This is a genomic window from Campylobacter gracilis, assembly GCF_001190745.1.
Taxonomy (GTDB): Bacteria; Campylobacterota; Campylobacteria; order Campylobacterales; family Campylobacteraceae; genus Campylobacter_B; species Campylobacter_B gracilis.
On record NZ_CP012196.1, the window covers coordinates 733,008 to 790,678 of the forward strand.

The 57,671-nt window shown below is 46.6% G+C and carries 57 protein-coding genes and 3 pseudogenes (2 of these 60 cut by a window edge); 40 read left to right on the forward strand and 20 right to left on the reverse strand.

Translation table 11 applies throughout. The features are described from left to right. The 4 genes from CGRAC_RS03820 to mobB all read right to left on the reverse strand — a co-directional run. On the reverse strand, positions 1–522 hold the 5' portion of the coding sequence (locus tag CGRAC_RS03820) for a LysE family translocator (RefSeq protein ID WP_227940496.1). It extends 48 nt beyond the left edge of the window; only the first 522 of its 570 coding nucleotides appear in the window; it begins with the start codon at positions 520–522; its stop codon lies beyond the left edge, outside the window. A 1,033-nt stretch (positions 523–1,555) separates the two neighbouring features. Then, positions 1,556–1,765: a hypothetical protein gene (locus CGRAC_RS03825; protein WP_005872202.1), complete on the reverse strand. Its 210-nt coding sequence runs from the start codon at positions 1,763–1,765 to the stop codon at positions 1,556–1,558. Further along, positions 1,765–2,613, reverse strand: coding sequence for a class 1 fructose-bisphosphatase (locus CGRAC_RS03830; RefSeq protein ID WP_005872200.1), 849 nt, complete (start codon positions 2,611–2,613; stop codon positions 1,765–1,767). The genes CGRAC_RS03825 and CGRAC_RS03830 overlap by 1 nt, the downstream gene beginning before the upstream one ends. A gap of 9 nt (positions 2,614–2,622) precedes the next feature. Beyond that, a complete protein-coding gene (gene mobB, locus CGRAC_RS03835) occupies positions 2,623–3,111 on the reverse strand; it encodes a molybdopterin-guanine dinucleotide biosynthesis protein B (RefSeq protein ID WP_005872198.1) in 489 nt (162 codons plus the stop codon). A 100-nt stretch (positions 3,112–3,211) separates the two neighbouring features. Between mobB and CGRAC_RS03840 the strand changes: the two genes are divergently transcribed. Beyond that, entirely contained in the window at positions 3,212–3,733 is a 522-nt protein-coding gene (locus CGRAC_RS03840) for a hypothetical protein (protein ID WP_005872196.1), read from the forward strand. A gap of 10 nt (positions 3,734–3,743) precedes the next feature. Further along, positions 3,744–4,700, forward strand: a complete 957-nt coding sequence (locus CGRAC_RS03845) for a hypothetical protein (protein WP_005872194.1) — start codon at positions 3,744–3,746, stop codon at positions 4,698–4,700. A 390-nt stretch (positions 4,701–5,090) separates the two neighbouring features. Here CGRAC_RS03845 and CGRAC_RS12715 read toward each other — a convergent pair whose 3' ends face one another. The 5 genes from CGRAC_RS12715 to gltX form a co-directional block, all read right to left on the reverse strand. Then, positions 5,091–5,225: a hypothetical protein gene (locus CGRAC_RS12715; protein ID WP_005872191.1), complete on the reverse strand. Its 135-nt coding sequence runs from the start codon at positions 5,223–5,225 to the stop codon at positions 5,091–5,093. 201 nt (positions 5,226–5,426) lie between these two features. Then, positions 5,427–5,561: a hypothetical protein gene (locus CGRAC_RS12720; RefSeq protein WP_005872189.1), complete on the reverse strand. Its 135-nt coding sequence runs from the start codon at positions 5,559–5,561 to the stop codon at positions 5,427–5,429. Positions 5,562–5,581: 20 nt separating this feature from the next. Then, positions 5,582–7,246, reverse strand: a complete 1,665-nt coding sequence (locus CGRAC_RS03855; protein ID WP_005872187.1) for a lytic transglycosylase domain-containing protein — start codon at positions 7,244–7,246, stop codon at positions 5,582–5,584. After that, the gene (locus tag CGRAC_RS03860) at positions 7,243–7,539 is read right to left on the reverse strand and encodes a YggT family protein (protein WP_005872185.1); all 297 of its coding nucleotides are present in this window, start codon (positions 7,537–7,539) and stop codon (positions 7,243–7,245) included. Before CGRAC_RS03860 ends, CGRAC_RS03855 begins: the two co-directional genes overlap by 4 nt. Continuing rightward, a complete protein-coding gene (gltX, locus tag CGRAC_RS03865; RefSeq protein WP_005872184.1) occupies positions 7,526–8,842 on the reverse strand; it encodes a glutamate--tRNA ligase in 1,317 nt (438 codons plus the stop codon). Before gltX ends, CGRAC_RS03860 begins: the two co-directional genes overlap by 14 nt. Positions 8,843–8,956: 114 nt before the next feature. Between gltX and mscL the strand changes: the two genes are divergently transcribed. From mscL to CGRAC_RS03920, 11 genes and pseudogenes are all read left to right on the forward strand, one after another. Further along, a complete protein-coding gene (gene mscL, locus CGRAC_RS03870) occupies positions 8,957–9,358 on the forward strand; it encodes a large-conductance mechanosensitive channel protein MscL (RefSeq protein ID WP_005872182.1) in 402 nt (133 codons plus the stop codon). 9 nt (positions 9,359–9,367) lie between these two features. Continuing rightward, positions 9,368–10,006, forward strand: coding sequence for a Crp/Fnr family transcriptional regulator (locus CGRAC_RS03875; RefSeq protein WP_005872181.1), 639 nt, complete (start codon positions 9,368–9,370; stop codon positions 10,004–10,006). 3 nt (positions 10,007–10,009) lie between these two features. Continuing rightward, entirely contained in the window at positions 10,010–11,137 is a 1,128-nt protein-coding gene (locus CGRAC_RS03880; RefSeq protein WP_005872180.1) for a metallophosphoesterase, read from the forward strand. Continuing rightward, the gene (asd, locus tag CGRAC_RS03885; RefSeq protein ID WP_005872179.1) at positions 11,138–12,208 is read left to right on the forward strand and encodes an archaetidylserine decarboxylase; all 1,071 of its coding nucleotides are present in this window, start codon (positions 11,138–11,140) and stop codon (positions 12,206–12,208) included. It begins immediately after the preceding gene. Positions 12,209–12,290: 82 nt separating this feature from the next. Beyond that, on the forward strand, positions 12,291–12,764 hold the full coding sequence (locus CGRAC_RS12785; RefSeq protein WP_005872177.1) for a type II secretion system protein: 474 nt from the start codon (positions 12,291–12,293) through the stop codon (positions 12,762–12,764). Positions 12,765–13,722: 958 nt separating this feature from the next. Continuing rightward, positions 13,723–15,060: pseudogene (gene priA, locus CGRAC_RS12835) on the forward strand (replication restart helicase PriA); the annotation flags it as partial. 602 nt (positions 15,061–15,662) lie between these two features. Then, positions 15,663–16,013 (forward strand): hypothetical protein, encoded by a 351-nt coding sequence (locus tag CGRAC_RS03900; protein ID WP_005872172.1) that lies wholly within the window; start codon positions 15,663–15,665, stop codon positions 16,011–16,013. Positions 16,014–16,200: 187 nt separating this feature from the next. Then, positions 16,201–17,001: a hypothetical protein gene (locus tag CGRAC_RS03905; RefSeq protein WP_005872171.1), complete on the forward strand. Its 801-nt coding sequence runs from the start codon at positions 16,201–16,203 to the stop codon at positions 16,999–17,001. Between the two features lie 8 nt (positions 17,002–17,009). Beyond that, entirely contained in the window at positions 17,010–17,816 is an 807-nt protein-coding gene (locus CGRAC_RS03910) for a hypothetical protein (protein ID WP_005872170.1), read from the forward strand. 175 nt (positions 17,817–17,991) lie between these two features. Then, entirely contained in the window at positions 17,992–18,606 is a 615-nt protein-coding gene (locus CGRAC_RS03915) for a hypothetical protein (protein ID WP_005872169.1), read from the forward strand. A gap of 290 nt (positions 18,607–18,896) precedes the next feature. After that, entirely contained in the window at positions 18,897–19,466 is a 570-nt protein-coding gene (locus tag CGRAC_RS03920) for a hypothetical protein (RefSeq protein WP_005872168.1), read from the forward strand. Between the two features lie 204 nt (positions 19,467–19,670). On the opposite strand, the gene ybeY is transcribed toward CGRAC_RS03920, so the two are convergent. Next, positions 19,671–20,300 carry an rRNA maturation RNase YbeY gene (gene ybeY, locus CGRAC_RS11475; RefSeq protein WP_005872165.1) on the reverse strand — a complete coding sequence of 210 codons (630 nt, stop codon included), beginning with the start codon at positions 20,298–20,300 and terminating at the stop codon, positions 19,671–19,673. Between the two features lie 54 nt (positions 20,301–20,354). On the opposite strand from ybeY, the pseudogene CGRAC_RS03930 reads away from it, so the two are divergent. From CGRAC_RS03930 to CGRAC_RS03940, 3 genes and pseudogenes are all read left to right on the forward strand, one after another. Continuing rightward, positions 20,355–20,621 (forward strand): annotated as a pseudogene (locus CGRAC_RS03930) (7-cyano-7-deazaguanine synthase); the annotation flags it as partial. 441 nt (positions 20,622–21,062) lie between these two features. Next, positions 21,063–21,530 (forward strand): annotated as a pseudogene (locus CGRAC_RS12450) (7-cyano-7-deazaguanine synthase); the annotation flags it as partial. Positions 21,531–21,851: 321 nt separating this feature from the next. Then, the gene (locus tag CGRAC_RS03940; RefSeq protein WP_005872162.1) at positions 21,852–22,316 is read left to right on the forward strand and encodes a hypothetical protein; all 465 of its coding nucleotides are present in this window, start codon (positions 21,852–21,854) and stop codon (positions 22,314–22,316) included. Between the two features lie 58 nt (positions 22,317–22,374). Here the strand turns inward: CGRAC_RS03940 and tsaD are convergent, their stop codons facing one another. The 3 genes from tsaD to CGRAC_RS03955 form a co-directional block, all read right to left on the reverse strand. Beyond that, a complete protein-coding gene (gene tsaD / locus CGRAC_RS03945) occupies positions 22,375–23,382 on the reverse strand; it encodes a tRNA (adenosine(37)-N6)-threonylcarbamoyltransferase complex transferase subunit TsaD (RefSeq protein ID WP_005872161.1) in 1,008 nt (335 codons plus the stop codon). A 358-nt stretch (positions 23,383–23,740) separates the two neighbouring features. Next, positions 23,741–25,135, reverse strand: a complete 1,395-nt coding sequence (gene creD, locus CGRAC_RS03950) for a cell envelope integrity protein CreD (protein ID WP_050346310.1) — start codon at positions 25,133–25,135, stop codon at positions 23,741–23,743. A gap of 361 nt (positions 25,136–25,496) precedes the next feature. After that, positions 25,497–27,566 carry a TonB-dependent receptor gene (locus tag CGRAC_RS03955; protein ID WP_005872153.1) on the reverse strand — a complete coding sequence of 690 codons (2,070 nt, stop codon included), beginning with the start codon at positions 27,564–27,566 and terminating at the stop codon, positions 25,497–25,499. Positions 27,567–27,850: 284 nt separating this feature from the next. Here CGRAC_RS03955 and exbB point away from each other — a divergent pair, with 284 nt between their 5' ends. The 8 genes from exbB (at position 27,851) to trpC (ending at position 35,000) form a co-directional block, all read left to right on the forward strand. After that, complete coding sequence (exbB, locus tag CGRAC_RS03960; RefSeq protein WP_040304198.1) at positions 27,851–28,270, forward strand: TonB-system energizer ExbB; 420 nt, start codon at positions 27,851–27,853, stop codon at positions 28,268–28,270. Then, on the forward strand, positions 28,271–28,654 hold the full coding sequence (exbD, locus tag CGRAC_RS03965; protein WP_005872149.1) for a TonB system transport protein ExbD: 384 nt from the start codon (positions 28,271–28,273) through the stop codon (positions 28,652–28,654). Next, the gene (locus CGRAC_RS11790; protein ID WP_005872147.1) at positions 28,651–29,490 is read left to right on the forward strand and encodes an energy transducer TonB; all 840 of its coding nucleotides are present in this window, start codon (positions 28,651–28,653) and stop codon (positions 29,488–29,490) included. The genes exbD and CGRAC_RS11790 overlap by 4 nt, the downstream gene beginning before the upstream one ends. A gap of 346 nt (positions 29,491–29,836) precedes the next feature. Further along, the gene (locus tag CGRAC_RS03975) at positions 29,837–30,784 is read left to right on the forward strand and encodes an NAD(P)-binding domain-containing protein (protein ID WP_005872145.1); all 948 of its coding nucleotides are present in this window, start codon (positions 29,837–29,839) and stop codon (positions 30,782–30,784) included. Then, positions 30,781–32,022, forward strand: a complete 1,242-nt coding sequence (locus CGRAC_RS03980; RefSeq protein ID WP_005872144.1) for a tRNA1(Val) (adenine(37)-N6)-methyltransferase — start codon at positions 30,781–30,783, stop codon at positions 32,020–32,022. The genes CGRAC_RS03975 and CGRAC_RS03980 overlap by 4 nt, the downstream gene beginning before the upstream one ends. Then, a complete protein-coding gene (locus CGRAC_RS03985) occupies positions 32,015–32,386 on the forward strand; it encodes a YkgJ family cysteine cluster protein (RefSeq protein WP_005872143.1) in 372 nt (123 codons plus the stop codon). Before CGRAC_RS03980 ends, CGRAC_RS03985 begins: the two co-directional genes overlap by 8 nt. Then, entirely contained in the window at positions 32,353–34,197 is a 1,845-nt protein-coding gene (locus CGRAC_RS03990) for a tetratricopeptide repeat protein (protein ID WP_005872142.1), read from the forward strand. Before CGRAC_RS03985 ends, CGRAC_RS03990 begins: the two co-directional genes overlap by 34 nt. A 2-nt stretch (positions 34,198–34,199) precedes the next feature. Continuing rightward, the gene (gene trpC / locus CGRAC_RS03995; RefSeq protein ID WP_005872141.1) at positions 34,200–35,000 is read left to right on the forward strand and encodes an indole-3-glycerol phosphate synthase TrpC; all 801 of its coding nucleotides are present in this window, start codon (positions 34,200–34,202) and stop codon (positions 34,998–35,000) included. A 48-nt stretch (positions 35,001–35,048) separates the two neighbouring features. Here trpC and CGRAC_RS04000 read toward each other — a convergent pair whose 3' ends face one another. Then, positions 35,049–35,465: a hypothetical protein gene (locus CGRAC_RS04000; protein WP_005872140.1), complete on the reverse strand. Its 417-nt coding sequence runs from the start codon at positions 35,463–35,465 to the stop codon at positions 35,049–35,051. 646 nt (positions 35,466–36,111) lie between these two features. Here CGRAC_RS04000 and CGRAC_RS04010 point away from each other — a divergent pair. The 13 genes from CGRAC_RS04010 (at position 36,112) to CGRAC_RS04070 (ending at position 49,920) form a co-directional block, all read left to right on the forward strand. Further along, the gene (locus CGRAC_RS04010; protein WP_050346312.1) at positions 36,112–36,609 is read left to right on the forward strand and encodes an HIT family protein; all 498 of its coding nucleotides are present in this window, start codon (positions 36,112–36,114) and stop codon (positions 36,607–36,609) included. Next, the gene (locus CGRAC_RS04015) at positions 36,609–37,610 is read left to right on the forward strand and encodes a bifunctional 3,4-dihydroxy-2-butanone 4-phosphate synthase/GTP cyclohydrolase II (RefSeq protein ID WP_005872129.1); all 1,002 of its coding nucleotides are present in this window, start codon (positions 36,609–36,611) and stop codon (positions 37,608–37,610) included. Before CGRAC_RS04010 ends, CGRAC_RS04015 begins: the two co-directional genes overlap by 1 nt. After that, positions 37,607–38,764 (forward strand): DNA polymerase Y family protein, encoded by a 1,158-nt coding sequence (locus tag CGRAC_RS04020; protein ID WP_005872127.1) that lies wholly within the window; start codon positions 37,607–37,609, stop codon positions 38,762–38,764. Before CGRAC_RS04015 ends, CGRAC_RS04020 begins: the two co-directional genes overlap by 4 nt. Before the next feature lie 19 nt (positions 38,765–38,783). Continuing rightward, complete coding sequence (locus CGRAC_RS04025) at positions 38,784–39,323, forward strand: hypothetical protein (RefSeq protein WP_005872125.1); 540 nt, start codon at positions 38,784–38,786, stop codon at positions 39,321–39,323. A gap of 664 nt (positions 39,324–39,987) precedes the next feature. Further along, a complete protein-coding gene (gene lgt / locus CGRAC_RS04030) occupies positions 39,988–40,806 on the forward strand; it encodes a prolipoprotein diacylglyceryl transferase (protein ID WP_005872120.1) in 819 nt (272 codons plus the stop codon). 94 nt (positions 40,807–40,900) lie between these two features. Next, positions 40,901–41,584, forward strand: a complete 684-nt coding sequence (locus tag CGRAC_RS04035) for a fumarate reductase cytochrome b subunit (RefSeq protein WP_005872119.1) — start codon at positions 40,901–40,903, stop codon at positions 41,582–41,584. A 10-nt stretch (positions 41,585–41,594) separates the two neighbouring features. Continuing rightward, positions 41,595–43,613, forward strand: a complete 2,019-nt coding sequence (locus CGRAC_RS04040; RefSeq protein WP_005872118.1) for a fumarate reductase flavoprotein subunit — start codon at positions 41,595–41,597, stop codon at positions 43,611–43,613. Beyond that, positions 43,606–44,343 (forward strand): fumarate reductase iron-sulfur subunit, encoded by a 738-nt coding sequence (locus tag CGRAC_RS04045; protein WP_005872117.1) that lies wholly within the window; start codon positions 43,606–43,608, stop codon positions 44,341–44,343. The genes CGRAC_RS04040 and CGRAC_RS04045 overlap by 8 nt, the downstream gene beginning before the upstream one ends. Before the next feature lie 176 nt (positions 44,344–44,519). Further along, complete coding sequence (locus CGRAC_RS04050) at positions 44,520–45,371, forward strand: hypothetical protein (protein WP_005872116.1); 852 nt, start codon at positions 44,520–44,522, stop codon at positions 45,369–45,371. Positions 45,372–45,559: 188 nt separating this feature from the next. Next, the gene (locus CGRAC_RS04055) at positions 45,560–45,925 is read left to right on the forward strand and encodes a hypothetical protein (RefSeq protein WP_005872115.1); all 366 of its coding nucleotides are present in this window, start codon (positions 45,560–45,562) and stop codon (positions 45,923–45,925) included. 247 nt (positions 45,926–46,172) lie between these two features. After that, positions 46,173–47,612 (forward strand): ankyrin repeat domain-containing protein, encoded by a 1,440-nt coding sequence (locus CGRAC_RS04060; protein WP_005872112.1) that lies wholly within the window; start codon positions 46,173–46,175, stop codon positions 47,610–47,612. A gap of 386 nt (positions 47,613–47,998) precedes the next feature. After that, positions 47,999–49,435 (forward strand): catalase, encoded by a 1,437-nt coding sequence (locus CGRAC_RS04065; RefSeq protein WP_005872110.1) that lies wholly within the window; start codon positions 47,999–48,001, stop codon positions 49,433–49,435. Beyond that, a complete protein-coding gene (locus tag CGRAC_RS04070) occupies positions 49,432–49,920 on the forward strand; it encodes an ankyrin repeat domain-containing protein (RefSeq protein WP_005872108.1) in 489 nt (162 codons plus the stop codon). The genes CGRAC_RS04065 and CGRAC_RS04070 overlap by 4 nt, the downstream gene beginning before the upstream one ends. Positions 49,921–50,656: 736 nt before the next feature. On the opposite strand, the gene CGRAC_RS04075 is transcribed toward CGRAC_RS04070, so the two are convergent. Both CGRAC_RS04075 and rarD read right to left on the reverse strand, forming a co-directional pair. Then, positions 50,657–51,067: a hypothetical protein gene (locus CGRAC_RS04075; RefSeq protein ID WP_005872104.1), complete on the reverse strand. Its 411-nt coding sequence runs from the start codon at positions 51,065–51,067 to the stop codon at positions 50,657–50,659. Further along, positions 51,060–51,932, reverse strand: coding sequence for an EamA family transporter RarD (gene rarD / locus CGRAC_RS04080; RefSeq protein WP_005872103.1), 873 nt, complete (start codon positions 51,930–51,932; stop codon positions 51,060–51,062). The genes CGRAC_RS04075 and rarD overlap by 8 nt, the downstream gene beginning before the upstream one ends. A 104-nt stretch (positions 51,933–52,036) precedes the next feature. On the opposite strand from rarD, the gene CGRAC_RS04085 reads away from it, so the two are divergent. Further along, positions 52,037–53,380: a class II 3-deoxy-7-phosphoheptulonate synthase gene (locus CGRAC_RS04085; protein ID WP_005872101.1), complete on the forward strand. Its 1,344-nt coding sequence runs from the start codon at positions 52,037–52,039 to the stop codon at positions 53,378–53,380. Between the two features lie 489 nt (positions 53,381–53,869). Here CGRAC_RS04085 and CGRAC_RS04095 read toward each other — a convergent pair whose 3' ends face one another. The 4 genes from CGRAC_RS04095 to CGRAC_RS04110 are packed head-to-tail and all read right to left on the reverse strand — an operon-like array spanning position 53,870 to position 56,513. Beyond that, positions 53,870–54,859: a hypothetical protein gene (locus CGRAC_RS04095; RefSeq protein ID WP_005872098.1), complete on the reverse strand. Its 990-nt coding sequence runs from the start codon at positions 54,857–54,859 to the stop codon at positions 53,870–53,872. A gap of 22 nt (positions 54,860–54,881) precedes the next feature. Beyond that, on the reverse strand, positions 54,882–55,247 hold the full coding sequence (gene acpS / locus CGRAC_RS04100; RefSeq protein ID WP_005872096.1) for a holo-ACP synthase: 366 nt from the start codon (positions 55,245–55,247) through the stop codon (positions 54,882–54,884). A 34-nt stretch (positions 55,248–55,281) separates the two neighbouring features. Continuing rightward, positions 55,282–55,770 (reverse strand): peptidylprolyl isomerase, encoded by a 489-nt coding sequence (locus CGRAC_RS04105; RefSeq protein ID WP_005872094.1) that lies wholly within the window; start codon positions 55,768–55,770, stop codon positions 55,282–55,284. 8 nt (positions 55,771–55,778) lie between these two features. Then, positions 55,779–56,513, reverse strand: a complete 735-nt coding sequence (locus CGRAC_RS04110) for a YebC/PmpR family DNA-binding transcriptional regulator (protein WP_005872093.1) — start codon at positions 56,511–56,513, stop codon at positions 55,779–55,781. A 132-nt stretch (positions 56,514–56,645) separates the two neighbouring features. Between CGRAC_RS04110 and CGRAC_RS04115 the strand changes: the two genes are divergently transcribed. Then, the gene (locus CGRAC_RS04115) at positions 56,646–56,861 is read left to right on the forward strand and encodes a heavy-metal-associated domain-containing protein (RefSeq protein WP_040304091.1); all 216 of its coding nucleotides are present in this window, start codon (positions 56,646–56,648) and stop codon (positions 56,859–56,861) included. Between the two features lie 11 nt (positions 56,862–56,872). Then, positions 56,873–57,671 carry the 5' portion of a heavy metal translocating P-type ATPase gene (locus CGRAC_RS04120; RefSeq protein ID WP_005872088.1) on the forward strand. 1,379 nt of this gene lie beyond the right edge of the window, so the window shows 799 of its 2,178 coding nt (coding positions 1–799); its start codon is at positions 56,873–56,875; its stop codon lies off the right edge, out of view.

A 57,671-nucleotide genomic window follows, 5' to 3' on the forward strand; every position in this document is an offset into this window, starting at 1 on the left:
TACCAAAATAAACGCCGAGATATATGCAAATGCCCGCACTACTATGTTTGGAAGCTTGCTGCGGGCTAGATATATCGCAAGCGGAAAAAGCGTAATCCAAGCTAAAATTCCGCTTACAAGCCCCGCGAGGGCAAGCGCAAAATCTGCTCGCGCGGTGCCGGCAGAGACGCTGAGCCAAAACATAATGACGTATGGATTTAGTAAATTTATCAAAAAGCCTTTGCCGTAAAGCGCCACGCCTGAGGAAGCCTCGACGCTTGCAGGCTGCACCGAGCTAGCCGCACCATGCCAGATCGCGTACGCCGTGTAGAGTAAAAAGCATGCGCCAAATACCGATATGCAGGCAAAAACGATCGGGATTTTGGCTAGCTGCGATATGCCAAACGCCGATAGCACCAGATAGAGCATATCCGCGCTCATAGCGCCGAGGCCCAAGCACAGCGCCTTGGTGTAGCTTCGCAGCGCGTAGGACATTATCAGCACGTTTACCGGGCCGATCGGCACACTAACGCCCAGCCCCATCAAAACCCCTTGTACGAACGATTGCATCCCTCTATTTATATCCCCCAAATCTGCTCTAAAATTTCGGCGTGCGGCGCTGCGAAAAAACCTATGGACGCGGCTTTGCGAATAGACCGATGACGCACAGCTTCGCGAATAGATCGATCTGAAATTCCGCCCGCCCGCCGATCGGTTTTAAATTTAACGCAATCGCCGCCGTATGCGCTCTGGCTCTAAAATTTTGACGCGTGCGGTCGCATACGCTTCGGCTTTGAAATTTTAACGAGCGCTTCGCACGGCACGCACGCTTTCCGAGCTTTAAATTTAGCTTTTAAATTTTAACGCACGGATCACGGCATAAATTTACGATTTAAATTTATGGCTCAAATTTGGTGAGGCAAAATCCGCCGTCTCGCCTGCGCCGCTAAGTTTGTTAGCTAAATTTCGCAAGGCAAAATTTAAACTAGCAAAGATTGGCGACGAACGGCGGCTCGCGCAAGTCGGTAAGTTTTAGTCGCGTAAATTTTAAGATCGCGGCGGTAAAATTTAGACCGCCGGGGCTCTGTGTAATTTCAGACATTTGCGTATCCGCGCTCGTAAATCGCGGCTGAAATTTTGCTTTGCGTAATTTTGCGCCTTAAAATTTTATCCGCAAATTTAAAATCCTGCCGCAGCACTTGAAATTTAATCGTGCACCCGCTTCAAATTTAGCCGCCCCTCACAATTAGGTTGCGCCATATTTAAATTTTATCGGCCGCCGCAAAACCTGGCCCACAAAACAGATGCGCCGCACAGCAAGTCCCGCCGCGAGGCTAAACGCGCCGTAAATTTTATCATTTCGCAGTGGGGCAAATTCCGTGCTGCAAAGCAAAAACCTACGCGCCGCGCCGTATTAAATCTGGACCGCAGAGCAAATTCCACGCCGCAGCTTGGTTTACAGAGATCTTGCGCGCAAAGCCCGCTTCATAAAAATTACGCGCCCGCAAGAGGAAGGTGGCTGAGTGTATTTATGCCAAAGTCCGTCAAAAATCCCATCACGCCGCAAAAGTACGTTTTAAAACGAAAAATCCCCCGTCGCGCCGTGCGACATGCTCTCATAAACCGCCTTGACGTATTTATCGCGCACTGCGCAATCTAGCAGCTTCTCGCACTCCAGGCAGCTGGTGAGATTGTGCTCGGCTTGGCACGCTTGTAGCGCGGCTAAGCTTTTATCTAAAATTTCGTCGTAAACGTCGCGCGGCGCGGCGACCTCGGTATCCGCCATCAATTTTTCTCGCCGTAAATTTCATGCATCTTCGCGATCTCGTACTTCGAGCCGAAAAAGCAAGGGCTGCTTTGGTGGATTTTCTCGATTTTAAGCTGCAAAAGCGAGCCGTTCGCGCCGTCGCTGGTGGCGCCTCCCGCGCGCTCGAAGATGAACGCAAACGGCAGCACTTCGAATGTTACGCGAAGCTTGCCTTGCGGATGATCGCTGGTAGCGGGGTAGCTGAAAAGTCCGCCGCCTTTTAATAAAATTTGATGCAGGTCGCTTACCATCGCGCCGCTGTATCGCAGGCGGTAGCCCTCATCAAACAGCGCCCGCACGAGCTTTCGGTGCGGTTCGCTCCAGCCCTTTTGCGTCGCACCGGTGGCGTTTAGTTTGCCTTTTTGCTGTAGGCGCAGGTCTTTTACGAAGCTAAATTTGCCCTCGCGATTTAGGCGGTAGAGCTTCGGAGCATCCTCGCAAACGACCATCTCAAGGCGCGGCCCGTAGATGCAATAGATCGCCGCCTTTAAGTTTGTGGGCGAAATTTCATCCTCGTAGATGCCAAAAATCGAGCCCACGGCGAAATTTACGTCCACTAAGCTCGAGCCGTCGAGCGGATCGTAAGCGACGATTAGGCGCGCGTCCTCTCGCAGCGTTAAAATTTCATCTTTCTCCTCGCTGATTAGGGCGCGTACGAGCGGATTTTTACGAAATTCCGCTTCGATTATGGCGTCGCTTTTTACGTCGAGTTTGAGCTGCGTATCGCCCGTGCTGTTGTGATGATCTGTGTAGCCGAAGTCCGCGTATTTCAGCTCCTCGGCGATTTGTAGCGCGATATTTTGGATTGATTTTACGATCTCTTGCATTTTATTCCTTTACATTTTTTTGGCGTTTTTTAAGATCCATTCGCTAATGCCCGCAGCGTCGTCGATGTCGAAATTTACGCAGCAAAACTTATCCATCTGCTCGCCGCTTAAATTTGAAGCGATCGCGTCCGAAAATGGCAGATACGCCGGATCGATCTTGTCGCGAAACAGGCTTATACGCGGCAGCGGCAGTGTCTTTAGCCCCTCTACGAGCAAGATATCAAACTCGCCTAGCATCCGCACGACCTCGTCAATTTGCATACAGCGCTGCGAAAAATAACTCGTTCGCGTCGGACTCATCACGACGGTTTCGGCGCCGAGCTCGCTAAATTTGGCGCTGTCCTTGCCCTCTACGTCAAAGCGCGCCTTATCGCCGGGATCGTGCTTTACGATCGCGATCCGTAGTCCGCTAGCGATAAAAATTTTAGCGATCTTGCAAATTAGCGTCGTTTTGCCGCTGTTGGAAGGGCCTGAAAATGCGATAACAAGTCTTTTCATTTTTAAAATCCGGCTTTTTAAGATGAGCAGATTGTAGCGAATTTAGCCTTTTAAAAAGCAAAATTCGTTAAAATGCGCCTAAAATTTCAAAGGAAGATCGATGAAGAAATTTTATTTTGGCGGCGCGCTAAACGGCCTGCTGAAGGGCTCGCTCTTAGCCGCGCTAGCGCTATTTTTAAACTCCTGCTCCGCAAACGATCCCCGTCACGATCCGCTTAAAAACGAGTTTCTGGCTTACACGCAAAAATTTGAATCGGTGCGCGCGGGCGATCGCTATTTAAGCGTCGCTACGTATCTAAATCCCGTCGCGCCCGAGCTTAGAAACGCCGCAGAGGACGAGGTGTTTTTGCTCACCTCTTATCCTAAAGAGATTCAGATCCTCGCGGTGCAGATCAACGGCGCAAACGCAAACGTAACGCCGTTGCACGACGGGGATCCGCTTTTACAAAAGGAGCTTTTTAAGATCGCGTGGGCGAGCCGCTACAAGATCACTGCGCCTAAGAGTGATAAGGACGAGCTGATGCTTAGCTACCGCACCTCAAATGGTCTGGATGCCACGATGAAATTTCGTAAAATTTCAAAGTCGCTGTATTGGCAGCCGCAGATCGATCTGAAAGATTAAAGGGGAGAGGGTGGGTTACGACATAAGCTATCACGCGATCGGCAAAGATGAAATTTCGCAGTGGTATTTTAAGCCGCTAAAGCTTGCGCAAAAGGGAGATTTTGAGGCTATCGCTAAAATCGCGCGCGAAGCGGGGATGGATGAATTTTATGTAGAAAAATACGCGGACGGCTTCCGCTCGGCGCTGCAGTACGGCACGGGGGGCATTTTTAATAAAACGCACGGATTTCACCTGGCCGTGGCGCAGGGCTATTTTAGAGAGTATTTTTACACGCGCGGCACGGCGTTTAGCTTTTTGGCGGCGCAAAATTCTAAATTTAAACCCTACATAAGCGATTGGCGCGAGGTTTTACCGGCGGAATTTCTAGCGGAATTTAGCGGCGAAATTCATAACGAGATCATCGAAAACTACTGCTGCGGCGCGTATCTTGGCGCTGCTGACGTGCAAAATTTATTGCGCGATTATGAAGCGGACGGCGAGATAAAAGAGGCGATAGATGAGTTTTACGCGCAGAATTTACCCGTGTTTTTAAATGCGCTAAATTTCGCCGCAGAGCTCGGAGTAGGGCTGCTTGAAGCTACCGAGGTGGTTGAGCCCAATCCGATCGATCTGAATAGGTCCGAGTCGTTTTCAAATCTTTTTAATTGCGATACTCAGGGCGCGCTAATATATGCGGAAATCGCCGCGCAGCAGATCGGCGAGGCGATAGAGCGCAGCAAGGCAGGCGGAGGCGTTAGGATGGTCAGAGAGAATTTTACCTTGCGCAGCGCCAATGCGACGGGTGGCAGCAGTGCAATGGAAACAGACGGCGGCGAAATGAAAGCAAGCGGCGAGAATTCCGTCCCGCGCAGCGGCGATACGATAGAAGATGGCAGTGAGAATTCCGCCGCGGAAGATCGTGAAGACGCAACCTCCGCAGGCGGCGAAAAGTCGCTTTTCGGCAAGATTAAAGGGCTTTTTAAATAGAATTTGATCGCTAAATTTTATTCCGCCGAAGCTCGCGCGGAGTTAAGGTCGTAAAATAAATCATTTCGCATCCGCAAGTTCTGCGCCACGCGGTTAAATTTAGCTAAAACGGCGCGGCGGCAGGCGTAGATTTAAAATTTGAAACTTGCCGAAATTTTAAAACGGCGGCTTGCATATCCAAAGCTTTAAAGCGTCGCAAATAGGCCGCAAAAGAGGCTAAATTTAAACCCGCCGCAGCCTTTGCGGCGGGTACCTGCGAATAGGCTATCTGTTTAAATTCCATAGCCGAAAGCGCCCGATTTTGATTTCATGCCACTTAAAATTCTACGCTCGGGCGCTAATTTAATTGCTCACAAAACGCCGCGATAAAATTTCAATGAATTTTGAATTTTAAAGCTCGTCGCCCCAGAAATAAAGCTCGAAAAAAGCAAGCGCAAAGATAAAAAAGACTATCAGCGCCGCGCCGCCCGCTCGGACGTAGCTCTCGTCCCCTACGCCGAATTGCACGCAATACGTAAACGCCATAAAAACAAGCAAGCCGCTAAATTTGCGGTGCGTTTCTTTTTGTATTTAAACGACGATACGCACAAAATGGCGGCTACTATGAGAACTACGGTCGCAAAAATTTGCATAGCGCGCCGCCTTTCGTGTAGGGCAGAAATAACCTTTGGCTAGCATCAAGAGATAAAATTTTGTCACTGAAACCAAAATAAATTCCGCACGATTTTATAGCGCATTGCCTATTCGCGTGGTAAAATTTTGCGTTTTGATCTGCCCGTCTAAGCCCTTAGCGGGCAAATTTCGCCCTTTTGTTGAAGCGACGGCTTTTAAAATTCCTCGCTCGCCGCCTCTTAAAATCATTCTCCGAGCTCGCCGCCAGCTTAGCGGAAGTCGTCGCTTCTGTTTGGTATCAGTAGGTCTTGTAACTCCTGTTGCACCGAGATTTTCGCGCGCGGATCGAGGATCTGCGAGTAGATGATAAAATTTGCAAGCACCTTTTTGCCGTAGTCCCTGCTCTCGGCATACGGCACGAGCTCCATGCTAAGCCACGGCTCAAATTTACCCTTATTAAACATATCGCCGCGCTGAAGCATCTTTTTGACGAGTCCGAGCCCGCCGTTGTAAGCGTATGCGATGAAAACCGGGCTGTAAATTTTGCGCTCCAGCCAGTCGATATGGATGTTAGCGAAGCGGTAGGCGACTTCGGGGCGGAACATATCGTCTTGATCGAAGCCATCGATTTTGAGTTGCTTTTTGCCGATCTCGTTAGCCAAAAACGGCATAAACTGCATCATTCCAAGCGCATACGACGTAGATACCGATGCGGGCACGAAGCGGCTTTCTTGGCGGGCGAGCGCCAAAATTAGCGCCTTGCGGCGGTTGTCGCCGTCGCCGATATATTCCATAAACGGCGTTGGATAGAAGTTGTCCTTGCCGCCGCTTGCTTTATTCATGATGTATGAGTACTCGCCGATGCTTTGCTTGGTGTCGAATTTTTTAGCAAATTCCAAAAGCTGCGGGCGCGACATCCGATCAGCGCTATTTTTCGTGCGAACCCAAGCGAAAGGATCGGTGATATCGTAGCCTTCGATGGAATTTTTAGCGGGATTTGGGATGATTATGTTTAAATTCCTATCCCCTAAGACCTCCTTGGCATAAAGCGCGTAGAGGCTGTAATAATCACTGCTAGCAAGCTGGCGCAAGACGTTTTGATCTCCATTTAGCAGGTAGATCCAAAATTTCGCATTGTGCACGTCGTGAGGTTTCTCAAAGCTCGCAGCCGCGCGGTTAAAAAACGCAAGCGCAGCCCCTTCATCGCCCTGCATGACGGCATTTACGCCCAGCATAAACGCTACATCCTTTTCTACGGCCGACGGATCGACGCCCGTGAGCGAGCGGCGCAAGTGCGGGTATTTGCGGTTGATTAGCGCATCGTTAAGAACCGCTTTGAAGCCTTTTTGCGAAGCTAGTTCGCTTACGAAGGCTGCGTCGGCGTCGATGTCGATCAGAGCGTCTTTGCCCGCGCCTTTTAAGTAGTCGTAATATAAAAAGTAGTTTTGCGCATTGCGGCTCTGCATAAAATACTCGCTCGGATTTTCGTCGTTAAATCCGCGCAGTAAATTTACAGCGTTTTTACTTGCTGCGTCTTGGTACTTTTCAAGCTGCGAAGCGAGCATCTCGCGCACCGACGGGCTTAGCTTGGCGATAAAATTTGGATAGGAGCGCGCCTTTTTGCAGGTTAAATTTGCATCTAAAATATTTGCCGCCGTTACTCCTGCGCAGCGATCCGGACGCTTAGGAGGGCGAATGGCGCCGAAAATTCTATCTAGCTTCTCTTTTAGTTTGCCTTTGTAGCGAAAGATGCTCTGTTTTAAAGCTCTAATCTCCGCTTTGTTGTATTTTGTCTCATCAATTAGGCGATAGATATAATAGTCCTTGGCTAGGGATTTGGGCTCGTCTTTGATCTGTTCGTAGCTTAAAATTTTACCGCTACTTGCGGTGCACAGCAAAGTTAAAATAAGGCAAAATTTACAGATGGCTCTCAAAGAACGCTCCTATTTAGAATATAAATTATCATATTATCAAAAAACATTAAAACAAATAAAATCACTAACGGCGAAAGATCAAAGCCGCCGAAAGTCGTAGGCAGATAGCGACGCACCAGCGCAAACGCAGGCTCGGTAAGCGCAGAGATGACGCGGACGATTTTATAAAATTTACCGAACGGATTTGGGCGGATGAAACTTAAAACGCAGGCGACGAAAATTAGCATCATATAAGCTTGAATCACGTAGTGAATACTCACTAAAATGCCGTAAAATACGCTATTTAGTAGCATCGAGTATCTCCTTTAAATCGGCGCGGATCAGCGGATACAGTTCGCTAAGCTCCGGTCCGTGAGGCGCGCCGGTTAGTAAAAACCTAAGCGGCATAAACAGGCTCTTACCTTTTAAATTTGTAGCCTGCGAAAGCGCCGCTTTGAAATCATTAAATTCCGCGCTTGCGCCGTTTGAGCTTAATAAATTTAAGATCGCCTCTCGTAGCGCCTGCGCCTGCGTCGCCCACTCCTGCGGGATATCTTTCATGCCGTAGATCGCTGCGATCTTCTCTTTGATACGTGGGATCAAGCTCGCTTCTTGAGTGTAAAATTTTATCAAAGGCGCAAATTTCGGCTCGAGCTCAAAAAGCTCCGCCAGGCGCTGCTTGCTCGCTCTTTTGATATGCTCGCGGTTTATAAAGGCGAGTTTGTCCTCGTCAAATTTCGCCGGGCTTTTTGAAATTTTAGCGATATCGAAAAACTCCACCGCCTCATCCATGCTAAAGACCTCGCGCGGCGTTTTATTGCCCAGCAGGATCAGATAATTCGCGATCGCCTCGGGCAGGTAGCCGCTTTGAAGCAGCCATTTCACCGAGGAGCTATCCTCCCGCTTGCTCATCTTTTTGCCTTCGGAATTTAATATGATCGGCAGGTGCGCGTATTTGATCTCGCCGTCGTAGCCGAGGCTTTGGCGGATCCAGTTTTGCTTTGGCGTGTTTGAGACGTGATCCTCGCCGCGGATTACGAAGCTCACGCCCTGCATCATATCGTCGCAGGCGCAGGCGAAGTTATAAGTTGGCGTCTTGTCCGCGCGCATAATGACGAAGCTGTCGATATTCTGCGGCTCAAATGCGATACGCCCCTTGATCGCGTCGGTAAATTCCAGCGCGTGATCGGGCTTTTTAAGGCGAATAGTAAAGGGCTTGCCGCAGTTTAGAACCTCTTCGTCGCTTAAATGCTCGCAGTGCCCATCGTAGCGATACGCCTCGCCTGCGTCTTTGGCGGCTTGCTTTTTCGCCTCAAGCTCCTCCTCGCTGCAAAAACAGCAAAACGCCTTTTTCTCGGAGAGTAGCTTGGCTGCGAATTGCTGATGAAATTTTAAATTTTTGCTTTGATAATACAGACTCTGCCATGAGATGCCGAAGCGCTTTAAAATTTCGATGATCTCTTGATCTTTACCTTCGATATTGCGCGCAGTGTCGGTATCCTCGATGCGTAAGATGAAGCCGCTTTTATCCTGCAGCGAGCAGATGTAGTTAAAAATAGCCGCGCGTAAATTTCCGATATGCATATCGCCGGTGGGCGACGGAGCGAAGCGATACAATTTAGGTCCTTTGGGTTTAAATTTAAGCTGGGATTATACTTTTTACTTCCTAATAAAAAGCAAAAACAAAGCAAAAATAGGCTAATATCGGCGCATTTTATTTAAGGAGACAATATGAGTTTCATTCAGGAATTCAAAGAATTTGCGATGAAAGGCAACGTCATCGATATGGCGGTGGGCGTCGTCATCGGTGGAGCTTTCGGCAAGATCGTAACCTCGCTCGTAAGCGACATCATGATGCCGGTTTTAGGACTTCTTACGGGAGGTATGAATTTTACCGATCTTAAGATCGTGCTAAAAGAAGCGGTGGGGCAGACCCCAGCCGTTACGATAAACTACGGATCGTTTATCCAGGTAACGGTCGATTTTATCATCATCGCGTTTTGTATATTCTGCGCAATCAAGGCGATCAATAAGCTTAAAAAGCCTGCTCCTGCGCCGGAACCTGCCGCACCTGCCGAGCCTAGCGAAGAGATTAAACTTCTTACCGAGATAAGAGACTTGCTCAAAAAATAGGTTACGGCGATGCTTGAGAGAATTCCTTATTTTAAAGCTCTAAGCGCAGCGCAAATCAATCGTTTGGAGCAGATTAGCATCCATAAAAGCTACAAAAAGGGCGAAATTTTATTTTTCGAGGGCGAGCGCTCGCAGTATCTATTAATCCTGCTAAAAGGAATTTTAAAAATCTATAAAACCTCCGCAAAGGGGCGTGAGATCCATATGCGCGAGATCCGCCCCATCTCGCTCGTGGCAGAGATGGTAAATTTCGAAGAGACGAGCTATCCTGCAAGCGGCGTGTTTTCGACAAACGGTGAGGTGCTAAAGATCGATTATGAAAAATTTAAAAACGAGTTTATGAGCGATCCAAAGATTTGCCTGGAGCTTTTAAAATCGATGTCTGAGAAGATCCGAGCGCTAAATGCAGTCTTTGATAATCAAGTCGTGCTTAACTGCGACGGCAAGATCGCTAAGTTTATCAGCGAGAATTTTGATATTTTTATGAGCACGAAATACACCAGAATAGCTAAAATTCTAAACGTAACCCCCGAGACCTTCTCGCGCACCATCACTAAATTTAAAAAGAGCGGCGCGTTAATTTTAGACGATAAACAAGAAATCACGGGCTTTGATAAAGATAAGCTGGACGAGTATATCCAAGGCTAGAGTTTGAAAAGCGCCTATATTTTCCCGATTGTCGGCACGGTTTTATTCCTGTTTTTTAATCTTTACATCTACAGATCGATCAGCGCGCGATTTACGCCATATAAAGGCTTCGCTACGTTTCTCCCCGCCCTGATTTTGCTTTGCGTAGCTTTAGCGATTTTAGATGCAATATTTTTTGTGGGTTTTGGGCTTAATGGAAGCTTTAAAAACGAGCTACTCTATAAGCTATGCGTATTTTGCATGGCAGCGTCCTTTTCGCTCTTTTTTATCTGCCTTGCTTACGACGTGCTAAGCGCCGCTGCGCATGTGGTTAAATTTAGCCAAAACAGGCGAAAATTTTTAAAAACCTTTATCGACGTAACCTTCGTAATAATGGCGTTTAGCTATATTTTTAAGGGGCTTTATAATGCACTAAAAATTCCAAAAATCACCGAGCGCGAAATAAAAATCAAAAACTTAGCTCGCGAGCTAAACTTTGCCGTCATCTCAGACGTGCATCTGGGCGAGTTTTTGAAAAAGGAGTTTTTACAAGGCGTCGTAGCGCAGATAAACTCGCTAAATTACGATGCGCTACTGATCGTGGGTGATATGTTTGATCTGCGCTCGGATGAGCTCGGGGATATTTTGCAGCCTCTTGAGGTGATAAAAAAGCCCATCTTTTTCGTCACGGGCAACCATGAGTATTACCGCGACGACGCAAGCGGACTTATAAAAGCGATGCAAAAAGCGGGCGTGCGGGTGCTGCAAAACGAAAGCGTGGAATTTGAAGGGCTAAATTTAATGGGAGTGCACGATCTTAGCGGCTTTCGCTTCGGATACATGCAGCCCGATCTAAGCGCTGTGCTAGCGCAGGCAGATCCCGATAAACCAAAAATTTTACTCGCACATCAGCCAAAATACGTCGTGGATTTCGTGCGCGACGAGGTCGATCTGTGTATCTGCGGACACACGCACGCGGGGCAAATTTTCCCGTGGACGCTTTTGGTGCTGCTTAGCCAGAAGTATCTTTACGGGCTGTATAACGACGGGCTGAAGCAAATTTACGTAAGCAGCGGCGTAGGGTTTTGGGGCCCGCCGATAAGGGTCTTTGCGGATGCCGAGATCGCGCTGCTTAAGCTTAGAAAGGCATAGATGAGAAGTTTTATTTCGAGGATTTTCGGGGTTATCGCCGCGGTGAAATTCCCTAAATTTATACAAAATTTTATCAACCGCAAATATGTGGAATTTTTCAAAATCGATATGAGCGAATTTGATCCGCCGCAAAGCTACGCAAGCCTAAACGCTCTTTTTACTCGCCGCTTGCTGCGCCCGCGCGAGATAGCGGCAGACGAGCGAGCTTTTATAAGCCCTAGCGACGGCGTGATCTTTGAGAGCGGAACCTGCGCCGATCTGCGGGCTTTTAGCGTAAAGGGCTGCGAATATAGCCTTAGCGAGCTGCTGGGGCGCACGTTTACCGCAAGCGAAAGCGGCGGAGCGGTTAAAAATTTAGATGACGGGGCGGTTACTACGAACGGGAGCGGCGAGGCTGGAACCGGATGCGCAAAAGATGCCGGCACATGGATGAAATTTCGCGCCGCGCAAGCAAAAATCATGGACGGCGAAAGCGGCGCAACTTATGCTGCAAGCGGCGTGCGAGCTAAAATTTATAGCGATGAAAGCGGTGTGAGCCGCGAAACGAGCACAATCGGTGCCCGAAGCAGCGAAAATACAAAGGGCGTAAATTTAAGCTACGCAAACATCTATCTAAGCCCGCGCGATTATCATCATTATCACGCGCCGTGCGACTTGAGCGTGACGGAGGCGCTTTACATACCCGCTGATCTTTACAGCGTGGCGAAGAAATTTTTACTTAAAATTCCAAACCTCTACGCCAAAAACGAGCGCGTGATTTTAAAGTGCAAAATGCCTAACGGCGGGATTTTGTGGATGGTTTTCGTGGGTGCTTTAAACGTAGGTAAGATGAAATTTGATTTCGATGCACGAATACAGACGAATGCGTGTGCAAGCAGAGCTGAGGCGCTTTACGAATATGAAAATTTAAACTTCAAAAAAGGCGATCATTTGGGAAATTTCGAGCTGGGCTCAACGATCGTGCTCGTAGCGCAAAGCGAGTTTTTGAAATTTGAAACCCCGACTGATACGTCCGTAAAATTCGGACAAAAAATCGCAGAATTTAATGAAATTTCACAAAATTCCATTTAAAATGCAGGATTTTTTCTTTAACTAAAATTAATTTTATTTAAATTTAGCTATAATCATCTCACTTTAAATCAAAGGATTTAACATGAAAAATTTAAAAGCTTTTACGATGATAGAGCTTGTTTTCGTCATCGTCGTTTTAGGTATTTTGGCGGGCATCGCAGTGCCTAGATTAGCCGCTACGCGTGATGATGCTACGATCGCTAAGATGCGCGGGGATATCGCTGCTATTAGAAGCGGACTTTCGCTAGTTAGAAGCGAGAATATGATGAGGGGCGTGACTACGTGGCCCGCTTTGGAGGGTTCGGACAATGCCACTCTTTTTGAAGGCGTTTTGCAGCAACCTATCTATCCTATGAGAGATGGCGGTAGGAACGGCTGGACTTTGGTTACGAACGGCAATGCCAATGCAACATCTACATATATCGCTAGAGTGGCAGGAAAAAGAACTACTTTTGATTACTATCCGACATCGGCTTTGGCTACGGCAGCGGGTAGAAACGTAGGTTCATTTGACTGCGATCACAAAGACGAGCTTTGTCAATCCTTAGCTCAATAGCTAAATGCTCTATTATGAAGTTGCGGTTTTGGGCGCCAGCCTAAAGCCGCTTACTTATAGTTCAAATTTTAAAATCCTATCCTATCAAATCGTATTCGTTCCCGTAAAATCGAGCGTTAAATCCGCCGTGATCCTGCGCGAGGTTGCAAAGCCTGCCTTTAAAACTAAAGCAATCGCCGAAATCTCGCAGCTTAAATTTACTCCGTTTCAGATCGCACTTGCAAATTTTATCGCGTACTACTATGTCTGCGAAAATGGCGTTGCATTTGGGATTTTCGAGCCTGCAAGCGATACGGCGCAGGATTTGCGGAATTCGCAGGAGGATCCTACGACTGAGCAGAATCGCGCTTGCAAGCAAATTCCCGTTAGTAAGCCAACCTCCGCTTGCAAGCAAACTTCTACATGCGAACAAAAATTTATTTCCGAGCAGAATTCCATCACCGCACAAAATTCTACGCTCGATGGGAATTTTAATGCCACACAAAATTCCATTTCAATCCAAAATTCTGCATTGACGAAAAATTCTACTACCACAGAAAATTCTGTTACCGTCATAAATTCCGCCATCGCGCCAAATTCCATGCAAAGGCAAAATTTAAAGCAGGCGCCAAATTCTACCTCGCAAAATTTGGCGTTAAATTCTACCCTCACGCAGAATTCTATCCAAGAGCGGGACTTTGTCGATGAGCAAAATTCCGCCTCAATTCAAAATTTCGCATTGATTCAAAATTCCGCCGCCATGAAGACCGCCATAAATTTTGCTGCCGCGCCGGGTTCGGCATACAAACAAAATTTCGCCATCGCGCAAAATTCGATCCAAGAGCGGGATTTTGCCGAGGGAGAGAATTACGTTTCGATTCAGAATTCCGCTTCAGCGCAAAATTCCGTCCTAATTCAAAATTTCGACGCTACCGCGCAAAACCCCATTTCGCAGCCGCTATCTCCGCTTCAAATAGGTAAAATTCCAAACCTTACCCCCGCGCAGGAACAAGCGCGTAAATTTGCCGAAGCCAATGAGACGTCTCTGATTTTCGGCGATACGGGCAGCGGCAAGAGCGAAATTTATATCGCGCTGATCGCGCAGGCGCTCGCTGCGGGCAAGCAGGCGCTGTTTTTGATGCCCGAGATTTCGCTCACGCCGCAGATGACGAAGCGGCTACAGAGCTATTTTGGCGAGCGGCTCGGCGTCTGGCACTCCAAAATTTCGCCGAAAAAAAAGCGTGAAATTTTAGCGAAATTTAACGCAGGCGAGATTCGGCTCATCGCGGGTGCCCGCTCGGCGCTGTTTTTGCCCTTTAGCGATCTGGGCCTCATCGTCGTGGACGAGGAGCACGACGACAGCTACAAATCCGCCGCCGCGCCGCGTCTAAATGCCCGCGACGCCGCGATTTTCGTCGGCAAGAAGCTCGGCATCCGCGTGGTTTTGGGCTCTGCGACGCCCGCGCTTAGCACCTATGCGAAGCAGCCGCACTTCCGCCTGCGCGGCACCTACTTTAGCAGCGCCAAGCGCTTCATTTTCGATGAGAGCGAGACGGGGCTGAGCCCTAAAATTTTAACCGAGATCGGGCGCAGTCTCGAAGCCGGCAAGCAGGCGGTCGTGTTTTTGCCGACGCGCGCGAACTACAAATATATGGTCTGCGAAAACTGCGGGCAGATCGTGCGCTGCCCGTTTTGCGCCGTCGGGATGAGCTATCACGCGGACGCTGCGGCGCTGAAGTGCCATTACTGCGGCTTTAGCACGTTTTACAAGGCATCTTGCGAAAACTGCGGCGGCGAGGTGATGCAGGCGCGCAAGATCGGCACCGGCGAGCTTGCCGCACAGCTTGCGGCGCGTTTCCCTAGCGCTCGCATCGCAAAATTTGATCGCGACGAGATCACCACGCAGCGCAAGCTCGAGGCGCTGCTAAATAACTTCAATGCCCATAAAATCGACATTCTGGTAGGCACGCAGATGCTTAGTAAGGGGCACGATTACCACGGCGTGGATCTTGCGGTGATAATGGGGATCGACGAGCATCTGAGCTATCCCGATTTTAGGGCGCGCGAAAAGACGCTGGCGCTTGCGATGCAGGTGGCTGGCCGCGCCGGCCGCTCGGGGCAGGGCAGGGTCGTCATACAGACGCGCCAGAGCGGCTTTTTTAGGGATTATATCGAAAACTACGATGATTTTTTGCGCGATGAGGCGGAGTTTCGAGAGGGGCTCTATCCGCCCTATATGCGGCTTTTGCGCGTGCTGATCTCGCATAAAAACGAAAACGCGGCGAGCGAGATAATGAACATAGCGCTTGAGCTTTTACGCCGCAAACAGGCGGGAGGTAGCGCGTTTGTATTGCATGACGGGCTGGACGCGGGGCAAATAAATTTAAGCGCTTTGAATTTACAAAATTTTGCACAGCAGGGCGGTAAGCAGATGTCAAATTCTAAATTTCAAAGCCCGGATCTGCGCGCGAGCAATGCAAAATTAAGCCCCCAAAAAAACGCTTCAAATTTGAAAAATAATGCGCAAATTACAGCTTGCGACGGGGACGCGGATAGCGTAAATTTAAAGCCTAAAAGAAACGGCGCCGCACAAAATTTTATAAATTTAGAGACCGAAAACCCTGCCGAAAATTCCGCGCAGTATTTGAAAGAGAAAGCGAGCGAGAGCTTCGAGATTATCGGCTACGGTAAGGCGGGTATCGCCTATATCGCGTCGAAATTTCGCTTTGAAATTCTGTTGCGAGCTAGTTCGCACGTGCCGTTGATCAACGCCGCGCGCGCGCTTGAGCATCTGCCCGTCGAGATCGATATGGATCCCGTAAACTTCGGCTAGACGCGATTTATAAAATTTTACCGGCATAAGCTTCACCCGCAAAATTTTGCGCAACGGGGCGATGAATTAATGCTAGAAAATAGATTTTGGCGGCGATAGGCCTTGCTACTTGTATAATCAAATGCAGCGATGCCATAATAAACGGCGAAAATGGTCATTGCAAGATTTATTATAACCTCGATTTTGACTATATCCATTTTTACGACGGGCGAAATCAAGATATCGCGCTGGGCTACGACTTTGATAACGAAAGCATCGAATTTTATAAAAAGCTATCAGATCACTATGATTACAAAGGCAAAAAATGCAGATCGCGCAGGGTATACAGCGAGCACCATGCGACATTTGCTCTTGATAATTTTGAGTACGTGACGTTTTGGTTGGGAGATCATGGCGAATTTACCCTAAAAGATCCATATATTCATGAATGTGAATAAAATTGATCGATGTTTTAACGCTGGAAGCCTGCCGTATAGATCGGCGGTATATGCATAAATTCATATTTGTGCGGATATGATAATGTATTTTATACTTTAGATTAAGTAATTGTATTGTATAAGTTTATACAACCGATAACAAAAAAATGCTTTTAGGATTCCAAAATCCCATTTTAAGGAGCAAGGGATGCAAATTCGTGCTTTTATTTTAGCGATCTTGTTTGCCGTATCGTTCGCAAAAGCGGACGATATAAAGCATCCATCGATGCCATGGCAACTGGAACCTATTTTATGGAAAATTCAAGATAAAAAAGTTGTAAGAAAAACCCTCCACGAACCTATGATTCGGGGTGCAACTACCTTTAATGGCAAGAGTTTTTATTTTTTTACGATAGAAGATAATGCAACGCTCAAAAAAGAGTATGAAGAGCATTTATCAAAAGAAAGAGACTTCTGCAACGACTTTTACGATGATCTGTTTGAGTGGAAAAATATAAATATAATCAAACCTCTGGTTTTTGATACGACGGATTACAATAACCCAGTTTTAAAGAAAAATATGGGCGATTGCTGGTATATGGATATGAATAAAACGATTAAAGACGGCTTTAGCGGGCGAGGATTTACGTTATATAAATTTGATAATAAGCTTTTGTATATTATGATTTACAAAACCACTCCTTATATATATCAGACGGATGATTTCGCAAATCTTGCTTACATTTTAGATCCGCAAGAATGTAGTAAAATCATAAAAGATCCTCGTAGTAGGGTAAATTTAGAAATTCTGGGCAATATCATATATAAACCGCGTCTGTTTTATGCCGAACCGATACGTTATAAAGATATAGACTATCTACTTTTCATAGATTTTGACAATACGGATAGCGGACAACTATTCAACGTCACAATCAGGAAATTTAAAGACGGTATTTTACAAATGCCTGTTTGTAGTAATTCATATTTAAACACGAAGCTTTATCGATAGGAGCGACTATGCGGATTCATATTCTTATTCTAATGATCGCATTTGCACTATTTGCGAATGCAAACGATGTAAGCGATACGGAAATTCCTTTTGATTTAAAAATAGCTTTATGGAAAGCTAATGATAGGAAAGTAGTAAGAAACAATCCTTCCGGTATGGTAGAAGGAGAAACCACTTTCAACGGAAAAACCGTTAGCTTTTGGCAAATAGATAGAAATGCAACGCTCAAAAAAGAGTATGAAGAGCATTTATCAAAAGAAAGAGACTTCTGCAACGACTTTTACGATGATCTATTCGAATGGAAAAATATAAGCGTAATCAAGCCTCTGGTTTTTGATACGACGGATTACAATAACCCCGTTTTAAAGAAAAATATGGGCGATTGCTGGTATATGGATATGAATACAACGATTAGAGACGGCTTTAGCGGGCGCGGATTTACGTTATATAAATTTGATAATAAGCTTTTGTATATTATGACGTATAGAGATTTTCGGCAATACGAGATGTCTTTTGCAAATTTTATGTATATTCTAGATCCGCAAGAGTGCAGTAAAATTATAAAAGACCCCTCATACGATTCATATTATAGCAGGGCAGATTTTGAGGATTATCGAAACAAGATCGCAGGAGATACCCTGATTTATTTCGGACCGATAAAATATAAGAGCGAAGATTATCTACTTTTTATCGATTCCGTAAATTTAATAAACGGTCTTAAAGCGGTTTTTATTAAAATTAGCAAATTTAAAGACAAAGTTTCGCAAACATCCGTTTGTAGAAATTTGTATTTAAATACAAAAATTTATCGTTAAGGAGTAAAACATGCAACGCATTCAGTTGCGATTGATAACTTTAAGTATGCAAATTTTGGCTGGGAGATCATGGCGAATTTACCCTAAAAGATCCATACATTCATGAATGTGAATAAAATCTATTATGCTTAAAGCGAAAGGATAAATCCGCTAAAATGCCTATAAATGGAGCAATATGAGAGTATTAAAATTTATTTTTATAATAGCGGCGTCTATTTTGTTTTGTTATGTGGCGGAGGAGCTTATAAATTATTTGATAATTAAGCCGCGCATTCCTATGGAATTTACCGATATAAATTTAACTAAAGCCGGCAATAAAGCGGAATTATATATAAATAACAAAGATGATAAAATTTGTAGATATTTTACTTTGGATTTTGTCTCATACGATTACGATAGAGATATGAAGCTCTTGGATGATGAGTTCGCAAATACGTATATAGGAGGGGAATACGACGTGAACGAAACGCTGCTGCGCGGTACCAAAATACCGCTAAGTCTAAAGATATACAAAATAGATAATGAGCCGAATAAATTTGGACGCGGAAAGGAGTATTTTTATTATAAGTTAAAACCCGTGTTTGCAGAGGTGAGGAATTTACGCCCCGCGTATATGCAAACGAGTATTTATAGGGGCGAGAAACACTATGACGCATATAGTGCGACGATAGCCTGCACGCCCTTACAAAAAGGTATGTATAAGGTAGAACTAGAGAATTTACAAGATTTGCCTATTTTTTCGAATGTAAAAATTTATTTTACTACGAAAGATAGCGGCCTTAAATATTAAGAAGACCGCAAGAAAATGTATTTGATAATTGCGACGTAGAAGCTAGCTCGTACAAACCTTTGTTTCTAGGCTTTTTATTTCGCGTTTGTAATAAAAATATTAAGCAGCATTTAATCCGCCGCACAATACAATACATCAATGTATCGTTCGAAATTTAATGAAAGTGCAGTTGGATTTTGTACGCCCATTCGCACTTTGCGGATATCGAGGGTAGCCGTTAAGTCTAATTACCGAACTTGCGATAGCGTGCGCTTTTTGGGCTACCATCTATGTTTATCTAAAGGAACACAATGAAAAATCCGCTTCGTTACGTGGATTATTGTAATGATCTAATCAAATTCGGCTTTGCTAAAAAGCATAATTTTTTAGCTATGATTGCCGTATTTTCTATGGTTCTTATGCCTATATGTTTTTCAGCCGCTTATGCAGTTGCACCCAGTGAGAAGTCCTTACAGAATCCATATATTTTCTCCGGAACAGTAGAGAAATTTTTTAGATTTCATAGCTATAAAAGCGGTAATGGTTGCAAGATATCCGTAGCGGGAAATGGCAAAATATTTTCTTGGGAATTTATCGACTTTCATATTGATACAAATAAATACGACTATGAAGAAAAATACTTTTGTGATTTTATATTTAGCAGATACATTAATAATAAATGCGTAATCTTAAAAATGATCAATCTTCATATCGTAGAATTTGGAGATTGTGATAATAAAGTAATTATCGAAGTTGATCTTAGGCAAAATTTCTTTGAACAAAAACTCTTTTTATGCAGTGGAATTATTTTGGCGCTAATTTTATTTTTGATATTTTTTAAACTAAATAAAGCATATAAAAATCTATTAAAAGGGGTATAAATATTCCGCAATGTCTGATGCGATAAGAATTCTACTTAAAAATACGCGCAGGAATTCATTCCACTCACGCCAAAATAAACTTTTTTCAATAAATCGCAAAATTTCTTGTCACTCATGTTTTGGCACTTCAAATTTATTGTTCATATATAAACTTTACTTCGCGATCCATATAGAGCTTACCGCGCAGCTTGCTATCCGCAGCGCCTACTCCTCATTTCCTTCCGTTCGTACGATTAGGCTTTTTGGAAGGCGGAATTTCTCGATGATCTCGCACTCTTTGGCGCGCATCTGTCCGTCGTCACTTTCGTGATCGTAACCTAGCACGTGCAGCAGACCGTGCGTAAAAAGCAGCGCCGTCTCGTCATCTCTGCCGTGCCCAAGCTGCGCGGCTTTTAACTCCACGAGGTCTAAATTTATCACGACCGAGCCGAGTAGCGCAGGGGCGAAATTCCCGCCGTCAAAATTCTCATTCTTTAAATTTTCATCATTAGGACTTTCGCCCTCGGAATTTTCGGAATTCATGGTATTGGAATTTTTACTCGCAGAATTTGCGGCGCCTGTATTTTCACTAGCGGAATTCGCGGCGTTTAGAATTTTATCGCCGCTGTTTTCATGCGCGGAGCTCTCTTCGCTCAAATCCTCGCCGAAGCCCGCAAATGCCGCAGGATCGAGCGGAAAGCTCAGCACGTCGGTCGCCTTATCGATGCCGCGCGTTTGCGCATTTAGCTGCCGCATCTCCTCGCCGCGCACGAAAATTAACTCGACGCTCTCGCCGCCCAGCTCCGCCGCGATTGCGTCCAAAATTTCGGGATAGGGCTGCTCGCAAAGTATCATTTTTACCCCTCTTTTATAAAATTTTCGTATAATTTTAGCAAAAAAAGGACGAAAATGAGAGCTTTATGCGTGATCAGCGGCGGCATGGACAGCGCGACCTGCGCCTATATCGCGAGGCGCGAAGGTTACGAGATCGTAGCGCTGCACTTTGACTACGATCAGCGCACGATGGGCAAGGAGCGCGAGTGCTTTGGTAAAATTTGCGACGATTTGGGGGTCGCAAAAAGGCTGATTTTAGACGCTCGCTTCATCGCGCAAATCGGCGGAAGCGCCCTTACGGACGGTACTTTGCCGATCAGAAAAGGTGCTGCGGAGCTTTGCGGCGCAGCAAATACTACCGGCGCCGAGATTGACAGCGCGGCAAATTCCAAGAGCGCCGAGCTTGGAGAGCTAAATTTTATCGAGACAAATTCCATCGCCGAAGTAAACGGGCAAAATTCTATCGCAGCAAATTCTACTAATGCCGAGACTGGCGGGCAAAATTTTACTGCGTCAAATTTCATGGCGAGCTCCGCGGACGCTACGCTCGGTGCAGATTCGGCGCGAGACAGCCGCTTGCAGAGCGGTGAAATTTTAATTCAAGACGCTGAAATTTTACTAGGGGGCGATGAGTTTTCGCCGCAAGGCAGTAAAATTTTAGCCTGCGACGACAAAATTTCATCGCAAGGCAGCAAAATTCTGGTTCAAGAAGGTGAAATTTCATCTCAAAGCGGAGCCCAGCCGCAGCAGGGCGATAAAATTTCATCGAAGCGCGCAGAGGGTGAAATTCCATCGCAAAGTCAAAGCGATAAAATTTCACCGTCAAGCGGCGAGAGCGCGTTTTCGGATCTGCCGAGCACCTACGTGCCGTTTCGCAACGGCGTGTTTTTGAGCATCGCCGCCGCGCTCGCCGAGAAGGAGCGCTGCGACGCGATTTTCATCGGCGTGGTGCAGGAGGACAGCAGCGGCTACCCCGACTGCGGCGCGAGCTTCATCGCCGCGTTCGAGCGAGCGCTTGAGCTGGGCACGAGCCGCGACTTTCATCCGCGCATCAAAACCCCGCTCGTGCACCTTAGCAAGGCGCAGATCGTCTCGCTAGCGCTTGAGATCGGCGTGCCGCTGGAGCTTACGTGGAGCTGCTACGAGCGCGAGGACGCTGCGTGCGGGCTTTGCGACAGCTGCCTGCTGCGACTTAAAGGCTTTGCGGGCGCCGGCGCGAAAGATAAAATCCCCTACGCGATAGAAGCTTAGGCGAGCCGCGACGAAATTTATCGAGCCCGCGCGACTCGGCGTGTCATCGCAGCGCTTGATATGCGCGGGTTTTGAATACGTAGCGCCGCATGATTTGTGGCGGGATTTAAACATACGGCGGCGGCCTGCGCTTTAGCGCTCGCCGAGCCGCGGCTGTAAATTTAAACTGCGCTTTGAAATTTTAAAAATTTTCTGAGAGCGTTGCGCGCGGTTCAAAGCAAAATCAATTATAAATTTGACTCCTATGCTATTTATGATCGTATAGACGGATATAAACATATCGCAGTATAATCCGATAATTAAAATTTTAAGGAGGAGAGAATGGCGTTTGAAAATGCGATCATCACTAAAGAGGATGATGAGAAGTACGGATTGAGTAAAATTTACTACAAGTATAATCCATATTATAAAATTTTTGTCGGTAGACTGGATTGGACTATTGACAGAGTAAGAAACTGTTGGTTATGGAAAGTTTATAATTTTCCAGACTATGAATATGATCATAATACGCTTGAAAAAGCTATTTGGATTTTATATTATAATGGAGATTTTATAGAAGTTGTTCTTGATTATGAAATTGATAAAACAGTAGGGCCAAAGCGACTTCATAGAATTTGGCAATTATTAGGTTTAAGTCCAATGCATACAAAAACACTTTCAACTGATGAAGTAATTTCAATTTTAAATGAAAGCCTGGAAACATATGGAGAATATGGCTATACTGAAACTATGCAGTCATCATATAGCTACTCCATGGAAATACAAAATTTAATCAAAGAAAAATAGAATGGCGTTAAAAATACAATCGTCACAAAAAGGGACGGCAGTGAACTAATTGAAAATTTCACTCAAACGCCGAGCGTAGATTTAGATGCGGGATGATCTCAAGCTCTGCGGGCGCCGTAAATTCCTTTTTACGCAGCTTTTCTATCGCCGCGCGCGCGATCATAGCGGCGTTGTCGGAGCAAAATTTCATCGGCGCGAAAAGTATCTCGCAGCCCGCCCGCTCGCACAAATCCGTCAAAAGCCCGCGCAGATGCAGGTTTGCGCTCGCTCCGCCCACGACGCCGAAGCGCGCAAAGCGGCGCAGCTCAAAGATCCGCTGCAATTTATCCAGTATGTGTGCGCACGCCGCGTCCTCAAAGCAGCGCGCCAGATCGCGCATCGCCCGCTCGTCTAGCTCGCCCGCCTCTTTTAGCTTCTCTATCTGCACGCGCACGGCGTTTTTAAGCCCCGAAAAGCTATACTCCAGCCGCCTGTCGCCCTTTAGCGGCACGGGCAGCTCAAACCTCGGCTCGCCGTCTTTGGCAAGCTCCTCGATGAGTGCGCCGCCCGGGTAGCCGAGGCCCAGCATCTTTGCGACCTTATCGAAGCTCTCGCCGAAGCTGTCGTCGCCGGTGGTCGCTAAAATTTCGATACCCCCCGCAGCGCCGATATCCAAAACCATCGTATGCCCGCCGCTAACGAGCAAAACACCCATCGGAAATCGCGCCTCGCTGCCTAAAAACAGCGAGTAGACGTGGCCTATGAGATGATTTACGCCGATGAGCGGCAGATTTAGCGCGAGCGCGAGCGCTTTTGCCATATTCACGCCGCCGATCAGGCTCACGCTGAGCCCCGGTGTATTGGTCGCTGCGACGGCGCTAAGCTCGCTAAAATAGGGTTTTGCGCGCTGTAAAATCCGCGGCAGCGCCTCAGTATGCAGCCTCGCGGCAAGCTCGGGCACGACGCCGCCGTATTTGGCGTGATCAGCCTCCTGACTTATTTTTTCGTAAAATTTCAGCTCGAAACTGCGCTCATCCATCACCGCGACCGAGCTGTCGTCGCAACTGCTCTCAATAGCAAGTATCACACAAAATCCTTAAAATTTTTCGCTCATTATACTCAAAAATAGGCTTTGCGGCGCAGATGAAATTTTAAAATTTAAAACGGCGCGCTTTAAATTTTTGTCTTTGTCGTGATATGTTCGCGCTCGCGGGGCAAAATTTTAAAATGCGCCGTTCGGCTCGGTGCGCTAACGGAATTAAATTTAAAACGCGTGCCACCGCACCATGTTTGCCGCTACGATGCGCTCCGTATCTGCCGCAGCGTGTAAAATTTTAAATAGATGAAATTTTGGCAGTCGAAATTTAGCGGGCAAATTTAAAAAGGCCTTTGGATTTTAAAGCTCCAAAGGCCATTGCGATTAAATTTAGCGCTAAATTTAAAGGCTAAATTTCGGGCTCTTGCTCCTGCTTTTTCTCGCCGCTTGGGATTGCCGTATCGTACCAGTCGAGCTTGCGCGTAAAATACATAACGAGCGAAATCACCGCGAATATCATCAGACTTCCCATTAATAGGGCGTAGTCTTCGGAATTTAAGATGACATAGAGGATCGCATATGAAACGAGCTGAACGCAAGTGATGAAAATGCCCCAGCGCGCGCCTTTGAAAATCGCGCTTGCGTAGAAAAATACTATCGCGCTTACCGCGATCGCCGAAGCAGCATAGCTAAGCGCAAAGCCCATGTGTTCGGAGAGTGAAAGTACCAGCAGGTAGAAAACGACGTCCTCAAGCCCGATGAGTAGATATTGGATCGGGTGGATGCGCTCGTGAGTATAAACCTCGCACAAAAAGATCGCCAAAAACGGCACCGCTAAGAATAACAGAGCGTAATCCGTGCAGCGCTTAATCAGCGAGTAGTTGTTCACAGGCTCGATGAAGCCGATGCTTACGGCGTCATTTCTATCGTCGTTGCTGCGCCAGTTCGTCATAGCGACGCGGTCATCTTGATCTGCAAGCCACGCAGGAGCAATGCCTGCGGCTAAGCCTGTAACTTCCCACGAAGCTTTAAAACCGCTAGCGCTTACTTCGCGCGATTTGGCGATAAAGCCGCCGCCAAAGCTAGGCGATGCCCAAGTAGAGCTAATTTCAAAACGGCTATTTTGCGCGATCGGAGCTAGATGAAGTGCCTCGCCGCCTTGGATTTTAAGCGTGCCGCTGATGCTAAAATCAGACGAAAGCGCGGAAGCGGGGAGCTTGTAGATTAGGCTTCGATCGAAAATTTTAGCTTCGGTGTTGCCGTGATATTGCTTAAGCTCCTTGCCGTTTAAGCTTAAAGCGGGAGAAGCGGTGAAGGATTTTTGATTGCCTACGCCGAGCACTAGCACGGCTTCGTCGAAATTTAGCCGCGCAGGATCGACGCCGAGCTCGGTATAGTTTATCGCCTCAAAGTCCGCCTTAAGCGCAAAATCGCCGTTATATATCGGAACGCGAAAAATCCCGCGCTTTAGATAGGTGGGGTCGATCTCCGCCGCGAGGGAGTAGTTTTTAGGCACGATGATGAAATTTTTCTCTACGCGCCTTTTTACGAGCTCGTTGTTGCTTTTGTCTATCGCTTCGATTATCTCTGCGTAGGGCACTACGATCGCAAGGCCCTGGATTTGTAGCTCGCCGCCCACCGGTGTGAGGATCGAATCCTGCGCGAGCTGCTTGGTTTCGGAGCGGGAGTAGGTGAGGTTATCAATAAAGCTTAGCGGAATTAACAGCAGCAAAAGCAGCACTAAAACTATGAACGGTTTCGTCCAAAACGCGCCACGAATGGCGTTTTTAGTAGAATTTAACAAAGGCTCTCCTTTTAAGTAGAATTTAAAATAGAATTTTAACGATGAAGAGTAAACGGACGGCGCTTTAAGCGGGAGGAATTTTATAAATTCTAAACGAGTTTCGGATGTGAAGCGCTGCGGATATCGCTTTGAATTTTTGGAATTCCGCTGCACGCTAGAATTCCATTTTGAATGAGAATTTTGCTATTCGCAAAAATTTTATGAGAAAATTTCTGTTAGTAGAATTTAAAGGCTTGAAATTCAAAGCCCTTGGAATTTCAAATTTCCAAAGCCCTAGGAATTTTGAAATTCCAAGGGCTTTGAATTTTTAAAATTTCGCTGCTTTAGCGTGCAAAATTTCGTGCGGTCTCTCACGTAAGCTTTAAAATTTATACGCCACGCTTAGCTTGAAATTTCGTCCAGGCTCCCAGTCGATAGCATTTGAATCTCCAGTAAAATCGGCGCTGCGCTGCGAGTGCGATGCGTAGGCTTTATCAAAGAGATTGTAAACGCCCGCGTTGATCTCAAGCCCTTTAAATCGCCCACTATCCGGAGCGTAGGTAACGTATAGATCGTGAACTGCGTAGCTAGGCACTTTTGTTTTTTCGTCGCTAGCTGCGGAGGCTACGTTTTTGGAGTCGAAAAAGAGCAAGTTATAGCCCAGCAGTAGATCCGCCGCAGAGATTGCGTATTCGGCATTGAAGGTGTATTTATCACCGTAGTCGCGGTAGCCGATGATGTTTGAGCTTAGATAGCCCGAGCCGCTGCGCACGCGGTCTTTATATTCTACGTGCTGGTGGGTGTAACCCGCAGCAAGGCTCAAATCATCTAATATTAATCTTGCGTAAAGCTCGACGCCGTCAATATCCGCGCCGCCTGCGTTAGCTCTGCATAAGGTGCCCTGCGCGCCTCCCGGGCAGCCGACGATTCCGCCCGCCGCATTGTTATCTACGATGAGATTTTTATATTCCGTTCTGAAATACTTCGCAGTTAGGCTTACTGAGGAATTTTCTGCCAGATCGCTTTTGTAGCGACCGCCTATTTCGTAGGCGTTGCCCGTAGTGGCTTTTAAATTTTCGTTAGCCATCCAGCTTAGCGGTCTGCCACGGCTAGTGCCCGCAGCCATCATGCTCTCTATTACGTCAGGTCCTCTAAATACTCGCGCATAGCTCGCAAACGCTCCAAATCCCGCGCCAATCTCGTAATCAAGCGCCAAGGCGGGGCTTACTTCGTCAAATTTATATTTGTAGCTAGAGATATTAGCGCCTCTGCCGTTGTAAGTCTTTAGCTCGTGCCTTTCGTAGCGCACGCCAGGAGTTACCGTAAGCCCGCCGTAGCGCATAGCATCCTCTAAATAGACGCTGTAGTTATCGACCCTTTCCGGACGCAAATTACCGGGTTTTACGTAGTTTTCGGAGCGGTAGTAATCAAAGCCGTAGCGCAACGTATGCGCTAAATCGCTCGTTTCAAATTTACTCTTAGCACCGATTTTGCCGCCTTTGGTTTCGACGCCCCATTTTACATTTGTCGAGGTTGATCCGATGCGTTGATGCTTTGTGTAGTATCCAGTGATGTCGAGTTCTAGCAAGTCGCTTGGATTATACGTGTATTTGATCGTATGTGTATCGCGCTCGTATTTGCGGTTATCTAGCTGTCCGTTCAGCCAGGAGCCGAATTCCGGTCGCAGCGGATAGAGACCTTTATACTGCATATGCTCGGTAGATAGCGAAATTTTATGAAAATCCAAAAAGCTATAGCCTACTTTGAATAAATAATTTATATCGTTGCCATCGCCGCCCGTAGGTTTGCCGTTGCCAGATTCACCGAAGCCGTATCCGTAGTGCTTGAATGCAGCAAGCATATCTAGGCTATCAAATGCCCTGCCGTAGAGCATCGCGCTTTGCGAGTAGCCCTCGTTATTGCTCGTATAGCCCGCTTTGAGCTTCGCGCCGATATCCTGTCCGTCCTCAAGCAGATCAGAAGCGTCCACAGTCTTAAAAGCTACCGAGCCGCCCAAGGCGCCCGAGCCGTTCACGACCGAGCGCGCTCCTACATCGACCTCTACGGCTTTGATAAGATCCGGATCGATTAGTAAATCGGCGTTGTGGTGAAAGGTATTGCCGTTTTGCTTCGCGCCGTCAATCGTGATATTTAGACCGCGATCGCTCACGCCACGCATATAAATTTTTTGATTCATGCCGTTGGTGCCGCCCACATACACGCCCGGAATGTCGCGAAATACGTCTTTTACGAGCGTGGCGTTGCGAGTGTTGATTTTGACATCATCCACGGTGCTAGGCGTGCTAGAATCACTAGTAACTTCGATTACGCCTAGGCTTTGCGTATTTGAATCCTTGCTTTTGGATGCGTCCGTAGCGCTTGATTTCTCGTCTGCTTGTGCGCTTAAGCAAAAAACCGCGCACAAAGACAAAGCCAGATGAAATTTTTTCATATGAAACTCCTAAATGATAATGAGAGTAAAAAATGTGAAATAGTATAAAATTAATCCTTTATTTTATATTAATTATCAAGAGATTTTAAAATCATTAGAATTTTATCTCCGAATGCTTTATTATCATTAAATAAAGTTAAATGATAAAATATAATTTAAATATCGATCATCAAAATTTTAGTAAAAATTAAATCTACTTTTGATAAAATCGCTCATTTTTTGGCAAGGCGATTTGCTGAATTTATAAAAATTTTTAAAATTTTTAAGGAGAGCTTATGGGCATTATGGAATTTTTGGCGCATTACGTGGATTACATTATCTTTGCGATCCTCGGATTTATGAGCTTTTTAGTCGTGTGGTTTACTATCGAAAGGCTGCTTTTTTATTCGAAGGTTAAGGCGAGCGATTACAAAAGCAAGGCGCTATATGAAGAGGCTCTGACAAAAAATTTAACGACGCTTTATATTGTTTATTCAAATGCTCCGTACATCGGTCTTTTAGGTACTGTTATTGGCATTATGATCACATTTTTTGATATGAGTACTGCAAGCGGTATCGATACCAAGGCTATCATGCAGGGTCTTTCGCTTGCGCTTAAAGCTACGGCTACCGGTCTAGTAGTCGCCGTGCCTACGCTCATCATCTACAACGGTTTCGTCCGCAAGGTCGATGTGCTTCTAAACCGCTACGATGAGGTTAAATAAATGAGCATTCCTAGACGAGACGGGCTAAATATCGTCCCGTTCATCGACATTATGCTGGTGCTGTTAGCGATCGTGCTTAGTGTCTCAACTTTCATCGCGCAGGGTCATATCAAGGTAAATCTTCCATCTTCTTCAAGCTCGCAAAATCCGCAAGAGGATAAAAAAGTTACCATCAAAGTGGATAGCGAATCTAAAATTTATCTAGACGATGTCGCAATAAGCGAGGATGAGCTTGAGAAAAAAATTGCCGCGCTCGATAAAAACGATCTTGTCGTGCTAAAAAACGATAAAGACTCGAAATTTTCCTCTTTCATTTCGATCATGGATGTCCTAAAAAAGGCGGGCCATGAAAAATTTGCGATCGTGACCGAAAAAGAGCAATGAATAAAGATAGCGCAATAGGCTTCATCGTATCTTTGGTGCTGCATTGCATCATCGCTGTGGGTGTTTTTGCTCTTTTATCGTCGGCACCAAAGCCGCCTAGCATGCCCGATATGATAGCCTTTTCCATCGATAGCATAATGGATGATGCCAAGCAGGGCGATATCTCCGATGAGCCCAATATCCCGCCTCCTTCTGATCAGTCCGAACCGGAGCCTATACCAGAGCCCGAGCCCGAACCGGAACCGGAACCAACTCCGCCTGAGCCGGAGCCGATACCTGAGCCAGAGCCGATTCCTGAACCGGAGCCTATACCAGAGCCTGTAGTCGAAAAACCAAAGCCGGTCGAAAAGCCCAAGCCAAAGCCGGTAGAAAAACCAAAACCGGTCGAAAAACCGAAGCCTAAAAAAGAGCATAAAGTTCAAAGCAGCGATAGGAATTTAACGGCGAAGTTTGACCCGACAAAGCCTATTTCGCTAGGTAGCGGCGGGGGCGGCGGCTCCAGCGCAGCAGGTGGCGGTAGCGACGCCATTACAAGCCGCGGCGATCCTAGCAATAGCGATGTCGGTAAGAAAATTTTCGCCATCATTTCTCGCTACGCGCAGTCGCATTATCCTAAAAATGCCCAGCGTATGCGTAAAATCGGCGTCGTAGGCGTGCACTTTACCTATACGGCAAGCGGCGATGTTAAGGGTCTTCGCGTTACGTCTTCTTCGAATGTCGATTCGCTTGATGAGGGTGCATTAAGCGCAGTCGAGCGCACAAAAGGCAGCTTTCCGAAGGTCGAAAAAGATATGGAATTTAACTTTAGCATAAAGTATACGCTAAATTTCAACTAGCCTTAAAGCTTCTACTAAAAACTCCTGCTCGGGCGGTGAAATTTTAAAATTTCACCGCTCTTGCCGCTTTATCTTAGCTCGCAAAATTCTATCTAGGCAAAGTGAAATTTTAAAATTTACTGCTCTTGCTGCCGCTTCTGCCGCGCTAGTTTTTACAAACGGATTTTGGCGCCTTGAAATTTAAAATTTAAACGGAGAAAATTATGTCTTTTCAAATTTAGCCAAGCAAGCATCTTAAAGCGTTAAAATTTTAAATTAAAGCTGCGAAATTGCTAGGAAATTCCACTGATTTTAATGGAATTTTTACTATAATTTTGTATGAAATTTAAAAGATTAAAGGAAATTTATGATAGACGTTTACGACTTGGCGGTGATCGGCGGCGGTCCTTGCGGCATCGCTTCCGTAGTAGAAGCCAAAAGAAACGGGCTCGCGCACGTGCTTCTGCTTGAAAAAGGCGACAACCACTCTCAAACGATTAGGCAGTTTTACAAAGATAAAAAGCGCGTCGATAAAGAATATAAGGGCTTTGATAGCGAGACGCGCGGCTCTATTTCATTTGAAACCGGCACAAAAGAGAGCGTGCTAAATTATTTCGACGAGCTCTTAGATAGCGACGAAATCGATACGAATTTCAAAAGCGAGGTCGAAAAGATCGAAAAGCACGCAGATGAGTTTTATATCACGACTAGCTCGGCTGGATACCGCGCGCGCAATGTCATCGTCGCAATTGGCAGGATGGGCAAGCCCAATAAGCCCGCTTATAAAATTCCGCCTTCGATCACGCAACGGGTAAATTTCAATCTTGATAAATGCACGATCAATGAAAAAATTCTAGTCGTCGGAGGCGGTAACTCAGCTGCGGAATACGCTATAGCGCTATGCAAGACCAATGTCGTGACGCTTTGCTATCGCAAGCCTAAATTTACCCGCCTAAACGAGACAAACGAAAGCGACGTAATGCGCGAGACCAAATACGGCAACATCATCTTGCGCTTAGGTATCGATATAGAGGCTCTTGAGAATGAAAACGGCAAGGTGCTGGTAAAATTTGATGATGGTACCGAGCTCGTATTTGACCGCGTGATCTATGCGATCGGCGGCACGAGCCCGATTGATTTTCTTAAAAAATGCGGCATCGCTTACGATGAAAACGGCGTGCCGATCGTGGATGAAAATCTTCAAACTGCCACTAGCGGGCTTTACGTCGGCGGAGATCTCATCAGTAGAAGCGGCGGATCGATCGTAGTGGCGATAAATCACGCCCATACCATCATCAAAAATATCCGCAGATGAGGCTTTATCAGCCAAAAAAGGGTTATCGCTACACGAGCGATACGATTTTTTTGTGGAATTTTATAAGAAGCTCAGGCGTGCGTAAAGCTGACGTAGCGTCACAAAATGACTCTTGGGCGCTGGGCTGTGGCGCGGAATTTAAAGGCGCGACAGATGGAGGCTTTAATGCAAAATTTTGCGCCGCGGATTACGTAGGCGACGAGGTGGAATTTTGCGCCGAGGATTGCGCTTTTAGCAAAGAAGAGTCGTATGCCGCTAACCATAGCGTGGGGGATGATCGTGATTTTGGAGGTAAAGGCTGCGCCGAATTCCAGGCGGAATTTAAAATGGAATTTCAAGCGGAATTTTGGGAGAAATTTCAAAGCGGGCGCTATAAAAATTCCTATTTTCAAAACGACGAAGCCCGGCATGCTTTAAAGCCCGGTAGTGCAAGCGGTGAAAATTTTAAATTTTGTGACGAGCAAATCGCGCAGTCTTTAGAATCTCAAAAGACGCACGATAAAGATTTCGCAAGCAAATTTGAAGACGCCAAGGCGCGCGCGGATTTTGCTGCGGAGCGCTTGTGTGACGGCGGGTTTGCAGTTTGCGATGAGCGTAGCCCTAAAGGCGCGCTAAATCCACGAGCGATATACGGCGACGTGCTGGATGTGGGCGCAGGATGTGGAATTCTAGGGCTTTTGCTAAAGCGCGATTTTAAGAGCATTAATCTAAGTTTGCTAGAAATCCAGGAGCGAAATTTAGAGATTTTAAAGCTAAATTCGTCACAAAACGGCCTGGCTGCCGAGATTTTGCACGCGGATTTTGCGGAGTTTAAAAGCGAGAAGCGTTTTGACTTTATCGTCTCAAATCCGCCCTTTTATCGAGAGCGCATTTCGCTTAGCAAAGAGCCTCATATGGCGCTTAGTAAGAGCACAGCAAGCCTTAGCCTACGGGATTTTGTGCGATCTGCGAACGCTCATCTTAAGCCTGGTGGTACGCTTATTTTTTGCTATGAGGCGGGCAAGCTAGCTAAAATCTGCGAGCTTTTAGGCGAGTTTAGGCTAAATTTAACGAGGCTTGGTTTTGTCTATCCCGACATTTCAAAGCCCGCTAAACTCGCGCTTTTGCAGGCTCGTAAGAACTCGCGCTCGCCCTGTGAGATCGTCCTTCCGATCTATGCTAGCGCGCACGGAAGGCGCACCGCACAAGCCCACGCGATCTATAAAAGCGCGGATTTAACGAGCGTGGATTATGAGTGAGTTCGGCTTTAGCTTTGATGCGAGCGCGTGTGAGCGCTGCGGCGGTAAGTGCTGCACCGGAGAGAGCGGCTACATCTGGATAGATGAGAGCGAGATCGCGGCGTTAGCGGTAAAATTTAAAATTTTGTCCGCAAGGCTTAAAGAAATTTATTTACAAAAAATAGGCGCTAGATTTAGCGTAAAAGAAAAGCCCTTTGAAGGCGGCTTAGCGTGCGTGTTTTTTGACGAGACGCAGCGCAACTGCGGGATTTACGAGCTGCGTCCGAAGCAGTGTCGTAGCTTTCCATTTTGGGAATATTTTAAAACGCATACTAAAGAATTGGAGGAAGAATGTATCGGGGTAAGGTTTTTGGCGGAATTTTAATCGCGGCGATGATTTTAGCGCCGCAGTATCTAAGTGCGGAGAGGGGGACGAATGCTGCAGCAGCGAAGCAGTCCGTTACGGATAAAAAGGCGTCTGATCGGAATTCCAGCATTGGCACAAAAAACGGTGCAAAAGATGCAATTAAAAAGAGCTTGATAAATCGTGGCGTAAGCGCTAAAAGTATAACCAAAGAAAAGCTAAATCACGCGATGCGAGCGCAAGAGGACGCCGAGCTAAATTTCGATTTGCTTACAGCTTTGGAGCTACTGCATAAAGATCCCGTCGCATCGATGTTTTTATACGAAAAGGCCTACAATAAAACGGGCTCGTCCGTTTATCTGCTAGAAGCGCTAAAGACCGCTTTTGCGATTAAAGATCGCAAAAATACGGCGCGCTATTTAAAGCTCGGCGAAAAGAGCCTAAGCTCAGACTCCGAGTATCTGCGAGTAAAGATCGGCTACTACTTAGGCATTAAAGATAATCTAAACGCTAATACCGCTGCTCTTAAGCTAGTCACCGTAGATCCCGTTTCGCGTAGTTATGCGATTTTAGCGGCGACATATTATGCGATGGAGAATTTTACTTTAGCCAAAACCTACTTCGAAAAAGCCTATGAGCTAGACAAAACCGACGAAAATCTCATTAGATTATGCGACGTGCTGCTAAATAAACTCGATGATTCGGACGGAGCTATCCGCATTATAGAGACGCACAGGCGCATCTACGGCTGCGTCCAGGGTATGGCATGCGAGCTGCTAGCTGATGTGTATCGCGCGAATAAGCGCTATTTAGATGTCGCTAAGATCGATGAAGCGCTGTATGAGGCTAAAGGAGATAATAAATTCTTAGACGATATGATAGCGATTTATTACTACTCAAACGACTTTGATAAAATAATCGAGCTTTTGAAAAAATACGACTACAAGCGCGAGCTTCTAATCGATGCCTACGCGCATAAAAAAGACTATAAAACCGCGATTAAAATGGCGCGCGATGAGTTTATGAAGACCAAAAATTACGACTTTTTAGCGATCGAGGCGATCTACGAATATGAAAGTGCGGGCAAAAACGTAGATGCCAAAACCCTATCTAGCGTAGTGGCAAAATTTGAAAATATCGCGCCGCAGCTCAAAGACCCCGTGCATCTAAACTACTACGGCTACATCCTAATAGATCACGATTTGGACGTTCGCAAGGGTATCGAGCTCGTCCGCCGCGCCCTACAAAAAGACCCCGACTCGCCGTATTATCTGGACTCGCTTGCTTGGGGATACTACAAGCTTGGCGAGTGCGACAAGGCTAAAAATGAAATGGCTAAAATCAAAGATGCAGAATTTTTTAATTCCCCTGAAGGCAAAGAGCATTTAGAGGCGATCGATGCGTGCGTCGCAGGCACAGGCGTAGCGCCTCAGAATTCTATATCGCAAAATCCCACTACGATAAAAGGCTCTGCGCCAAAAGATCAGGCGCCGCAAAGCCCGGCAATAAAAACTCCTGCGCCTGATTCCATAAAATCTACGGCGCCCGAAAGCTCCGCGTTAGATTCTGCACGTCCAGGTCCCGCTGCAACGCGTGATTTAACGCCAAAAGACTCCGCTTCGCAAAATTCTGCTGGGTCTGCAAATTCCGCAGTTCAAAATCAGACACCAAATTCCGCGACTTCTGAAAATTTCGCGATGCCCATAAATTCCGCCGCGCAGAATTCTGCCTCGTCAAGACAAAATTCCATATCGAGGCAGGGTTTTATGCCAGAGCAAAATTCTACGTCGAAAGAGCCTACCGGCTCTAAAATCCAGACGCCAAGGCAGTAGAGATGATTTTAGACGAAATTTTAAAGCGCACTCGCGAGGATCTGGCGCTTCGCAAAGAAAGGCTACCCGAGGATCTGCTCGGCCGCTCGCTAAGCGCCAATCCCTACGAGCCGCGTGACGTCATAAGCGCGCTTAGAAGCGATGAGAAGGACCCGCTTCGCATCATCGCCGAGATCAAAAAGGCAAGCCCGAGCAAGGGGATCATCCGCGAGGATTTTGAGCCGCTAAGCCTTGCCGTGGAGTATGAAAATGCAGGTGCGAGCGCCTTTTCGGTGCTTACCGAGCCGCATTATTTCAGAGGCGATTTGGAGTTCATCCCGCAGATCCGCCGCTATACCCGCACGCCCATTTTGCGCAAGGATTTCATCGTCGATCGCTATCAGATCCTCGAGGCGCTGGTTTACGGCGCGGATTTTATCCTGCTGATCGCCAAAGCGCTGGAAGGTAAACAGCTAAGAGAGCTGCTTGAGTTTGCCCGTAGGCTGGGGCTTGAGGCGCTGTGCGAGATCCACGATAAGGACGATCTGAAAAAAGTGGTCTTCGCAGGGGCTGATATTATCGGCATCAACCATCGAAATTTAGAGACTTTTGAGGTCGATACGAGCCTGAGCGAGCGGCTAATCCCGCTGATTCCAAACGGCAAGATCATCGTCGCCGAAAGCGGCCTGCACTCGCACGAGCAGCTTTTAAGCTTGCACGAGGCGGGCGTCGATGCGTTTTTGATCGGCGAGTATTTTATGCGCCAAAATGACGTCGGCGCGGCACTGCGCGAGATAAAGCTCGGCGCGGGCGGCGAAATTTAAACCGACTTGTTTGATCGCGCAAGATCAGATCGGAACGAGAAGTTAGATTTAGCGAAGAGAGCGAAATTTTAAGGCGGTAAATTTTAAAATTCGTAGAATTCGACGGACTTTAAAATTTAACGGCTCTTTAAATTTAGCGGCTGCGACGTGATCAAATATCGCACGCGGCGTAAGCATCCGCGCTGCACTTTGGCGTCGTGAGTTTATTATCACGCGCTGCGAGAGCGGCTGCGGAGCGAGGTTTAAATTTACGCCTTTCGTTTGTATAGCTTTCCGTCGTATCACGAGCTGGTGCAAAAAGCGTGGGTTTAAATTTAGCTTTACGTTTGCGAAGCTTCGCGCGCGCGGGGTTGCGCTTGTAGCATTAAGCGCCGATAATTGCGCGTCTATCGTAACGCCTTGTATGCCTAGCGCGCTCTCAAGCCCGGTTTTGGCGATTATATACGGCGTCGTAAATTTAATCACAGCTCGCGACCTAAGTCGCCCAGAGGAGCTGTGCTTACGATAACTGCGCAAAGCGATCTACCACAAAAGCAGACGGCGTAGGGGCTTAGCAGGGCTACGATACCCTGCGATACTATGCGATTAAGCCGCAGCTGCAATACAGTTACGCTATGACCGCGCCGCGTTAAATTTTACCGCGTGTTGCGATGGTGATTGCAGCGCAGGTTTGGCACCGCGTACCGTGCCTGTGAGTGCGTCAAAGTTTTGTTATAATGCGCCGCGCAAACGACTGCGTAGATTTGATATCGTATGCCGTGCAAGCATCCACGCTGCGCTTTGGCATCGCGAGCTTATTATCGCACGCCGCGCAAACGGCTACGGTGCGGACTTAGACGCTATGTTTGCCGCGCGATGAGTGTCCGTCAAATGCGCACCAATGCCCGCCGCGGGTTTCGATCCGCAGAGTGCGTATTGCGCCGAAGCGCCCCGCGATTGCAAAGTATGTCGCGCCTGCCGCGCGCATAACTTTGCGTCGTTTGAGCAAGCGCGAGCTGCGTAAATAAAATTTTATGAAATTTAGAAGTTTTAAATTCCAAATTTCATAGAATTTTGCGAAACGCAAATTTTAAAATTCCATAGAATTTTGGAATTTCGGAAAGGAAAAGAGATGGATTATCTTTGCGCCCCTTGGCGAAGCGAGTATTTTACCGAAAAAAGAAGCGGCTGTCCCTTCTGCGACGCGGCGGCGGATGCGGCGTTTGATGATCGCAACGGCGTGCTTTTTCGCGCGCGGCACTGCTTCGGGGTGATGAACCTCTACCCCTACAGCCCGGGCGCGTTTATGGTCATACCTTACGAGCATGTCGATAATATCGAGTGTCTTAGCGACGATACGTGGGCGGAGATGAGTCGCTACGTGCGCGCCGGAGTGGGGATCTTAAAGCGCACTCTGGGCGCAAACGGTGTAAATATCGGCATGAACCTCGGCGCCGCCGCGGGTGCTGGTATCGCCGAGCACGTGCACTATCATCTCGTGCCGCGGTGGCAGCGCGATACGAATTTCATCACGACGATCGCAAACGTCCGCGTAAACGGCGTTTCGTTCGCCCCGCTTTTTGAGAAGCTAAAGGCGGCATTTGTAGAATTAAATTTAAAGGAGAGATAATGATCAGCGTAGAGCAGGCGATCGAGGATCTGAAAAATGGCAAAATGCTCGTTATGGTCGATGACGTCGATCGCGAGAACGAGGGTGATTTAGTGTTTGCGAGCACATTTAGCAGCGCACAGAAGGTAAATTTTGCTATCACGCACGCTCGCGGAGTACTATGCGTGGCGCTTAGTCCGCAGATAGCGCAGCAGCTGGGTTTAAGCTTAATGGTCGATAAAAACACTTCAAGCCACGAGACCGCCTTTACCGTTACGATCGACGCAAAGGATGCCAAGACCGGCGTAAGCGCGTATGAGCGCAATATGACGATCGAGCTGATGTCGCGCGTGGGCGCTCGCGCGGATGATTTCGTCCGCCCGGGACATATATTCCCGCTCATCGCCAAAAGCGGCGGCGTGCTCGCTCGCACGGGGCACACTGAGGGTTCAACGGATCTGTGCCGCTTGGCGGGGCTTTCGCAAAGCGCCGTGATCTGCGAGATCGTCAAAGACGACGGCGATATGGCGCGCAGGGACGATCTGGAAAAATTCTGCGCGCAGCACGGCATCAATATGATCTCGGTCGCGCAGATCGTGCAGTACCGCCTAAAGCACGAAACTCTCGTTAAATTTAGCGAGCCGCGCGAGGGCATGCTGTGCGGCGAGGCGGCGAAATTTTACGACGTGAGCGATCACGAGGGCAACGAGCACCGCGCATATATTTTCGGCGAACCCGAAAAGAGCGCGCAGACGAACGTGAAATTTCATAAAATTTCAAGCGATCTGGAATTTTTAAGCGATACGAAATTTAACGATTTCATGCGCGATCTGGACGTTTTGCGCAAAGAGGGCGGCGTGCTTTTGATGCTAAAATCCGCGCAAAATCGCGCCGATTTTAAGAGCTTTGGCATCGGAGCGCAAATTTTAGCGCATCTAGGCGTGAAAAAAATCAAAATTTTAAGCAAGAGCGAGCCGAAAGATTACGCGGGGCTTAGCGGTTTTGGGATCGACATAGTTTGATAGCTCACATCGATTTGGACAGCTTCTTCGTCTCGGTTGCGAGGCTTGCCGATCCCGTGCTTGTGGGCAAAAAGATCGCAGTCGTCGGAGGCGGCGACGAGGAGATTTTCGGCGGCAAGAGCGAGCTTGGCAGCGTGATTTTAAGTGCGAGCTACGAGGCCAGAGCGGACGGCGTGCACTCGGCTCAGCCCGTTAAAATCGCGCTCGGACTCTGCCCGCAGCTCATTTTGGTGCGCGCCAGACATGGCGAATACCGAAAAGCTTCACGCGAAATTTATGAGTTTTTACTAAGCTTTACGCCCGAGATCGAAAAATTTAGCATCGACGAGTTTTTTCTAAATTTACGCGGTACTCCCTACGATGCGGACGCGCTGGGCTTTGCCGCGTTTTTACAGAGCGAGATTATGCGCCGCTTTAGCCTTCCGTGCAGCGTCGGTCTTAGCGAAGCAAAACTCATCGCAAAGCTCGCCACGAGCCTTACCAAACCCTTCGGCGTGCGGCAAATTTTAAAATCGCAAATCGCGCGCGAGCTATCCTCCGTGCCGGTAGCGAAATTCCCAGGCATCGGCAAAGCGGCGCAAAAAACGCTCGGCAAATACGGCATCGTAAGCTTCGGCGACGCGCTAGGGCACAGAGAAATTTTTGAAAAGATGGGCGCAAACGGCAGGAAAATTTTCGCAGCCCTTAGCGGCGAGGATGAGGGCCGGGTCGTCTCAAAGCGCGAGCGCAAAAGTATCGGCTTTGGGCGCAGCTTCGCGCCGTGCGCCGATCGGGACGAGCTGCGGCGTAAAATTTTAATTTTGGCGCGCCATTTGGCAGGCGAAGTGCTCGCAAGGGGCCTAAAGCCCGCGACATATGATCTAAAGATCCGCTACAAATCGCGCGAGGAGTTTTCGCATCAGATCAGCCAGGATAGGGCGTTTAGTCTAAGCTTGCTGAGCGAGACCGCGCTTGAGCTGTTTAAGCTCTGCGACGTGAAAAAAGGCGCGCAGATAATCCACGTAGCGCTAAATCTTTCAAATTTTAGCGGCAAATCGGGCAGCTCGCTGCTCTTTTGCGAAATCGATAAAAAGCAGCAGAGCTTAGATCGATCTTTAAGTAGGATTTGGGAAAAATTCGGCATCGAAAAGCTAAAAAAGGCGAGCGAAATTTGATTAAATTTAAAGGAAAAAGATGAAACTAGGCGAGCTATACTCGGTGATCTGCATAATCTTTGCGACGAATTTTAAAGGCGTGATAGATGAGCAGAAGTTGCGCGGCTTGGGCAAAAACTGGATCATCGTAAATAAAAATATCGAGAACAAAAACGGCCACGAGCTTTGGCAAAAGGTTCAGGGCGAGGACTACGCGGCGCTAGGGCGCGATTTTGAGGCGCTAAAAGGGGCGTTTGAGATGGATTTTTTCAAGCTCATAAGCGAAAGCGAAGTGGAGCTGTTTTATGAAAAATGCCGTTTCAAAAAGCCTTTTGCGGAGCTTAAAAGCGCTCACGCGGCCAATATGCTAGCGCTGCTTGCCATGATCTTTAAGCAAAACACGGACGCGAAATCGCATAAAATTTTGACGCTATATCTGGCGCAATTTATCATTCCTAGCTTTTCCGCGCTTGCTACGCACGTGCAGATAAACGCCAAAAGCAGCTACTACAAGGCGCTCGGGTGGTTTTTGGCGGATTTTTGCCGCGTGATGAAAGAGACGCCGGGGCTTGGAATTTAAAATTTAGAATTTAGAACGCGCACTCGGTCTTTTTTTTGCGTGTTCGACACGGAGAGTGCTGCGTAGAGATAGGTTTGGAGCTAATTCCCTGCACTGTAGTCGGTACAGCTCCTGCGGGCGCGATAAGCTAAGCAAGATGGGCGAATTATATCTGCATTATCTGCGTGGATGCAAAGTAGCTGCCTTGCTGTTTTGTGCGTCGGTGCTTGATACATAGCGCGCGTCGTTTTAAATTCTGCGCGGCATTCGGTATTTTGCATATGTGCCGCCTGATGTTTGTTTTGCGCGCACTGCGAGTTTTGCTCGGCGTCCGGCGTTCTTGTTTTACACTGCCTGTATTAGGGCACTGCGCGCTTTGTCCGCGTTGCGCTGCTTTGCGCTTCGGCGTCTTGCGTGTCGCTTCGTATGTCGTCTGGTATCGCCGCTCGGTGCTTTACGTGTAGCGCTTTGCGCCCCATCTGGCGCCACCGCTTGAAATTTCATGCGAGGCGCCCTGCGCATCGTTTGACGCTATCGCTAAGCATCCGCGCATTACGTGTTTCGCGCGTTCGAAAACTGAGATTTAGTGCCTGCGTATGCGCCGCTTTGCGTCTTTTGTCGAACGTGCGCTACGCAGCGTCCTATGGGCGCTGCTAAATTTTAAAATTTAAAATAAAGGAAAAATTTGAATTACTGGAACGAAATTTACGCCCACTTTGATCCCGTGGCATTCAGCGCGTTTGGCATAAACGTGCACTGGTACGGCATTATGTATGTTTTGGCGCTGCTTACGGCACTATTTGTCGCCAAATATTTCGTGCGAAAAGATGGCCTTGGCTTTAGCGATAAGATGCTTGATCGCTACTTTATCTGGGTCGAGGTTGGCGTCATTTTGGGCGCGCGGCTTGGATACATCGCGATTTATTCGGGCGAGGCGGCGTGGTATTTCAGCCATCCGTGGCAAATTTTTAACCCATTTCATAACGGCGAGTTCGTGGGCATTCGCGGTATGAGCTATCACGGCGCGGTCGTCGGATTCGTGATCGCGACGGTTTGGTTTTGCAAAAAATTTAAAACCGACATGTGGGTGCTGCTCGATCTCGTGGCACTTAGCGTGCCGCTTGGATATTTTTTCGGACGCGTGGGAAATTTTTTAAATCAGGAGCTTTTCGGGCGCGAGACGAGCGAGCCGTGGGGGATCTTGGTGGGCGGCACGTTGCGCCATCCAAGCCAGCTTTACGAAGCGGTTTTGGAAGGGCTGGTAATTTTCGTGATTTTATTTTTCTACCGCAAACGCAAGAAATTTAACGGCGAACTGATATGTTTATACGCGATGCTATATACGGCGTTTAGATTTTTCGTAGAATTTTTTAGGCAGCCGGACGACGGACTCGGTTTTATATTTTTAAATTTATCGATGGGGCAAATTTTATCTTTAGTTATGTTTTTGATAGCAGTTTTCTTAAAGCAGTCTTTGAAGAAAAAACTAATTTGCAGAAATTAAATTAATCTAAAGTTAAAAAGTAATATAATCTCTTTACAAAAATGTAAATTTTCGTTTAGCGGGGATTTATAATCATCTTTTTTAAGGAGAACCTATGCTAGGTCGCATTGAAGGCTTTACGGGCAGATCCATAGACGGCAAAAAAAGCCGCATTATGGCTTTGCAAGACGTGGCGCAAAGCATCAGCGGGCTGATTTTGGCCTGTTTTATGCTGTGTCATATGATATTTACCGGCACGATTTTGATCGGTAAGGGCGCGTTTGAAGGCGTCGTACATTTCGCCGAACCTGGCGGAATTTATTTCGTTACAAACATCGTCGCTTTTGTAATTTTCGTGATTTTCGTAGTTCACGCGTTTTTGGCGATGAGAAAATTTCCAGCTAACTACGCCGCTTACAGAGCGTTTAAAGCGCACAAAATGCGAATGAAGCATTGCGACACGACGCTTTGGTGGTTTCAGTTTTGGACGGGATTTTTACTATTTTTCTTTGCGGCGGCGCATATTTTAACGATCGTATTTGGTCCGAAGATCACCGCAGATCTTGCTATCGCGCGATTCGGACAGCTTCATCTATTTTATTTCGTTTTATTGATTTTCGTAGTAACCCACGCTAGCATCGGAATTTATAGATTATATATGAAATGGATCAGCATAGACGGCACGAAGGCGGAAATTCAAAGGAAAAGAGCCCTCATCAAAAAGACGGTTTTCATCGTTTGGGGTGCATTTTTCTTGCTTTCGATAATCGCCGATTTCAAATGGTTAAGTTTAGAATAGGGAGCTTAGGATGAATGTAATATATTGCGATTCTTTAGTTATTGGCGGCGGTTTGGCGGGCTTAAGAGCTGCGATCGCTACCGGCGAAAAAGGGCTTAGCACCATCGTTTTGAGTCTGATCCCCGTTAAGCGCTCGCACTCTGCGGCAGCCCAAGGCGGCATGCAGGCGTCTCTGGGAAATTCCAAAATGAGCGAGGGTGACAACGAGGACGTGCACTTTGCCGATACCGTAAAAGGAAGCGACTGGGGCTGTGATCAAGACGTCGCTAGGATGTTTGCGCAAACGGCGCCTAAGGCGATCCGCGAGCTTGCTGGCTGGGGCGTTCCTTGGACCAGGATTACTAGAGGCGAGCGAAGCGCTATTATCAACGCTCAAAAAACCACAATTACCGAAAAAGACGAGGTTCACGGGCTTATCCACAGCCGCGACTTCGGTGGCACGAAAAAATGGCGAACCTGCTATACCGCCGATGCTACGGGACATACTATGCTTTTTGCCGTTGCAAACGAAGCGCTAAAGCACAACGTCGATATCCACGACCGCAAGGAAGCGATCGCGCTAATTCATGCAAATAACCGCTGCTACGGCGCAATCGTGCGCGATTTGGTTACCGGCGAGCTGATTGCATACGTTTCAAAGGGCACGCTAATCGCTACCGGCGGCTATGGCAGAGTATATAAGCACACCACAAACGCCGTCGTCTGCGAGGGTATAGGTGCTGCTATCGCGCTTGAGACGGGCGTCGCGCAGCTTGGAAATATGGAAGCGGTGCAGTTTCACCCGACCCCTATCGTTCCGAGCGGAATTTTGCTTACCGAGGGTTGCCGCGGCGACGGCGGAATTTTACGCGATGTGGACGGCTATCGCTTTATGCCCGATTATGAGCCCGAGAAAAAGGAACTTGCTAGCCGTGATGTCGTAAGCCGCCGTATAATGGAGCATATAAGAAAAGGTAAGGGCGTCAAAAGCCCTTACGGCGAGCACGTTTGGCTTGACATATCGATCCTCGGACGCGAGCATATCGAGAAAAATTTACGCGACGTGCAAGAAATTTGCGAAATTTTCAACGGCATCGATCCTGCCGACACCGAGGTAATAACCGACGAGCAGGGCAGAAAGCGCGGTAAAGGCTGGGCTCCGATCCTTCCTATGCAGCATTACTCGATGGGTGGCATCAAAACAAAAGCTACGGGCGAGAGCCCAACGCTAGAGGGGCTTTTTAGCGCCGGCGAGGCTGCGTGCTGGGATATGCACGGCTTTAACCGCTTGGGCGGAAATTCCGTCGCCGAAACCGTCGTCGCAGGAATGATCGTGGGCGAGTATTTTGCAGAGTATTGCCAAGGACACGACGTCGATATCAATACGCACGATATACAAAAATTCGTAGATAAAGAGCAAAACTACATGAAAAGCCTGCTTGAAAAAGAGGGTAAATTTAACGTATTTGAGATCAAAAACAAGATGAAAGACGTGATGTGGGAGCACTGCGCGATCTTCCGCACCGGCGATGGGCTAGCCAAAGCCGTAAAAGAGCTCGAGGAGCTTTACAAGCAGTCCTTGGACGTCAAAGTAAGCAATAAAGAGCTTTTCGGAAACCCGGAGCTTGAGGAGGCTTATCGCGTACCGAAAATGCTAAAACTCGCGCTTTGTATTGCTAAGGGCGCGCTTGATCGCACAGAAAGCCGCGGCGCGCACTTCCGCGAGGATTATCCGAAACGCGACGATCTAAACTGGCTAAAACGAACGCTTGCGAGCTGGAAGGAGGGCGATACTATGCCTACTCTAAGCTACGAGCCGCTTGATATTATGAAGATGGAGATGCCGCCTGCGTTCCGCGGATACGGCGCCAAAGGCAATATCATCGAGCATCCGGACAGCGCCGTGCGCCAAAAAGAGGTTGATGAAATTCGCGAGAAAATGCAAGCCGAGGGCAAGGGCAGATATGAAATTCAAGAGGCATTGATGCATTATGAATTGCAGCCAAAATATAAAGCACCTAACGAAAGAGCAGGTATAGGATATGAGTAGAAAAATAACAATAAAGGCATTTAAGTATAATCCGCTAAGCAAAATTTCAAAGCCGCACTTCGCTACTTACGAGCTCGAAGAGACCGACGGAATGACGCTGTTTATCGCGCTTAACGTGATTCGTGAGAAATTTGATCCCGAGCTAAGCTTCGACTTCGTTTGCCGCGCGGGTATCTGCGGTAGCTGCGGTATGCTCGTAAACGGCAAGCCGCAGCTTGCGTGCCGCACGCTTACCAAGGACTATCCGGATGGCGTGATCGAGCTTATGCCTCTTCCGGTTTTCAAGCTGCTAAAAGACCTCAGCGTCGATACGGGCAACTGGATGAATGCGATGAGCAAACGCGTAGAGAGCTGGATCCACACCGATCACGAGACCGATATCTCAAAGCTTGAGGAGAAGGTCGAACCGGAGGTCGCGCAGGAGGTTTTCGAGCTGGATCGCTGCATCGAGTGCGGTATCTGCGTAGCTGCATGCGGCGTAGCGATAATGCGAAAAGACTACATCGGCGCCGTCGGCATCAACCGCGTGGCACGCTTTCAGATCGATGCGCTGGATAAACGCAGCGACGAGGATTTTTACGAGCTAATCGGCGATGATGACGGAGTATTCGGCTGTATGACGCTGTTAGGCTGCGAGGACAACTGCCCTAAGCACCTTCCGCTTCAAAGCAAAATCGCCTATATCCGCCGCAAGCTTGCCGCTCAGGGCAAATGCGGCTGCGGCAAATAAAATTTAAGCGGGTTTTTCCCGCTTAAATTTATCTTCCAATTTTATAAATTTTACCTCGATAGACGAATTCCAAAATGCTTGAGTCAGACAAGCGAAGTAGCTTTAAATTTAATACTATCCCAAGCGATAAAGAAGTAAAATACGAAATCGCTTAAGATCGCTAGCGAGGGATAAGGATGAACGAAGCAAAGCCCAAAGAGTTAAAGAAAATTCTAAATGAACGGCGTCAAAATGTGGAGCAAGGCTCGCAAGAAAATTCTGACGCTCAAAATTTTGATGTTTCAAAATCCGATAACTCAAATTTAAACATAGAAGGAAATCTAAAATTTCAAAATTCAAATTCTGATGATGCCGCTTCTAATAAAAATTCTAAAACTGGGGCTAGAGACTACGATAAGGATCCGATAGTTATAAAAAATTACAGCATTATGCACTTGCTATTTTATATCATCATAGCAATCATTATTCCGTCTATTTTCATAAAAATTTTGTATAACAAAGGTTTGATAGATTTATATTATGGCGGTAGAACATATTTGCTATATAATCAAAATTCAACTTTTATTTTAAGTGTTTTATTTTTGTGCCTGTTTGCCTTGTATTGCTATTTTGCAAAAGAAAACGATATTATTATCAACAATTCGCACATAACATATTTTAAAAACATATCAAGCGGGTTGGAAATTTTTAAAATAAACAATGATAGCTTTATTAAGAAAAACTATAAATTGAAAATAAATGTTTTATGTTTTATTTTGTGTTTGATTTCTCTATTGTCAGGTTTTGGCTATCAAGAAATTATTTTTGTCATTTCTATACTTGTCGTTAGATTTTTGCCAATATTCCTATTTTCGATACTTCAAAATAAAAAATTTGAATTTTATAATCCAGGATATTTATGCATTAAAACAAGAACTGGAAAACAGATAGTTCCTTTGGTTTCAAAAAAAGATACAAAAGAGGTAAGAGAATATTTTTTAAATAAACTCGATATCGATATTAGCGATAAAGTAAATTATTTTATGTAGTCAAATCCCCCAATAAAAGAGATATAAATGAGTGGAAAAAGCATTGGTAAAGGTGCACCTATTACAGGTAGTCTTAAATTGTTATAAGAATATTTTTCTGATTTGCCAAAAATGTCAGAATTTTTTATCGTATTGACTCGTTGGGTTTTTCTGGGTGTTATTATTTTTTTATGTATGTGACAAATGTGTTGATAAAATTCGTTGTGTATTTTTGCATAAATAAAGGCATAAAAGGATTTAAAATTTTCCCATTTATAAAAGTAGATGAGCCGTGGCATGGCGGATATTTATATTATTCCGTTGTCGTATCGGCACACTACTATTTGATTTATTTGTATAGCAGTGAAATTTACGACGAAGTTAGAGAGTATTTTTTGCAGAAAAATATAAATATAGACTATATTAAAAAGACTATACGGTTTTTATCTAGGAGGATATGCGAAGGGGCGGTAAATTTAAAACTACAATTTCAATATTTTATGGTAGCCGTCACTAAATTTCGTAGCGATACCGAGTATAAATACGTCAAATTTAGCGCTAAATTTTATGCGTAGAAGAGCTTGTTGAAAATTCTAACCGCCTGCCGCCGGGATAAATTTCGTCAGTAAAATTTTTGCCCCTGTGGTATTTCTACGCGGAATTCTATCGGTAAAATTTTGCAGATAAAATTTTACGCCTTGCCCTCTTAAATCTCGCCCTGCGAATTCCGCCCGAGCGAAATTACCTTGCAAAATTCCGCCCGTTTATATTCGGCTAAGCTCACACTCGGTAGTATTTGTCATTTTATTTGCGGAGGTCGTTTTGAAAGAGATAAAATCCAAGCTCATCATAGCGTGTTTGGTTGTTTCGGCAGGCGTATTTTTCTTGATCGTAGGCGGTGCATTTATGGACAGATCCGAAACTCAGCCCGCGCAAAATTCCACGGCGAGCCGCATCGCAGCCTCCGGCAACTCCTCCAATCCGCCGCTAACGGACGAGGATCGCGCTGCAATAGCAAGGTACCGGTACGAAAGGCTGGGCGCCGAGTTAGATTTGGACGAGTGCGTAGTGCATGGCGATGAGCGAATGGAGTATTTCTGCAAGCTTTTGCGCTCCAAGGACACTGCTCGTATTTTGGCATTTATGCGAGAGCAGCGCATCACTGCGGGCGATCCGCTGTATTTTGGCATAACGGCGATAATGTATTCTAGCTTTTACAACGATGCAAACACTACCGAGGAGCTGATCTATCACGGAGCGGATATCAACCGCACGGACGATTTTTCTCATTCGGCGCTGAGCTATGCTATCGAAAATAACTCTACCGCTGCCGCGGAAGTTCTACTTAAGCATGGAGCTAGCTTTTCTAGCGTTAAATATGTTCGTCCGTGGCTTGCGACTCCGGGATGCTGCGATGCCTATTTGGTCGCCGATACTAGCGATGCACAGGTAAGGACATATTACGGAACACCTAAAAGCGAGGGTACTAGCGCGGTATCTGATCCGCTCTATTACGCCGTAGCGGGTGGATTTTTGCAGATGACGGAGCTTATGCTTAGCAGCGGCGTAAGACCTGAGATTACGGCTTGGACGGACGATCATTGTATTGCTTTTACGCTCAAACACCGCAAAGATGAGCGGCAGCCGAACTGCTCCATCTATCAGATGCTGCCGCAACGATATGACGTGAGTATGCTAAATTTGCTGCTTAAATACGATTTGGCAGGACTTCCGGACGATGAGCGTATTCAAAAAAAATACGATGACTGCTGTAAGGATTTGGATACGTTGAGGAAGTATAAGAAAATATACCTAGAGCATATGGATGATTATTGTTACGATGAGATTATTTTGGATTGGAGCTGGTTGGATAGCTTTAATTATGATATAGTTAGGTTTATTATGAGGGAGCGCTCAAAGGATTGGGAAAAGGGTGCAATCGGGTTTAACAGAGGTTCGCTGCCCGATCTTAATAGATGCGGCTCAGTAACGCCCAATACGGCGCTACTTGGTATCTACGATACGCTTATAAAGCGCTATTCCGCGCTCTGCGGCGATGAGCTTAATGGTGCGAGTGGCTTTGATCTGGATAAATTTTTTAGATATTTGCACTTAAAAGGCTTGGAATTTGATCTTAAAATAGAGTATGAGGGCAAGGTGATAAGAGTGGAGGAGTACGATAAAATTTTAAGGCGCGATGCGTCTAAGCAGCTAGAGCAAGCGGGATCCAAGACTGCAGATACCGCGTCCGCCAATAAATAAAATTTCGTAAAGCTTTTGGCTATGATCGCTACGTATTTGGCAAAATTTTATAAAATTTTAATTTAAATTTGTCGTTTCTCTTTAATATCTTGATCATCGCAATCTTAGCTTCAAGTTATCACCGCCTTGTATTTGTGTGGTTATAGCATCTATACTTATAAAAGATCGCGAAATATCATGGTTCTTGTATTAATATGAGATAAATTTATATATAGCAGATCTCATAATTTATGAAATTTATAATGTTAAATATGGGCTAGAAATATAAAATTTGAAAATATTACAAATTCTAAGGCTAAACTTTTATCAATAATTTTTATTATTTAATAAATATTTTAATTTATATATGTATAATTACAAATAAATTTTATTAGAAAGGAATAAATATGAAAAAACTAACCACTACTTCGGGTAATCCTATCGCGGATAACCAAAACTCCCTTACCGCAGGCAGCCGCGGCGGTATAATGTTGCAAGATTATCAGTTGCTTGAAAAACTAGCTCATCAAAACAGAGAGCGTATCCCCGAGCGTGCCGTTCACGCAAAAGGTAGCGCCGCATACGGAACATTAGAGATTACGCAGGACATCTCACAATATACTAAGGCCAAAGTATTACAAAAAGGCGAGAAAACAAAGCTGCTTTTGAGATTTTCTACCGTTGCCGGTGAAGCTGGAGCGGCTGATGCTGAGCGCGACGTAAGGGGCTTTGCGATTAAATTTTACACCAAAGAGGGCAACTGGGACTTGGTCGGAAACAACACTCCCGTCTTTTTTGTAAAAGACCCGTATAAATTCCCGGATTTTATCCACACGCAAAAGCGTGATCCTCGCACACACCTCCGTTCAAATGAGGCGGCATGGGACTTTTGGAGCTTAAGCCCTGAGAGTATGCATCAAGTAACCATCCTGATGAGTGACCGCGGTATTCCGGCAAGTTACCGCCATATGCACGGATTTGGCAGCCACACCTACAGCCTTATAAATGACAAGAACGAAAGATTTTGGGTTAAATTTCATTTCAAAACTCGCCAAGGCATTAAAAATTTAACCAACGCTCAGGCCTCACAGATCATTGCAAAAGATCGAGAGAGCAATCAACGCGACCTTTTTGAGAGTATAGAAAAGGGCGACTTTCCAAGCTGGGATTTTAAAATTCAAATAATGACTCTACAGCAGGCAAAAGAGGTCAAATTTAACCCCTTTGATCTAACCAAAACTTGGCCTCATAAGGAGTTCCCACTCATCGACGTGGGCGTCATGACGCTAAACGAAAATCCGAAAAATTATTTCAATGAGGTTGAGCAGGCTGCATTTAGCCCGTCAAATATAGTGCTTGGTATCAGCTTTAGTCCCGATAAGATGCTGCAAGCAAGGATATTTAGCTACCCCGACGCTCAAAGATATCGTATCGGTACACACTACGCGCAGCTAAATGTTAATCGTCCTGTAAGCGAGGTCAATACTTACGTCGTGGGTGGCGCGATGAATAACGGAATGTATGAGCTTGACGATAAAGCTTACTATGAGCCTAACAGCTTTGGCGGTGCCAAAGAGGATCGTGCTTTGTTAGAGTCTGATATAAGCATAGAAGGCGCGATGCAAAGATACGATCACAGAGCCGAAGATCAGGATTATTATTCGCAACCTAGAGCGCTTTTTGAGCTAATGAGCAACGAACAAAAATCACAGCTTTTTAGTAATATCGCAGATAGCATGGAGGGTGTGAGCGAAGCGATAAAAGAGCGTGCGATAGGACATTTTGAAAAAAATTCTGCTGACTACGCAAATGGCGTAAGAGCCGCTTTGAAAGCAAAAAATTGACGAGCTTAACGCAGGCCGAGGAGCAAAGATATGGCGAGCTTTGCGCTATAGCGCTTGATTTCGCTAGGCGAGATGATGCTGACGAGCTGGAAAAGATGATAAAGGCGGGTCTTAGCGTAAATTTAAAATCCGCCAAAGGCGACACCCTTTTAATGCTGGCTAGCTACAATAACGCGCTAAAGACTGTAAATATGCTGCTCTCAAACGGTGCCAGAGTCGACGAGCGTAATGACCGCGGGCAAACCCCGCTCGCGGGCGCAGCCTTTAAAGGGCATTTGGAGGTAGTCGAAGCTCTCGTAGACGCCGGCGCGGACGTAGAGGCTACGAGTGGTCTTGGTATGACACCCTATGCCTTTGCCATAATGTTTGGTAGGAGTGAAACGGCAAAATTTTTACTAAGCAAGCGTAAAAAGCAGGGATTGCTACAAAAACTGGCGGTTAAATTTTTAGGAATTTTCACCAAAAAGAGCGCGCGAGCGGTTTAAATTTGATATGCCTTGATATTTGGCGGTTTAAAATTTGACGTATTTTAGGGCTCGCATAGTATTAACTTTCGGAGATTTTACTAAAAAGATGCAAGTATGATTTGAAATTTTGGCATACCATTTCTAACCTTTAAGATTTTGCTTCTCTCGCTTATCTGGTACGCAGGTATAGTGTCGTTTTGCGATATGCCAATAAATAAATACAAGCCCTCTTCGTTTATCTAATATGGTGCGCTCTTTTATTACTATAAACGGCGCGCGGTTTTGGGCTATAATTTAACTCTCTGCCGGCTTAGGAGATAGAATTTTATATTGCTCATTCGTCTGCTTCGCTAGTTTAGCGCTATTTTGCTGCGCCTGCGCTATTTTGCTGGCGCCATCTGTCTAATTTGCATTTTTCCCTCCATCTGCTTTGCTGTGCCTCCCATTTTTTCTAAATTTAGCAGGTCTTGTTGGCTTCGCCCATGGGCTCAATTTTTGCGATGAAGTTCGGTATGATATATTGCTATCCTTGTGGCAAGACTATAAAATTTGCTTCGAATCTTTGCAGAGTTTGTAAATTTTTAAGGTGTTTCAGCGCGCTTGGAATTTTATTGATTTTGGATCGAGCTTGTCTTGTAGCTGGATTTGGCTTAGTACTGCGGCTAAATTTTACAATTTTAGGTTCATCGATTAAGCCTTTTATGCCGAGCCGATTATTATATGTAGCCTAATTTTGATATCTTAAGGATCGCGACTATAAGTTTTTAAATTCCATCTCCAGCTGCTTGCGCCAGTATTGCAGCGAGCGCTCTGCGCCCGCGGCGTATTTTTCGATAAGCGCGTCCGTTTTATTTAGAAACTCAAATAGCTTGCCCTCCCACACGGCGGGGTTTAGGTTGCTTTGATGCATCGTTTTGATATAGACTAGCTCCTTACTAAGAGCCTCAAGCTCGTCTAGATAGCTCTCGCGAGCCCCCTCGTCGTGTAATTCCAGACGCTTTAAATCTCGCAGTTTGTCCTCTAAAATATCGCAAAATTTCATATATCTTTGCGAGCTAAGCTCGGGGTCTGCGGCGTCTGCACGCGCGGAAGCCTTTTGGACCTGAAAATACACGAGCGCGCCCACCGCAAGGGCGACTGCGAACATCAAAGCGAAATTAGCCATTTTTTCTCCTTAAGCCGTCCAAGCCCACGACCGCGAGCCCGAACCAAATTAGCGAAAAGCTCAAAATTTTATAAGTTTCAAGCTCCTCGCCGTAGATAAATACCGCGATCAGCATACTCATGCTGGGGCTGATGTATTGCATAAAGCCGATCGTAGATAGCGGCAGATACTGCGTGCTTACGGCGAAGGTAAGCAGCGGCAAAATCGTAATTAGCCCGCTTGCAAACAGCAGCGCGCCGCTTGCGCTAAAGCCGAATGCGCCGTTTCCTTTTAACGCGCAGTAGATCAGAAACGCAAGCGCGGGCAGCAGCATTAGCGTCGTCTCGCAAAACAGCCCCTCAAAGCTAGGCACTTTTACCTTCTTGCGTATGAGCCCGTAAAATGCAAAGCTAAGCGGCAGCACGAGCGAGATTATCGGAAGCCTGCCTAGCGCGTAAATTTGCACTCCGATAGCTGCAAAGGCTAGCAGCAGGGAAAGCTTAGCCGCCGTACTTAGCCGCTCGCGTAGAAACAAAGCGCCCAAAAGCACCGAAAATAGCGGATTTATAAAATATCCGAGGCTGGTGGCTAAAATTTGATCGGAATTTACCGCGTAGATATAAATGCCCCAGTTCGTGCTGATAAGTAGCCCCGTACAAAGCAGCGTGAGAGCGATTTTAGGGGTGCTAAGAAGCCGCGCGACGTTTTTTAAGCGGTGCGTAAAGCAGAGAAAAACGAGCAGCAGCAGGAAGGACCAAACGACGCGATGCGCTAAAATTTGCACCGCGTCCACGTCCTTTATGAGCTTGAAAAATATCGGGAAAACGCCCCACATAAAAAAGGTCGCAAATGCAAGCATTAGCCCTTTAGTGCGGTTTTCTTCCATAAAATTCCTTCCAAATTGCCTAAAGGCGCTATTTTAAGATTTTTTGGGTTAATAAAAGCTTATTTGGGTATAATCGCAAGATTTAGGAAATTTAAGGAGTGGATATGAGTTGGAGTAGGACGTCGTGGAAAGATTATAAAATTTTACAGCAGCCGATTTATCAGGATGAAAGTGCGGTGCAGGCCGCTAAAGAGCGCCTTTACAAGCTGCCGCCGTTAATTTTTGCGGGCGAGGTTCGCAACCTAAAAGCCGAGCTTGCGCGCGCCAGCGAAGGCAAGTCGTTTTTGCTTCAAGGCGGTGATTGCGCGGAGAGTTTTAATGATTTTAGCGCGAATAATATCCGCGATATGTTTAAGGTAATGCTTCAGATGGCGATCATTCTTACCTTCGCAGCGGGGCGCCCCGTCGTGAAGGTAGGTCGTATCGCAGGACAGTTCGCAAAGCCGCGCAGCAGCGACTTTGAAGAAGTTGGCGGCGTGAGTTTGCCTAGCTATCGCGGTGACATAATCAACGGCTTTGAGTTTAACGAAGCGGCGCGTAAGCCGGATCCTGCTCGCATGATCGAGGCGTATCATCAAAGCGCTTCGACGCTGAATCTGCTGCGCGCCTTTTCTCGCGGCGGTCTTGCGAACCTGCACGAGGTGCATAAGTGGAATTTGGGCTTTTTGAAAAGGGGCGAGCTGGAGGCTAAATTTAACGAGCTGAGCGATGAAATTTCGCGCACGCTTAAATTTATGGAGGCGTGCGGACTGAGCGCCGCAAATTCCCCGAGCCTTGCCGAGACGGTGCTTTACACCTCGCACGAGGCGCTGCTGCTACACTATGAGGAGTGCCTGACGCGCATCGACAGCACCAGCGGCGATTGGTACGACTGCTCGGCGCACATGCTTTGGATCGGCGAGCGCACGCGCGGCGCAGACGATGCGCACGTGCATTTTTTAAGCGGTATCAAAAACCCTCTCGGCGTCAAGATCGGCCCGAGCGGCACCGCGGATGAAATTTTGCGCCTTTGCGACAAACTCAATCCGCAAAACGAAGCAGGCAGGCTAAACGTCATCATCCGCATGGGCGCGGATAAGATCGGCGCGCGGCTGCCGCAAATTTTACGCGAGCTAAAGCGCGAGGGTAGAGCGATCCTATACAGCATCGATCCGATGCACGGCAACACCGTCAAGGCCGCGAACGGCTACAAAACGCGCGAATTTTCTAAAATTTTAAGCGAGGTTCAGAGCTTTTTCGAGATCCACGCCGCGGAGGGCACGCACGCGGGCGGCATCCATCTTGAGATGACCGGTCAAAACGTCACCGAGTGCACGGGCGGCTCGTTTAACGTAACGCAAGAGACGCTAAAGCAGCGCTACGAAACGCAGTGCGATCCGCGCCTAAATGCAGATCAGGCGCTAGAGCTTGCGTTTTTGCTCGCCGATAATCTAAAAAAGGCGGAATAATCCGCCTTTATCGCGCTAAAATTTGGTCGCGGCTTGGAATTTTTCGTAGTTTGGGGCGTTTTGACGTAAGCTAGCGCTACGACCGCGCTTTGCGCTTGAAATTTAATCATATCTTGGCGCGGGCGATTAAATTTACGCGGCTTTAATCTAAAATTTATATGTAGCAATCACAAAAAATTCCGTAAAATTTTATCGTAGCGGAAAGGCGGCGCCACTAGGTTCTACGAGGAATTTTAATCGTAGCGCTAGAATATGCGACGTCGCGGCAAAGCGTAGAATTTCGCCTGAATCTGTAATGCTTTGTTTGATTTTATTTTAGTTTTGTGGAGCGGTTTGAAATTTCAAAAATTTTACTGTCGCGGAATTTGGAAATTTAATTTTAAGCCTATTAGTAGAAAAAACTATTGCGGCTGATTTAAGAGTTTTGCAAAGTCAAATTCATTAAGCCATTTTGATTTCGCTCTTCATATCTACTATTTTTGACATAGATTACTCCTTAAATTTGATTTTATTGAGTTTCATATATTCTTCAAAATAGTCCCAAGGACCATGATATAGCGTTTCAAGTCCGTTCCCGCAGTTATCTACGCGTATCCTTATCTCGCCATAATTATTGCTTGTCCATGTTTTTGTCGTATTATCTTCTAGTAATGTAGTACCGCGATAAGTAAGTTTATTTAGATCCCTTTTTCCCGTTTCAATTGAATCGATATCTTCACAAAAACTATCAAAATTCCTATTTTTTAACATTGCCATCAGCGAGCCTGTTGTTCCACTATACTTTATAATGTACACGATCTTATCGCTTTCTCCTCGAATTTTATCAGAGGCAGTGAAATTCTTATCGGATTTAAATACTGCAATAGAGTTATATTGAAAAAATTTTAATATCCAATCCGATTCTTGATGCGTTTTTTCATCGTGATACTTTCTCTTGTAATAAACCGAATAATTAAGTTCTCCTTTATCATTAAAAAGCTTGTTATCCTCCCATGGATATACCACGTCTTCATCATCTATAGCTTTTAGTATGGATTTATCTATCTGCGTGACTTGTTTCCCGTCTTTACAAATTTGTCTGCCGATAGACAATAGATTTTCTAAATTTAATTCTTTAGATACTTTCCAAAATTCACACTTATCATCGGGGCGCTTGTCGCCGTTACACTTACGATAAATTTCCCACCAGTCGATATCAAAGTCTAAATCCTTCGGCCTACTGTCTCTTAAAAAGATTTCATAAAAAGGGTAATTGCTCTTTGCATGCTCATTTTTCAAATACTGCTTAAACGCTATCTCTTTTAATTCATTATCCGATAAGATGCCAAAATGCAGAGGATTGGTGCAAACTCCGGCGTAGTTTAAACCCATATTTATAGGCATATAAGGGATAAAAGTCAAAATGCAGATGATAAAAATCGCAGAGATTATATAATGGCGCTTTATAAATTTTAGAAAATTAATAAGATATTTTTTCAAAATTCGTCCTCTTATATATTCGTTATTTCGTTAGTTTTATATCGAGTGCGACTACCGCGATTGCGACGTTTGCGTCGTGCGTGATACTAAGGCTTGCAGATTTGATATGAAATTTTTTGCGGATTTTTTTGCGGATTTTTAAATGCGGCGCGCCCAGGGCGTCTTTGTAAATTTTAGCGTCTTTAAAGCCGAATTCTGCGCCGATGCCGGTGCCTAGCGCCTTGCTAAGCGCCTCTTTAGCGGCATAGATGCCCGCGATACTTTCGTCGCGCAGCGCGGATGAGCGCTCGGATTTTTTCAAAATGCGCTTTAGAAATTTCGCGCCGTATTTTGTGCGCAGCGCCGAGATCCTGCGCACCGCGGTTATGTCCGTGCCGATCTTTATCACGGTCTGGCGCCCCGCGGTTTAAATTTAATCACGATTATAGGCTCTCTTTAATCTCGATGTCGATGATCTTATCGCCCTGTCTGATCGCGTCTAAAACCGCCAGGCTAGGCTGATCCACGATTTGTCCGAATACCGTGTGCACGCCGTCTAGGTGCGACTGCGCGCTGTGGCAGACGAAAAACTGGCTGCCGCCCGTATCGCGCCCCGCGTGCGCCATCGATAGCGCGCCGCGCACATGCTTGTGCTTTTGGCGGTCGCATTCGCACTTTATACGCCAGCCAGGACCTCCCGTGCCGGTGCCGCGCGGGCAGCCGCCTTGGATTACGAAATTTGGAATTACGCGGTGAAAATTTAGCCCCTTGTAAAACCCGCTGCGCGCGAGGCTAGCAAAATTCGTAACCGTTTGCGGGGCTTCGTCACCGAAAAGCTCCAGCTTCATATCGCCCTTTTCGGTTTTTATCACGGCGTATTTATCGCGCGCCAAAGCCGCTGCGTCGATGTCGTAAATTTTTAAGCTTTCCATTTTTTCTCCTATGCGATATTGGTGTAAACTGCCTGCACGTCGTCGTCATCCTCTAGCCGCTCGAGCAGCGCGTCTATGTCGCTAAGCTGCTCCTCGCTAAATTCGTGCTTTTCGTTAGCGACGAATTTTAAGCTTGCGCTGATGATCTCAAGCCCTATCTTTTCGATACCTTCGTTTAGAGTGCCGAAGCTTTCGTATTCGCCGTAGATTAGAAGTGTCTTTTCGAGCTCGCCTTTATCGTTTTCAAACTCGTTGATCTCAAGCTCGCTAAGACCGAAGTCGATGAGCTCAAGCTCCAGCTCCTCAATGTCGCGGCTCGGCAGCTTGGTCTCAAAAACGGCCTTGTGCGAAAACATAAATTTCAAACTGCCGCTCGGTAAAAACTCGCCCTTGGCTTTATTTAAAATCGACTTGACATTCGCGACGGTGCGGGTCGGGTTATCGGTGGCGCATTCGATTATGAGAAGTGCGCCGTGGGGCGCCTTGCCGTCGTAAAAGATCGTTTTGATATCGGCGCTATCTTTGCCGCTTGCGCGCTTGATAGCCGCGTCAATGTTGTCTTTGGGCATATTTTGCGCCTTTGCCGTGGCGATCGCGGCGCGCAGCTTGGAGTTCATCAGCGGATCTTCGCCGCCCTCTTTCGCAGCCATCGTTATGGCCTTGCCCAGTTTTGGAAAAAGTTTGCTCATCTTCCCCCATCTAGCTTCTTTTGAAGCGCGTCTGTATTCAAAAGCTCGTCCCATAAAATTCCTTAAAACTTAAATTTAAAACGGGTGATTATAACGAAAAACCCTTAAATTTCAGGAGCGGGCGTTAAAATAAAATTTATTAAAAAGTAGTATAAGTTTTGAAATTTTAATCCAAAGGAGAGGCTCATGGCTTTGAAACAAAGCGTAAAATTTAAGGCGCAAAATATACACTGCGAAAACTGCGCGAGGACGATCAAAAACGCGCTTAAGGATGATTTTGGCGAGATCGAGGTGGACGTAGCAAGCGGAGTGGTGAGTTTAAGCTTAGATCCGCGCGACGAGGCTAAATTTAAAGAGGAGATGGACGATTTGGGCTTTAGCGTCGCAGAAAAGCTAGCCTAAAAACTAACGCAATGTCAAGTAAAATCACTCTAAATATCGTCGGGATGAGCTGCGTAAACTGCTCCAATGCGATCGAGCGGGTAAGTCGCAAGATCGAGGGAGTGCAGGAGGCGCACGTAAATTTCGCAAACGGCAGCGGCGAGTTCGTACTTGCCGATCCGGCGCTTGAGGAGACGCTAAAAGCCAAGATCAAAAAGCTAGGCTACGACATCGCCGTGGATTACGAGGATTTGGAGCGCAAAAAGCGGAGCAATCTCAAAGCGGCGCTATTTAGACTAATCCTCGCTCTGGTTTTAGCCGCGGCGGTAATGGCGGTGGAGATGAGCGGGTTTTTAAGCTTCGTTCCAAAAGCGCTGCTTTGCGCGGCGATGGCGTGCGTGAGCCTATTTTACTGCGGCAAGAACTTCTTTTATCACGCTTACGGCTCGCTGAAAAACAGAAGCTTCGATATGAACGTGCTCGTGGCGATGGGAAGCTTCTTCGCGTTTGCCTATTCGCTAACGGCCGCGGCGTGGGTCTATACGCACGGCGCGCAGAATGAATTTACCAATCTTTATTTCTCGTCCGCCTCGATGATAATCGCCTTTATTTCGCTCGGCAAATACCTAGAAGAGCGCAGCAAGATGAAGGCGAACGACTACATCAAGGGGCTAATCGATCTAAGCCCCAAAACCGCGCTTTTGATCAAAGACGACGGCACGATAGCTGAAGTGCGCGCAGAAGCGCTAAAGCCAGGCGATAAGGTGCTAGTAAAAAACGGCTCGCGCATCCCTTGCGACGGGCTTATCGTCGAGGGCGGCGCGCAGATCG

Excerpts from the sequence above, each read along its gene's own strand:
- CGRAC_RS03910 (WP_005872170.1), top strand. The coding sequence starts at position 17,010 with ATGCGGATTCATATTCTTATTCTAATGATCGCATTTGCACTATTTGCG.
- CGRAC_RS04045 (WP_005872117.1), top strand. The coding sequence starts at position 43,606 with ATGAGTAGAAAAATAACAATAAAGGCATTTAAGTATAATCCGCTAAGC.
- CGRAC_RS12785 (WP_005872177.1), top strand. The coding sequence starts at position 12,291 with ATGAAAAATTTAAAAGCTTTTACGATGATAGAGCTTGTTTTCGTCATC.
- CGRAC_RS04085 (WP_005872101.1), top strand. The coding sequence starts at position 52,037 with ATGAGTTGGAGTAGGACGTCGTGGAAAGATTATAAAATTTTACAGCAG.
- CGRAC_RS03840 (WP_005872196.1), top strand. The coding sequence starts at position 3,212 with ATGAAGAAATTTTATTTTGGCGGCGCGCTAAACGGCCTGCTGAAGGGC.
- CGRAC_RS04115 (WP_040304091.1), top strand. The coding sequence starts at position 56,646 with ATGGCTTTGAAACAAAGCGTAAAATTTAAGGCGCAAAATATACACTGC.
- CGRAC_RS04040 (WP_005872118.1), top strand. The coding sequence starts at position 41,595 with ATGAATGTAATATATTGCGATTCTTTAGTTATTGGCGGCGGTTTGGCG.
- CGRAC_RS04035 (WP_005872119.1), top strand. The coding sequence starts at position 40,901 with ATGCTAGGTCGCATTGAAGGCTTTACGGGCAGATCCATAGACGGCAAA.
- CGRAC_RS03955 (WP_005872153.1), bottom strand. The coding sequence starts at position 27,566 with ATGAAAAAATTTCATCTGGCTTTGTCTTTGTGCGCGGTTTTTTGCTTA.
- ybeY (WP_005872165.1), bottom strand. The coding sequence starts at position 20,300 with ATGATACTTTGCGAGCAGCCCTATCCCGAAATTTTGGACGCAATCGCG.
- mscL (WP_005872182.1), top strand. The coding sequence starts at position 8,957 with ATGAGTTTCATTCAGGAATTCAAAGAATTTGCGATGAAAGGCAACGTC.
- exbB (WP_040304198.1), top strand. The coding sequence starts at position 27,851 with ATGGAATTTTTGGCGCATTACGTGGATTACATTATCTTTGCGATCCTC.
- CGRAC_RS03830 (WP_005872200.1), bottom strand. The coding sequence starts at position 2,613 with ATGCAAGAGATCGTAAAATCAATCCAAAATATCGCGCTACAAATCGCC.
- CGRAC_RS03985 (WP_005872143.1), top strand. The coding sequence starts at position 32,015 with ATGAGTGAGTTCGGCTTTAGCTTTGATGCGAGCGCGTGTGAGCGCTGC.
- CGRAC_RS03860 (WP_005872185.1), bottom strand. The coding sequence starts at position 7,539 with ATGCTACTAAATAGCGTATTTTACGGCATTTTAGTGAGTATTCACTAC.
- CGRAC_RS03905 (WP_005872171.1), top strand. The coding sequence starts at position 16,201 with ATGCAAATTCGTGCTTTTATTTTAGCGATCTTGTTTGCCGTATCGTTC.
- CGRAC_RS04010 (WP_050346312.1), top strand. The coding sequence starts at position 36,112 with ATGGATTATCTTTGCGCCCCTTGGCGAAGCGAGTATTTTACCGAAAAA.
- asd (WP_005872179.1), top strand. The coding sequence starts at position 11,138 with ATGAGAAGTTTTATTTCGAGGATTTTCGGGGTTATCGCCGCGGTGAAA.
- exbD (WP_005872149.1), top strand. The coding sequence starts at position 28,271 with ATGAGCATTCCTAGACGAGACGGGCTAAATATCGTCCCGTTCATCGAC.
- CGRAC_RS03825 (WP_005872202.1), bottom strand. The coding sequence starts at position 1,765 with ATGGCGGATACCGAGGTCGCCGCGCCGCGCGACGTTTACGACGAAATT.
- rarD (WP_005872103.1), bottom strand. The coding sequence starts at position 51,932 with ATGGAAGAAAACCGCACTAAAGGGCTAATGCTTGCATTTGCGACCTTT.
- CGRAC_RS04050 (WP_005872116.1), top strand. The coding sequence starts at position 44,520 with ATGAACGAAGCAAAGCCCAAAGAGTTAAAGAAAATTCTAAATGAACGG.
- CGRAC_RS04015 (WP_005872129.1), top strand. The coding sequence starts at position 36,609 with ATGATCAGCGTAGAGCAGGCGATCGAGGATCTGAAAAATGGCAAAATG.
- CGRAC_RS03990 (WP_005872142.1), top strand. The coding sequence starts at position 32,353 with ATGTATCGGGGTAAGGTTTTTGGCGGAATTTTAATCGCGGCGATGATT.
- CGRAC_RS03940 (WP_005872162.1), top strand. The coding sequence starts at position 21,852 with ATGGCGTTTGAAAATGCGATCATCACTAAAGAGGATGATGAGAAGTAC.
- CGRAC_RS03980 (WP_005872144.1), top strand. The coding sequence starts at position 30,781 with ATGAGGCTTTATCAGCCAAAAAAGGGTTATCGCTACACGAGCGATACG.
- CGRAC_RS04110 (WP_005872093.1), bottom strand. The coding sequence starts at position 56,513 with ATGGGACGAGCTTTTGAATACAGACGCGCTTCAAAAGAAGCTAGATGG.
- mobB (WP_005872198.1), bottom strand. The coding sequence starts at position 3,111 with ATGAAAAGACTTGTTATCGCATTTTCAGGCCCTTCCAACAGCGGCAAA.
- trpC (WP_005872141.1), top strand. The coding sequence starts at position 34,200 with ATGATTTTAGACGAAATTTTAAAGCGCACTCGCGAGGATCTGGCGCTT.
- CGRAC_RS04065 (WP_005872110.1), top strand. The coding sequence starts at position 47,999 with ATGAAAAAACTAACCACTACTTCGGGTAATCCTATCGCGGATAACCAA.
- CGRAC_RS03920 (WP_005872168.1), top strand. The coding sequence starts at position 18,897 with ATGAAAAATCCGCTTCGTTACGTGGATTATTGTAATGATCTAATCAAA.
- CGRAC_RS11790 (WP_005872147.1), top strand. The coding sequence starts at position 28,651 with ATGAATAAAGATAGCGCAATAGGCTTCATCGTATCTTTGGTGCTGCAT.
- CGRAC_RS04075 (WP_005872104.1), bottom strand. The coding sequence starts at position 51,067 with ATGGCTAATTTCGCTTTGATGTTCGCAGTCGCCCTTGCGGTGGGCGCG.
- CGRAC_RS03975 (WP_005872145.1), top strand. The coding sequence starts at position 29,837 with ATGATAGACGTTTACGACTTGGCGGTGATCGGCGGCGGTCCTTGCGGC.
- CGRAC_RS03875 (WP_005872181.1), top strand. The coding sequence starts at position 9,368 with ATGCTTGAGAGAATTCCTTATTTTAAAGCTCTAAGCGCAGCGCAAATC.
- CGRAC_RS04105 (WP_005872094.1), bottom strand. The coding sequence starts at position 55,770 with ATGGAAAGCTTAAAAATTTACGACATCGACGCAGCGGCTTTGGCGCGC.
- CGRAC_RS12720 (WP_005872189.1), bottom strand. The coding sequence starts at position 5,561 with ATGATTTTAAGAGGCGGCGAGCGAGGAATTTTAAAAGCCGTCGCTTCA.
- CGRAC_RS03915 (WP_005872169.1), top strand. The coding sequence starts at position 17,992 with ATGAGAGTATTAAAATTTATTTTTATAATAGCGGCGTCTATTTTGTTT.
- CGRAC_RS04025 (WP_005872125.1), top strand. The coding sequence starts at position 38,784 with ATGAAACTAGGCGAGCTATACTCGGTGATCTGCATAATCTTTGCGACG.
- CGRAC_RS12715 (WP_005872191.1), bottom strand. The coding sequence starts at position 5,225 with ATGGCGTTTACGTATTGCGTGCAATTCGGCGTAGGGGACGAGAGCTAC.